40 protein-coding genes (1 of these 40 running past the window's edge) are annotated in these 47,451 nt (G+C 54.6%); 15 read left to right on the top strand and 25 right to left on the bottom strand.

Annotated features, from left to right (window positions below; translation table 11 throughout):
- From HMPREF2756_RS02960 to HMPREF2756_RS02930, 7 genes are all read right to left on the bottom strand, one after another.
- The coding region (locus HMPREF2756_RS02960) for a putative glycoside hydrolase (RefSeq protein ID WP_070618128.1) at positions 1-1,212 on the bottom strand (1,212 nt) is incomplete at its 3' end.
- Positions 1,209-2,897, bottom strand: a complete 1,689-nt coding sequence (gene pelF / locus HMPREF2756_RS02955; protein ID WP_048779562.1) for a GT4 family glycosyltransferase PelF — start codon at positions 2,895-2,897, stop codon at positions 1,209-1,211. The genes pelF and HMPREF2756_RS02960, both read right to left, overlap by 4 nt.
- Positions 2,898-2,929: 32 nt before the next feature.
- Positions 2,930-4,288, bottom strand: a complete 1,359-nt coding sequence (locus HMPREF2756_RS02950; RefSeq protein ID WP_246825814.1) for a hypothetical protein — start codon at positions 4,286-4,288, stop codon at positions 2,930-2,932.
- Between the two features lie 506 nt (positions 4,289-4,794).
- Positions 4,795-9,672 (bottom strand): NAD-glutamate dehydrogenase, encoded by a 4,878-nt coding sequence (locus HMPREF2756_RS02945; protein ID WP_246825813.1) that lies wholly within the window; start codon positions 9,670-9,672, stop codon positions 4,795-4,797.
- Between the two features lie 432 nt (positions 9,673-10,104).
- Complete coding sequence (locus HMPREF2756_RS02940) at positions 10,105-11,085, bottom strand: quinone oxidoreductase family protein (protein WP_070618119.1); 981 nt, start codon at positions 11,083-11,085, stop codon at positions 10,105-10,107.
- 243 nt (positions 11,086-11,328) lie between these two features.
- Complete coding sequence (locus HMPREF2756_RS02935) at positions 11,329-11,730, bottom strand: ImmA/IrrE family metallo-endopeptidase (RefSeq protein ID WP_048755387.1); 402 nt, start codon at positions 11,728-11,730, stop codon at positions 11,329-11,331.
- Positions 11,723-12,229 carry a helix-turn-helix domain-containing protein gene (locus HMPREF2756_RS02930; RefSeq protein WP_070618116.1) on the bottom strand — a complete coding sequence of 169 codons (507 nt, stop codon included), beginning with the start codon at positions 12,227-12,229 and terminating at the stop codon, positions 11,723-11,725. The genes HMPREF2756_RS02935 and HMPREF2756_RS02930 overlap by 8 nt, the downstream gene beginning before the upstream one ends.
- A 224-nt stretch (positions 12,230-12,453) precedes the next feature.
- Here HMPREF2756_RS02930 and HMPREF2756_RS02925 point away from each other — a divergent pair, with 224 nt between their 5' ends.
- From HMPREF2756_RS02925 to HMPREF2756_RS02905, 5 genes are all read left to right on the top strand, one after another.
- Positions 12,454-12,705, top strand: a complete 252-nt coding sequence (locus HMPREF2756_RS02925; protein ID WP_070618114.1) for a hypothetical protein — start codon at positions 12,454-12,456, stop codon at positions 12,703-12,705.
- A gap of 258 nt (positions 12,706-12,963) precedes the next feature.
- Positions 12,964-13,950, top strand: coding sequence for a glycosyltransferase family 2 protein (locus HMPREF2756_RS02920; protein ID WP_070618111.1), 987 nt, complete (start codon positions 12,964-12,966; stop codon positions 13,948-13,950).
- 26 nt (positions 13,951-13,976) lie between these two features.
- Complete coding sequence (locus tag HMPREF2756_RS02915; protein WP_070618108.1) at positions 13,977-14,960, top strand: glycosyltransferase family 2 protein; 984 nt, start codon at positions 13,977-13,979, stop codon at positions 14,958-14,960.
- A 68-nt stretch (positions 14,961-15,028) separates the two neighbouring features.
- Positions 15,029-16,123, top strand: coding sequence for an acyltransferase (locus HMPREF2756_RS02910; RefSeq protein WP_070534588.1), 1,095 nt, complete (start codon positions 15,029-15,031; stop codon positions 16,121-16,123).
- A gap of 238 nt (positions 16,124-16,361) precedes the next feature.
- Entirely contained in the window at positions 16,362-17,591 is a 1,230-nt protein-coding gene (locus HMPREF2756_RS02905) for an acyltransferase family protein (RefSeq protein WP_246825530.1), read from the top strand.
- A gap of 46 nt (positions 17,592-17,637) precedes the next feature.
- Here the strand turns inward: HMPREF2756_RS02905 and HMPREF2756_RS02900 are convergent, their stop codons facing one another.
- From HMPREF2756_RS02900 to HMPREF2756_RS02880, 5 genes are all read right to left on the bottom strand, one after another.
- On the bottom strand, positions 17,638-19,047 hold the full coding sequence (locus HMPREF2756_RS02900; protein ID WP_070534586.1) for a hypothetical protein: 1,410 nt from the start codon (positions 19,045-19,047) through the stop codon (positions 17,638-17,640).
- Between the two features lie 6 nt (positions 19,048-19,053).
- Positions 19,054-19,929, bottom strand: coding sequence for a glycosyltransferase family 2 protein (locus HMPREF2756_RS02895; RefSeq protein ID WP_048752599.1), 876 nt, complete (start codon positions 19,927-19,929; stop codon positions 19,054-19,056).
- Positions 19,919-20,338 carry a DUF2304 domain-containing protein gene (locus HMPREF2756_RS02890; RefSeq protein ID WP_004005880.1) on the bottom strand — a complete coding sequence of 140 codons (420 nt, stop codon included), beginning with the start codon at positions 20,336-20,338 and terminating at the stop codon, positions 19,919-19,921. Before HMPREF2756_RS02890 ends, HMPREF2756_RS02895 begins: the two co-directional genes overlap by 11 nt.
- Positions 20,328-21,074 (bottom strand): glycosyltransferase family 2 protein, encoded by a 747-nt coding sequence (locus tag HMPREF2756_RS02885; RefSeq protein ID WP_070618106.1) that lies wholly within the window; start codon positions 21,072-21,074, stop codon positions 20,328-20,330. Before HMPREF2756_RS02885 ends, HMPREF2756_RS02890 begins: the two co-directional genes overlap by 11 nt.
- Positions 21,075-21,219: 145 nt before the next feature.
- Positions 21,220-23,274, bottom strand: coding sequence for a DUF6541 family protein (locus HMPREF2756_RS02880; protein WP_070534582.1), 2,055 nt, complete (start codon positions 23,272-23,274; stop codon positions 21,220-21,222).
- A gap of 542 nt (positions 23,275-23,816) precedes the next feature.
- Here HMPREF2756_RS02880 and HMPREF2756_RS02875 point away from each other — a divergent pair.
- Both HMPREF2756_RS02875 and argE read left to right on the top strand, forming a co-directional pair.
- Positions 23,817-24,341, top strand: a complete 525-nt coding sequence (locus HMPREF2756_RS02875; protein ID WP_004005883.1) for a flavin reductase family protein — start codon at positions 23,817-23,819, stop codon at positions 24,339-24,341.
- 208 nt (positions 24,342-24,549) lie between these two features.
- Positions 24,550-25,824, top strand: a complete 1,275-nt coding sequence (argE, locus tag HMPREF2756_RS02870) for an acetylornithine deacetylase (RefSeq protein ID WP_083301654.1) — start codon at positions 24,550-24,552, stop codon at positions 25,822-25,824.
- 102 nt (positions 25,825-25,926) lie between these two features.
- Here argE and HMPREF2756_RS02865 read toward each other — a convergent pair whose 3' ends face one another.
- Positions 25,927-26,202 carry a hexameric tyrosine-coordinated heme protein gene (locus HMPREF2756_RS02865; protein ID WP_202983050.1) on the bottom strand — a complete coding sequence of 92 codons (276 nt, stop codon included), beginning with the start codon at positions 26,200-26,202 and terminating at the stop codon, positions 25,927-25,929.
- 329 nt (positions 26,203-26,531) lie between these two features.
- Here HMPREF2756_RS02865 and HMPREF2756_RS02860 point away from each other — a divergent pair, with 329 nt between their 5' ends.
- Positions 26,532-27,500: an MIP/aquaporin family protein gene (locus HMPREF2756_RS02860; RefSeq protein ID WP_070618103.1), complete on the top strand. Its 969-nt coding sequence runs from the start codon at positions 26,532-26,534 to the stop codon at positions 27,498-27,500.
- Positions 27,501-27,656: 156 nt separating this feature from the next.
- Here the strand turns inward: HMPREF2756_RS02860 and HMPREF2756_RS02855 are convergent, their stop codons facing one another.
- The 11 genes from HMPREF2756_RS02855 to HMPREF2756_RS02805 all read right to left on the bottom strand — a co-directional run bounded on the left by HMPREF2756_RS02855 (position 27,657) and on the right by HMPREF2756_RS02805 (position 40,889).
- Complete coding sequence (locus HMPREF2756_RS02855) at positions 27,657-28,280, bottom strand: VanZ family protein (RefSeq protein WP_246825812.1); 624 nt, start codon at positions 28,278-28,280, stop codon at positions 27,657-27,659.
- Positions 28,281-28,462: 182 nt separating this feature from the next.
- Positions 28,463-28,912, bottom strand: coding sequence for a fluoride efflux transporter FluC (locus tag HMPREF2756_RS02850; RefSeq protein ID WP_013398115.1), 450 nt, complete (start codon positions 28,910-28,912; stop codon positions 28,463-28,465).
- On the bottom strand, positions 28,900-29,358 hold the full coding sequence (locus tag HMPREF2756_RS02845) for a fluoride efflux transporter FluC (RefSeq protein WP_070618308.1): 459 nt from the start codon (positions 29,356-29,358) through the stop codon (positions 28,900-28,902). The genes HMPREF2756_RS02850 and HMPREF2756_RS02845 overlap by 13 nt, the downstream gene beginning before the upstream one ends.
- A gap of 234 nt (positions 29,359-29,592) precedes the next feature.
- The gene (locus HMPREF2756_RS02840) at positions 29,593-32,343 is read right to left on the bottom strand and encodes an MMPL family transporter (RefSeq protein WP_246825811.1); all 2,751 of its coding nucleotides are present in this window, start codon (positions 32,341-32,343) and stop codon (positions 29,593-29,595) included.
- 58 nt (positions 32,344-32,401) lie between these two features.
- Positions 32,402-33,055, bottom strand: a complete 654-nt coding sequence (locus tag HMPREF2756_RS02835; RefSeq protein WP_070618098.1) for a TetR/AcrR family transcriptional regulator — start codon at positions 33,053-33,055, stop codon at positions 32,402-32,404.
- Positions 33,056-33,183: 128 nt separating this feature from the next.
- Entirely contained in the window at positions 33,184-34,749 is a 1,566-nt protein-coding gene (locus HMPREF2756_RS02830) for a sensor histidine kinase (protein WP_070618096.1), read from the bottom strand.
- Between the two features lie 85 nt (positions 34,750-34,834).
- A complete protein-coding gene (locus HMPREF2756_RS02825) occupies positions 34,835-35,578 on the bottom strand; it encodes a response regulator transcription factor (RefSeq protein ID WP_070618092.1) in 744 nt (247 codons plus the stop codon).
- A 184-nt stretch (positions 35,579-35,762) separates the two neighbouring features.
- Positions 35,763-36,626: a hypothetical protein gene (locus HMPREF2756_RS02820; protein WP_070618089.1), complete on the bottom strand. Its 864-nt coding sequence runs from the start codon at positions 36,624-36,626 to the stop codon at positions 35,763-35,765.
- A gap of 350 nt (positions 36,627-36,976) precedes the next feature.
- The gene (locus HMPREF2756_RS02815; protein WP_070618086.1) at positions 36,977-38,449 is read right to left on the bottom strand and encodes a hypothetical protein; all 1,473 of its coding nucleotides are present in this window, start codon (positions 38,447-38,449) and stop codon (positions 36,977-36,979) included.
- Between the two features lie 11 nt (positions 38,450-38,460).
- Positions 38,461-39,852, bottom strand: coding sequence for a hypothetical protein (locus tag HMPREF2756_RS02810; RefSeq protein ID WP_070618083.1), 1,392 nt, complete (start codon positions 39,850-39,852; stop codon positions 38,461-38,463).
- A 263-nt stretch (positions 39,853-40,115) separates the two neighbouring features.
- A complete protein-coding gene (locus HMPREF2756_RS02805) occupies positions 40,116-40,889 on the bottom strand; it encodes a hypothetical protein (RefSeq protein WP_070618080.1) in 774 nt (257 codons plus the stop codon).
- Positions 40,890-41,139: 250 nt separating this feature from the next.
- Here HMPREF2756_RS02805 and HMPREF2756_RS02800 point away from each other — a divergent pair, with 250 nt between their 5' ends.
- The 7 genes from HMPREF2756_RS02800 to HMPREF2756_RS02770 all read left to right on the top strand — a co-directional run bounded on the left by HMPREF2756_RS02800 (position 41,140) and on the right by HMPREF2756_RS02770 (position 47,205).
- Entirely contained in the window at positions 41,140-41,994 is an 855-nt protein-coding gene (locus tag HMPREF2756_RS02800) for a PRD domain-containing protein (RefSeq protein WP_070618077.1), read from the top strand.
- A 442-nt stretch (positions 41,995-42,436) separates the two neighbouring features.
- The gene (locus tag HMPREF2756_RS02795; protein ID WP_070618074.1) at positions 42,437-43,426 is read left to right on the top strand and encodes a mannose/fructose/sorbose PTS transporter subunit IIA; all 990 of its coding nucleotides are present in this window, start codon (positions 42,437-42,439) and stop codon (positions 43,424-43,426) included.
- Positions 43,423-44,295, top strand: coding sequence for a PTS mannose/fructose/sorbose transporter subunit IIC (locus HMPREF2756_RS02790; RefSeq protein ID WP_070618071.1), 873 nt, complete (start codon positions 43,423-43,425; stop codon positions 44,293-44,295). Before HMPREF2756_RS02795 ends, HMPREF2756_RS02790 begins: the two co-directional genes overlap by 4 nt.
- A 9-nt stretch (positions 44,296-44,304) precedes the next feature.
- Positions 44,305-45,168: a PTS system mannose/fructose/sorbose family transporter subunit IID gene (locus HMPREF2756_RS02785; RefSeq protein ID WP_070618068.1), complete on the top strand. Its 864-nt coding sequence runs from the start codon at positions 44,305-44,307 to the stop codon at positions 45,166-45,168.
- A 104-nt stretch (positions 45,169-45,272) separates the two neighbouring features.
- Positions 45,273-46,040: an HAD family hydrolase gene (locus HMPREF2756_RS02780; protein ID WP_070618064.1), complete on the top strand. Its 768-nt coding sequence runs from the start codon at positions 45,273-45,275 to the stop codon at positions 46,038-46,040.
- Positions 46,041-46,110: 70 nt separating this feature from the next.
- The gene (locus HMPREF2756_RS02775) at positions 46,111-46,539 is read left to right on the top strand and encodes a hypothetical protein (protein ID WP_070618060.1); all 429 of its coding nucleotides are present in this window, start codon (positions 46,111-46,113) and stop codon (positions 46,537-46,539) included.
- 219 nt (positions 46,540-46,758) lie between these two features.
- On the top strand, positions 46,759-47,205 hold the full coding sequence (locus HMPREF2756_RS02770; RefSeq protein ID WP_210393508.1) for a type I restriction-modification system subunit M N-terminal domain-containing protein: 447 nt from the start codon (positions 46,759-46,761) through the stop codon (positions 47,203-47,205).
- Between the two features lie 55 nt (positions 47,206-47,260).
- Here the strand turns inward: HMPREF2756_RS02770 and HMPREF2756_RS02765 are convergent, their stop codons facing one another.
- On the bottom strand, positions 47,261-47,451 hold the end of the coding sequence (locus tag HMPREF2756_RS02765; RefSeq protein WP_070618056.1) for a nucleotidyl transferase AbiEii/AbiGii toxin family protein. Its footprint extends 712 nt past the window's final position; the window shows 191 of its 903 coding nt (coding positions 713-903); its start codon lies off the right edge, out of view — the gene reads right to left on this strand; the stop codon is at positions 47,261-47,263.

Here is a 47,451-nt window from a genome sequence, read left to right as displayed (position 1 = left end):
CTTACGGTAAATAACCCCGCGATGGCCTTCTAGGGTGAGGGTGGCCGGTGCCGCGTTGTTTTGCGCATCTACGAGCCCTTGATCCTGCGGAACCCGCACCATCGTGGTGCGGTCACTCGTATTCAGAGCCGCCCAGCCGTGCGTGAAAGCACGGGTCTGCACACTGTCCTGAGCCTCAATCTCACCGGATGCAGCCCCCAAGTCAAAGGACAGCTCGGGCGCGTTCGGAGTACCGTCATAGGCATCGTGCTGAGTTGCATTGATACCGGTAAAGCGACCGCCTCCAAAAACCCAGAACCCAGCCAGACCATACAGCAGATTCTCATCCGTGCCGCTAATCGGCGACGTCGAGTACCCGTGCGGGGTGCGCAAAATCGTAACCTTAGGAAGGGACTGCTGGGTATTCACAGCGCCGTAGGCATCGCCCGAGCGGTCCTGCACCGCATTCAGCGTTACCAGGCCTTCGGCGCCGCGCCCAATATGGTTTCCCTGCATGGTGGCGTAGGCGCCGCTGAGGAATTCTTGTGCGCCCCAGCCGAGCCACACTTCCTCGAACCCGCCGCCGTAGGCACTGTGGCTTTCCCATTTGCCCCAGCGCAGGCGCGATTCGGCAATATTAGGCACCAGGATTTTGCCGATCTTATTCAGCTCAATACCGGCGAAGGAGATCAAGAAATCGAGATGCTGCCGAATCGTGGTGATGCTTTCAACGCCCTGAATCGGCAGGTTTAGTCCGTAATAATCATTCTCTACGTCGTTATCAGCCATCACCCCGTCAAAGGGCGAGTTACGAAGTTCTTCCACCACGGAGTGCACCCACTGCCAGCGGTAGTCTGCGCTCCACACCGCCATCTGGTAGTGCTGCCAATAGCCCGACCACTCGATCAAAGAGCCGTCTAGGCGGCGGGCGAACAAATCCTTACCGGTTGTGTTCAGAAGATCTTGCGCATATTTATAAGAGACGCCCGAAGAGTAGATGGGGCCGGGTTCATAGGCACGACTGGAAGAAAGGCACTTATAGGCGAGCACCACCATATTAGGTGACTGCTCTTTGAGGTAGCGTGCCGCATCCAGCTCCCAGGGCTGCAGAATAGCTACCGCGTAGTTCTGCGCCGCAAAGGCCAGCTGCTCTTCCGATATAGGGTCGCCGCCGTACCGAATCCAGGCACCAAATTTTCCGGGAGTGCCGGCTCGTAGAGAATTATCGCTCATTCTTCAATCTGCTCCGTAACTCGCTGAGGTATTTTACCTAGCTTACGGTATATCTGGTCATAACGGTCCATAACCAGGCGAAGTTGGAAGAACTTTACAACTCGGTTGTAAGCGTTAACGCAGTAACGCTCGTAGATGCTGGGCTCCTCCATCATGGTGCGAAGCGCCTGCGTGAAGCCTTCGATATCGCCCGGAATGGTTAGAATACCGCAGTTACCTATTTCACTGCCATCCGAGGTGACCAGCACATCATCGATCAGCTGCGACATACCGCCCACGTCGGTACTCACCAGCGGAATGGATGCTGCCATCGCTTCCAGCGCCACAATGGGCTGACCTTCGTTGTAGCTGGGCATGAGCAGAACATCGAAGCGGTCCAGCATTTCGCGCACCTTCACGGTGCCGTGGAAGGTAATGAAGTCGCCCATATTGAGCTCTTCGATCGTGCGCACGCACAACTCATAGTATTCCGGCATGTGGTTCTTCGGCCCGAGCACATCCAGGTGGAAGTTGTCGAGCCCGGCATCACGCAGCAGCGCAAGCGACTTCACGAGGTCTGTGAGCCCCTTAATGGGCACCACACGCGCAATAAACACAAAACGCCACATATGCCCGCGCCCCTCCGCTAGGATGCGCGCCCGGGCAGTCTGACGCCCCACATACGCCGGATACACGCTCTCGATAAGCATACCGTTCGGCAGCACGACCGCGCGGTCTTCTTCACCCTCGTTGTACTGGTCGATGGGCGCACCGATACCGCGCGCCTCCTCAATCGCCTTGGGGTACAGATAGGTCACCATATCGGCGCTGGGATAGCAGAAACGTCCCATTTCCAGGAACCAGACGCACCACGCGGTCTCTTCGAGCGTGACGGGACCCAGCTCGGGTTTATCGCGCGGCTCCTTCAGGAAGGCGTAATCCGTGGTGACGGGCTTGGCCATATTGCGTTCCAGCTTGGTGTTGATAGTATCGCGCACATACAGGTTGTGTTCGGTCAGCAGGAAGCTGGTGCCGTAATCGCGCGCACCCGCAGCGCCCAAAAGTGAGGCGTAGCCGGTGGTGTGGGCATGGTACACGCGGGCATAGGGCAGGCGCTCATGCAGCAGGGCGTACACGATAGAGACGAAGTTACGGATCTCCCAGAAGAGTTCGCCGAACGGAACCTGTGCGAGGAAGCCCCAGTTACCGACTGCCTCCATAAACTCGCGGGTGCCGGTGAGGGCGAAGAGTGAGTAGGTGCGGGTGCGGGGGTTAATTCCTTCATCGTAGAACGACCAGAGCGGGTTTACATCGCCGTGTATAAGAGCATCGAAAGCGCTCATAAGTCTCGCCACCAGTTTCTTGCGTTGGCGACGATTCATCTTGAGGTTTTTCGGGTTACATTCTTGGGCGAATTCTTCCTTATGCTCCTCCAGGCTCAGGTAGATCACCTTCACCCATTTGACGTTTTCGGGCATACCATACAGGTCTTTAAGTTCCTGTTTACTATCCCAAGAAATATGAATAATTCCGAAGCTGATGCTCGGGTTTTCCACGATAATATCGTGAACCACTGCGGAAACCCCGCCCTTAAGGTAGGGGTAGGTCGATTCCATCACCAGCGCAACATCGACCTCAGGATAATCAGGGTCGGGTGTTCGGGGTCCCGGCGCGGGCAATTGCAGCGGGGCATAGTGGTTACGCATTGCGGTGTTTATCAATGTATATGACCTCTCATCTACCAGGCTAGGGCACGACGCCAGAAGAGTGAGTATTCGGGATTAGCCCAGGCACGACGGTAGAGTATCCATGTGACGAGGGCGAGAATTGCTTCGCCGATAATGATAGGCAGATAACCGCCATCGTTCGGGATGATTGAAAAGGCGACAGTGACGATCAGCAGGTGTACCGCACCGATAATGTGCACAGTCTTAAACATGGTCATGTATTCCAGCTGATAGATGAAGAGCGCCATCGCCAGGAACAACCATGCCACCGTCAGCCCCGCATAGGCGAACGGGAAGGTGTTCGGTACGAAGATATACATCAGAATGCCCGTAATGACCGAGCAGATAACTGAGACAATCAACGTGTTGCGCACGGAGGCGTGAGAAATACGCACTACAGCGTGCGCCTCCGGCTCAATTTCATTGAAGGGAAGTTTATTGAAGAGGGTCCACAGACGCTGAATAGAGCCGTTCACGCGGTTAGATTCAACCACGAAGAAGTAGTTGTAGGCGATCACGCAGGGAACCAGGCTCATGTAGATGGCGATAACGTCGATCTTGCCGTTCGTCACCAAGAAGAGCACGTATTTATCAGCCCAGAGGATAGAACCGGTCAGCAGGCCGCGAATAACGTCGCGGTAGGCGGCACCTAGCGGAAGGCGGCTGAAGTGGAACAGCTGCTTAATTTCACGCCCAATACCGCTGAACAGAATGGCCGACCCTACCAGCGGAGGCAGGAACCACAAGGTCGGCAACGTCAGCAGAACAATCGTGTAGCCCAACCATGCGAAGAACCACAGCGGAAGGTTTTTCGCCACGTTCGGCACAATAAGCAGCTGCGCATAGGCAACGTTCAGCATACTCAAAAAGAGGAAGGATACCAGCGCCACCATATCCCAGTGCAGTACGAGCACCACGGGAATGGCGAAAAGGAACGCGATGGGCAGGCCCACCAGATAGAGGTAGCCCCAATGGCGGCTAAATGCCCTCAGCTCGCTAATATGCTGATATTTCGGGTCGGTATCGAGAGTAGCAAGAAGTTCTTGCGCCTCTTTGGATTTGTGATCCCGTTTGAGAATTGCCGCTTCTTCCTGAACTTCGCGGCGCGCATCCTCAACTTTCAGATGTTCGGATTCGAGGGCGCGGTAAATAGGCATGCATACCGCCTGGCTTAGCCAGGGAACCACGATGGATGCCGCCAGAATAATCTGGATGAGCGGCACCGACCCCACATAGTTCTTGCTGAGAATGGGGGTTACGAACGGGAATGCGACTGTTAGGAGTGCAACGGGAGATACATAGAGAAGAAAATTGTAGAGGAGTCTCCAACTCCAGCGGTTTTTCGGGATGTCTGCATGGTGGGAAGACAAGACGGGAACTTCTTTCAGCGCTATTCTCACCTAATGCCTATATGTATATTGCCCCTGTACCTGTGGTTTAAGGGCAGGGATGGGATACGCGCAGGGAAAACTGCGCTGAGTAACTAGGTGATCGGTTTTCTGGGATTTCAACCCCTTGTATTGTATACGTGTAAACTATTTTTGACACGCAGCCCGCAACTGGGATTTATGCCACATATTCCCCGCTTTTTTAAGGCAGGGGAAGCCGCATACGTGCATCACAAGGTTTCACTACTACTTGAGTATAGCGGTACCGAACCAAGTTTGCGGGGTTTACCGTCAGATGTGCACAAAAATATCTCACGCGCCATGCGCTGAAATACTTAAAAATCCCTGATAAATAGCGGAATATCGGCTAAAAAATATTCTTCATTTTAATCAGCGTCACACCGCGACACGACAACAAAAAGCTGTTCCCTGCCCCACCCACACGCGGGCAGAGAGGGAACAGCTTTTGTTATCTCTCAAGAAGAGATTTAGGACGCGCTCGACAGGGTTCGCAGCGCCACCGAGATCACGGCTAGGCGCGGGTGCGATGCGCTGTCGGGCTCGGCATTGCGAACCTCTTCAAAGATGCGGTCGATATTGCCCACACGAGTCGGGTGGTTCTTAATCCAGGAATCCAACGCCTGCAAAGCCCCCTCGGGGTTGCTTGGAGCGTGGCCTGCGTCTTCCTCAGCCACCGACGTTGCAAGCTCTGCGGCGGTCTCATAGAGGCTGCCGCGCAGGGCCTGGCGAGAGAGGGTCTCCCAACGGTCGTTACGGGGCAGCTCGCTGATGAGGCCGAGCAGCTCATCAACCTTGAAGCGGTCGTAGGTTGCGAAGTAAATCGGTGCCAGCTCAACCGCCTTGAAGTCGTTATCGCGTGCAGAGCGAATAACATCCAGGAGGGCGTAACCCTCGAAGCCGCGAATCCAGATGACGATGAGTTCTTCGGGAAGACCCCAAGCCTCGCCAGTATCGCGCTTGGAACGAACCCGTGCGCGGGAAACATCCGAGAGGTATGCGGGCAGGTTCTTGCGAAGCTCCACCACATCGCCAAAGCGTTCCAGCAGGGAGCTGAGCGGGTTGCCCGCAACCACGCCGCGCTCGGCGATAAACCAACGCACCACGCGGTCAAGAACACGCTGATCATCGTGCAGCACGGTGTTCCATGCATCCAGGGCGGTGTGTGCGGGCAATTCGCGGTGCAGCTTCGCGGCCTTACCCAGCTCGAAGAGCTCGCGGGCAACGATGAAGGCGCGGGCGACCGCATCCACCCCAACGCTGGTTTCTTCGACCGCGCGGTAAGCGAAGGTGATGCCGCCCAGGTTCACCATCTCGTTGGCAACGCGGGTGCAGATAATCTCCTTGCGCAGCGGGTGCGAATTCAGGTACTCACCAAAACGCTCCACCAGAGGTGCCGGGAAGTATTCGCGCAGCAGGCCCTCCAGGTAGGGATCGTCTGCGAAGTCAGTCTCTTCCAGAGCGTGTGTGAGGTAAATCTTCACGTAGGCGGCCAGCACGGAAAGCTCAGGGCGGGTCAGCATCTCGCCGGTGGTGTCAAACCGTGCCTGCAGTTCCTTATCCGTGGGCAGGAACTCGACGGTGCGGTTCAGACCGGCGTGCTTTTCGAGGTCACGCATCAGACGCTTGTAGACATCGATGCCCAACGTGCCGTAGTTGAATTCACCCTGTAGCAGAACATTCTGCTCAACGTTGGTTTCAAGCACCTTGGCGCCGACTTCGTCCCGCAGGGATTCGATGAACGATGCCCGCTCATCCGGCGAAAGCTCGCCGCGTGCCACTAGGCGGTCCACCAGAATCTTGATATTCACCTCGCGGTCACTGGTTTCCACACCTGCGGAGTTGTCAATGGCGTCGGTATTGATGATGACCCCGTTGCGTGCAGCCTCCACACGGCCCAGCTGGGTGAAGCCGAGGTTGCCGCCCTCGCCCACGATCTTGGCGCGCAGCTCGTTGCCGTTCACGCGCAGGGCGTCGTTTGCCTTATCGCCCACCTGCGCGTTCGTTTCGGTAGATGCCTTCACGTAAGTACCAATACCGCCGTTGTAGAGCAGATCAACCGGAGCCCTCAGAATCGCGGAAAGCAGCTCGGAGGGTGCCAGCTCGGTAACATCGTCCTCAAGACCCAGCACCTCGCGCACCTGCGGGGTGATCTTAATGGACTTCAACCCGCGCGAATACACGCCGCCGCCCTCAGAAATCAGCTCGCGGTTGTAGTCCTGCCACGAAGAACGCGGCAGCTTGTACAGGCGCACGCGCTCCTCGAAGGAGACGGCGGGATCCGGGTTTGGATCCAGGAAAATATCGCGGTGGTCGAAGGCGGCGACCAGGCGGGTTTTCTCGGAGCGCATCAGGCCGTTGCCGAAGACGTCGCCGGACATATCGCCAATACCCACGGCGGTGAATTCCTCGCTCTGGCAGTCGTGACCGAGTTCGGCAAAGTGACGTTTGACGGACTCCCACGCGCCGCGGGCGGTAATGCCCATCGCCTTGTGGTCGTAGCCAACCGAGCCGCCGGATGCGAACGCATCGCCCAGCCAGAATCCATACTCGGCGCTAATCGCGTTTGCAGTATCCGAGAATGCGGCAGTCCCCTTATCGGCGGCAACCACCAGGTAGTAGTCGTCACCGTCGCGGGCGATCACGCCCTCAGGGCGTACTACGGTTTCGGTGCCGTCGGTAGCAACGGAGAGGTTATCGGTCACATCCAGCAGGGAGCGGATAAAGACCTTGTAGGATTCGCGACCCTCGGTAATCCAGGCGTCGCGGTCCACGGCGGGATCGGGCAGCTGCTTGGGATAGAAACCACCCTTGGCACCGGTCGGAATAATAACGGCATTCTTGACCATCTGCGCCTTGACCAGGCCCAAAACCTCGGTGCGGAAGTCGTCGCGGCGGTCGGACCAGCGCAGACCGCCACGCGCCACATTGCCAAAGCGCAGGTGCACACCTTCCACACGCGGGGAGTATACGAAAATCTCGAACTTGGGGTGCGGAAGAGGCGCAAAATCGATCTGCTCGGGCGCAATCTTGAACGCAAGCGCTTCTCGACCCAAGTATGCGTTGGTGCGCAGAATAGCCTTGAGAATTTTCAGGAGCGAGCGCAGGTAGCGATCAGCGTCCAGGGTTGGAATCTTGTTGAGTTCTTCGCGAATCTGCTCCAGGATTTCTTCGCGTTGAGCTTCGCGCTGCTCATCGGTGAGCCCATTGTTCGGGTCGAAGCTAGTGTGGAAGAACTGGACGTAAAGCTTCGCGATCTGCGGGTACGCCATCAACGTATTTGACATGAACGAAGGCGTGTAGCCCAAGCCCAGCTGAATCAGGTAGTGGTTGAAGGCTCGGAATAAGCGGACTTCTTTCCAGGTGAGCCCATCGGCTAAGATAAGCCGGTCCAGGGTGTCGGAGTCGCGTTCTCCCAACAGGTAGGCGTTGAGCGCATCCTCGTAGAGCGTTGCGACAGCGTGCGGGTCTACACCTTCGGGGAACTGCACACCAAAGTCGTACAGGTATCCGTAGTCCTGCCCATCTTCGGGTGCGAACTCGTAGGGCCTTTGGTCAACGACGACCAGTCCCATATTCTGCATCACCGGGAGCAGCTCGGTGAGGGTATGCGGTGCTGACAGGTAGGTCTTCAGACGGGTGGTAGCTAAGTCGCCGGTCTCGACTTTGATAGCGGCGGGCCTTTGGGTATCGCCCGAGAGAGATTCAAAAATCACAATATCCTCGATCGCGTTTTCTACTTCATAGTCGGCGCGGTAGGTTGCTGGCGCGGCTTCCGCCCAAGCGGAGGCGAGCCGGCGTCCTTCTGCACCGGGTTTCCAGCCCTCAAGCGCGGCGGCGGTAGCCTCTCCCCAGGAGCGGGTAGCGGCTTGCAGGCGCTTCTCAAGGGCGCTTACATCAACATCCGGAACGACGTTCGGGTCGGCGAGCCGGATGCGGAAAAACACACGCGCCAACGACGATGCCGAGAGGTAAATCTGGTAGTCGATGGCGGTTAAATCAAATTCTTCGCGGAATACCTGCTGGATGCGGGTGCGCACAGAGGTGTTGTACCGATCGCGCGGCAGATACACCACCGCAGAGATAAACCGTGCGAACTGGTCGGGGCGCAGGAAGAGACGGGTCTTGCGCCGTTCCTCCAGACCCATAATGCCGCGGAAAGTTTCGGTGAGTGTATTCACCGTGGCGTGCATGAGTTCAAGGCGCGGGTAGTCTTCGATGAAGCCGATGAGCATCTTATCGGAGTAAGAGCCGGGGTGGAATCCCAGGCGACGGCGCACCATGGCGATGCGTTCGCGAATGAGCGGGGTTTCTATGGCTGGCAGAGAGTATGCCTGGCGGGTAAACAGCCCCAGAATCACGTATTCGCCGACCACGCGCCCGCTCGCGTTGAAGCGGCGCACCCCAATGTAGTCGAGGTAGTCGGTGCTCTGAATGGTGGAGCGGGTGTTCGCCTTCGTAATGTAGAGTGGGCGCGGCCTGAGCGCGCGGGCGAGGGTATCGTTTTCCAGCCGGATGCGGTTCTGCCCTTCGGTGGACCGCAGGATACCCAACGCCGAGTGAGGGCGGTCTGCCAGTTCGAGAACCCCTGAAGAGCCATCGAGCAGACGCTCTTTGATACCCATAAAGAGGAAGTTACCGCGGGCGAGCCAGCGCAAAAAGTCCTGTGCGATTTCAATACGTGAGGAAGGTTCGTTACCGCCGGGATGCGCGGTGAAAGATTCTTCGCCTTCGCCGAGGGTTATGCCGCGCAGCGCATCCAGGGATTCGGCGATAGTGTTCACGCGCTCGGCCATGGCTTCGGCATCGGTTTCGCAGGCTTTAATATCGTCGAGGATTTTCAGGGCGGTAACGCGCAGGCGGTCGCTGTCTTCGCCGTTGAGCTTGCGGGTGAGGCGAATCGCGATCCAAGACTCGATCATGGGATGCGCCGTGAGCTTGCCGTCCTTCGCTGAGAGCACAGGCAGCCCGTAGGTTGCGGTATCGCCGCTGGCGAGGTTACTGGCGCGACCAGCGCCGCGTGCCGAGAGAAGTTTTCCGTTGGGGTCGCGATCCACGATAAAGATGGGGTGGAAGAGCGAGTAGACGCCGCCGAAGTCTGAGGCGATTTCAGCGGTGAGGGAACTGACGAGGTACCCCATATCGTCGGTGACGACGAGCAGCGTGGTGGAGTATCCGTCGTTATGCACGGTGACCGCAGGGGTATTGGGTTCGCGCGTCTCAGCGAGCGCACGGTGCGCTCGCGCTAACTCTTCTAGTTCTTCCGTTGAGAAGACTTCTCGGTCTTCAACGGGGCTGTTCTGGTAATACTGTTCAATCCACGCATCATCGCCAGACCAGCGTTTCATAGCGTTGTCATTCACTGACAAGGTATGCCTCCGAAGTTTGTATCACTTCTCTGTGACGTTCTGTCTGTGTTTTATACGGCGTTGTGTGTAATCTCTTCCTAGCTTATACCCTGTACACCGGTGCAGGCTTCCATTTTAGGGAAATCCGGCAGGAAAATATTTTTATTGCGGAGATAAATCACATATGCTTCTGCTCTAAGCAATATTTGAGGCTTTTCGCGTTGTTTTTGAGGCATTAAACCCGTATTTATGGTGTTTGCATGTATTCCGGTGTCTGTCATGTTTTTAGCCGGAAAGCTGCATGCAATGAGGGCCTTTATTCCGAGCGCGTGTCATGAACACAGTTCCGGGAGCGATGGTTTGCCTTGGAAGTGCATTCTTCAAAGCCATAACCATCGCCCCCGGAATTTTTATCTATCCTCCCGTTTGGTCTTATTCCCCGTATGGTTCGTGCCTGAAGACGAACTTTCCGATAGTTTTACCGGCGCGAAGCCGCTCTAAAGCCTGGGCACCGTCGCGAATATCGACTTCTTCCTGAATAGGCACCGTCACCTCGCCGGATGCAACCAACGCCAAAGCGCGGCGCAGATAGGCAGTAGCGATATCGGGGTAGGCATTGGAGAGCAGCCCGATGTTGAAGCCCATCATGCTGATGCCGTCGAACCAGAAGGTATTGGTGCCCACCGTCTGATCACCGTCTTGAGCGGCGTTGCCCACCACGATCAGCCGCCCCTCAAAACGCAGAAGTTTAAGGAGTTCGGGGCGGTCGCGTCCAGAAACCGGGTCGATAATCACGTCGAATTGCCGCCCGCTCTTATCCGCAAGTTCATTGCGCAGCCACACCTCGTCGTAGCCGAGGTCGAGGGCGAGCTGGCGTTTTTCTTCGGTGCTGACAATGCCGACCACCTTTCCGGCACCCATGAGCTTGGCGACCTGCCCGAATTGAGTGCCCAGACCGCCCATAGCGGCCTGCACCAGCACGTGTTCGCCGGGCTGCAGACGCGCCGTGCGTTCGAGCGCTGCAAGGGCTGTAGGGGTATTAGCAGGAACGACCGCCGCCAACGCCGGGTTCATGCCCGCAGGCAGGGGTGCCACAAGGTTTGCCTGCGCCAGGCAGATTTGGCCGAAGCCGCCTCCTGAACCCAACAGAGTCAGCGGAGCAGCAACCTTGTCTCCCACTCGCAGGCCGGTTACTCCTTCACCGAGGGCATGGATGCGCCCCGCGGCTTCGATGCCCGGCGCCCAGGGAAGCGGAAGCTCCGCCATGCCTTCGGCGAGAAGCGCATCGACATACCCGACTCCCGCGTATTCTGCACGAATGGTAACCTGCCCGGGGCCTGGGGTGGGTTCGGGAACGTCCTGGTACTGCAACCCGTCGATGCCGGTGTACTGCGTGATATTGAGGGCTTTCATAGGATTATCCTTTCTGTAGCAGATAGCTTAATAGTAACAGCTATCTGCTATAGAAGATATAGACGTGCACCTTTCACACAAAGAATGGGCGCTGGCAGCAATATACTCGCCCGTAAAGCGGGAGCATTTTCTTCATGCGGGAGCGGCTTAAGTGCTCCCAGATGAAGAAAATGCTCCCGAAATTTCGCACACCCGAATACCCAAAATAACGCGGCTTCTGGCGACAACGAGCCCTCGTCCAAATTACGCCTGCGCCACGGTAAGCGGATGCGCATCCAAGTAAATCACTAAAAGCTCCTCGGTCACGTCAAGCTCATAGGCAAGCGCGGGCAGGTTATCCGGGTAGAAGGCGGCGGCGCGGCGCAGATCCTCCGGGTCGATCAGATTTTCTGCGGCCAGCAGGTCGCAGCTGCGTTCGCGGCGGGCGCTATAGGATGCATCCCAGGCGTCGTGCTCGTCTCCGCGCACGGCGTGCACGAGTTCATGGGCAAGTACGGAGCGTTCTTGCCGGGTGCGCATTCCTTCGCGCAGGGTAATGGTGCGGCTGGCATGGTCGTAGCGACCGAGCATCCCATGCCCGGGCGTTCCCCAGACGATATCGACCCCGAGCGTATGTGCATGAGTGTAGGGATCGTAGCTAGGCACCAAAGAATCCCTCCTCACTGTCGTAGATTTCGCCGCGCTTTGCAGCCAGGGCGTAGTCCTCTGCCGTGTATTTGCGCTCCCCTTCGCCGGATGCACCGCTCGCGGCACCCGCGACTGCTCGCCCAGCTTGAGCGGATGCGGCGGCAGGCACCTCCACGGGGGTGGCGGGGGGTACCGCGGCACGCACCGACTGTTCCCGAGTTTGCACCGCCGTCATGCGGCGCAGCACCTCGCCCATTAAGTCTTCGTTGGAAACATCGCGAATAGACCCGCCCACCCGCAGAGATTTAGCGCGTGCGGTGGTGATAAGCCCGCTTTCAACCATGAGGTCGAGCAGGTCAAGCCCGAAGCGGTCGGCTATTTTGACGAGGGTTTCTACATCCATCACTCCAGCACCCGAGAATCGCCGCTGAATAGCGTTGGGGTTCATACCGAGTTCGGCGGCGAGCGCCCGCTGGGAGAGTCCTGTCTTGTATTTGATGTAGTCACCGATAGCCATGCCACCAGTCTAGCAGACTGATTTATTTTTCGGGTCATAAATATTACAAAGTCATGCATTCTGCCCGAAATTCCAGGGTTTTCATCGTATTTTGCATTAATAATTCAATCAAAACGCATGACTTTCTCTTTCGTTTCGGGTATGCTGTCACAAGGTCCCACAGCATACCCCTCTAGATAGAACCTGCCGCCCGCAGCCGCATCTCAACCAGCAGAAAGGACGATATGACACGCACACAAAAACCGCGCCAGCAAAAACACCGAGCAGTTCAGCGGTTCAATTGGTTTAAGCATCTCAACGCGATCATTCTTGCGGTAGCCACTCTTCTGCAGGTGTACGGCCTGCTCAGCTATGAGCAGGCGAGCGCCTGGGCTGCGCTGGCGCTAACCATCATCAGGTTGTGGTTAAACTGGCGCATAGAACGAACCTCGCACGCAGCTGAGAGCACCTCACATTCCGCGTCACAACGCAGGTAATAGGTGCTCCCTCCAAAACCGGTAAAAAAACGCCCCGGCATTCTGCCGCTGCTAGAGAAGATTGCACACCAGGAAGGCATCTAAAATCTATCCGAGATTTTAGACCATGAGCTTTCTCAAGATATAAGTTCCCGCAGATTCCCCGCGCCTAAAGGGAGCCTGCGGGAGCTTTATCCGTCTTAAACATGCTTCCGATAGGTAAACTCTTATACTCGCGGTAGCATGAGTAGCAGACTACCCTACAAAGACGGAGATCCTATGCGTACCCCTCGTACCAGCATCATCATGCCGGTCTACAACACCGCCAACACCGTCATCAACGCCATACAATCCGTCCGAAACCAAACAGACCCCAACTTTGAACTGCTCATCATGATCGACGGATCCCCCGATGACTCCGTCGACATCATCACCGACTACCACAAGAAAAACCCCGACACCCGCATCCACATCTTCAACAACCCCGAAAACAAAGGCGTCTCCGCCGTACGCAACCAAGGTCTCAACGCCGCCCGCGGCGAATGGATCACCTTCATCGACTCAGACGACGAATACCACCCCGAATTCCTCGAAAAACTTCACGAGGCGGCGCGCACTCACGATGCCGACATCGCCGTATGCGGGCATACCATCAGACACAGCGACGGTACCGAAGTGCACCGGGCAAAAGTTACCCCCGGAGTGCACGAAGGCGAAGATATTGCCATTGAGTTTTTGGAAGACCGCTACACCGGGTTCATGTGCGATAAAATCTTCCGTGCCCAGCTATTTGACGGGGTGCGGTTCGCCGAAGACATTCATCGCGCCGAAGATGCCCTCGTCGTCTTCGCCTGCTGCATGAAGGCGAAGCGCCTGGTTGGCATCACCGATCACCTCTACACCTACAGGATGGAACAGGGCGGGCTGACCTGGGGGCGCATCACACCCGTTGAAGAGAGTATTCGCCACACTGACTATATGCGCCGCGTCGCCGGAGATTTACTGAAAACCCCGCGAGGCAAAAACGCTTTTGCCGCATCTACAAGCGTCACCTTCCTCAATAATGCGCAGCAGGCACTTCTTGCCGGCGGTTCGGATGCACCCGGCGTTATCGCCGCATGCCGGAAACAGCTTTCGTGGGGTCAGGTTTTTGCGACTCTGCGTTCACGCCCGCTCATGGGTGCTGCGGGTGCTCTTTTGAAGCTCTCGCCAAAGCTATACCGCGTGCTCTACGGTGCTTATGTCAAACGTAACTACGGCCTTTAACCCTATATCGATCCAGGAAAAATTTTATGCGTACCCCTCGTACCAGCATCATCATGCCGGTCTACAACACCGCCAACACCGTCATCAACGCCATACAATCCGTCCGAAACCAAACAGACCCCAACTTTGAACTGCTCATCATGATCGACGGATCCCCCGATGACTCCGTCGACATCATCACCGACTACCACAAGAAAAACCCCGACACCCGCATCCACATCTTCAACAACCCCGAAAACAAAGGCCTCTCTGCTATGCGTAATCAGGGGCTCGAACATGCACGGGGTGAATGGGTAGTTTTCCCCGATTCTGATGATGCCCTCGAACCTACCTTTTTGGAACGGTTACATCAGCAGGCTGAGCTTACCGGGGCAGACGTGGTGAATTGTGCTCATAACATGGTAGATACGCGGGGGCACAAGACTAAACGACTCAAGGGTGCACCGGGTATACGCACCGGTGAACAAGCAGCTTACGAGCTTCTGCAAGATGAACTTTCCCCCTACGCTTGGGATAAAATCATTCGCCGTTCTCTTTTCAACGATGTTCGTTACCCCGATATTGAGCGCGCCGAAGATGAATGTGCTCTCCTCAAGTGCTACTTGGCGGCACAGAGCGTATCAGTGATAGACGATCCTCTTTACAACTACTCCGTAACTCCAGACAGTCTGACGTGGAGTCGCATCACCCCGGTAGAAGAAACACACCGCCTTATCGCATATTTTGAGGAAGCTCTCGGAGAGCGCCGCAGCGAGCCCGATGCGCAAAAAGCCCTAACCGTCGCGCGAGTTCTTGCGTTTCTTAACAACGCCCAGCAAGCATTAGTGGTCGGCGGTGACGGTGCGCGAGAGATACTACGTGAATGCCGTAAAGGTTTCACCTATGCACAAGCGCTCACAGCGCTTCGCACCAATCGAGTCTTTGGAGCAGCGGGAGTACTTCTTAAAACTTCCCCAAAACTCTACCGTGTTCTATACGGAATATATATAAAACGTACTTATAAAATGTAGAATATGAATTTTGGTACTGTCACGTATCTATAAGCATAAACAACAGTCATAGAACACAAAGGGTTGGTATGGTAGGCTCCACACGCGATAATTCCCTTCACCTTAAGGGAACAAAATCGTCAAAGCAGCGCCGTGTGTACCTTGACCTCATCAATTCGGTGGCAATCATGTGGGTGGTGCTCCTGCATGTGCGTTTTATTACCCCGGATAATCCGTCATCTTCGGCATGGTGGGTTGAAAATATCCTATCTGGCTTCGGGGTTGCGGCAGTTCCTCTATTCTTTATGGCGACCGGCATTAACCTCTTGGATTTTACTCGCCGCGAGTCTATAGGAACGTTCTATCGCAAGCGTTTTACCAAAATTCTGATTCCTATGATCTTATGGGCGCAGGTCTATCTTTTCGTGCATATGTGGACGGGTTCTACTCCGTTTCCCGGAGTTCACGAAATTCTGCGAACATTAGTCGCTCCCAGCAGCGAGGCAGCCACCTTCTGGTACCTTGAGGCCTTAGTCGGCGTCTATCTAGTGCTTCCGATTTTCTCTTACGCCATACGTGGTGTCCAGACGGAACAAACTACCACGGCACGCACCGGATTCTTCTGGCTTATGGCGGCACTCGGACTTGTCCTACCGATTATCACCCAGGCAATCCACCTGATCTACCCTCACGTCCTACCCGAGTTTGTTGCACCCATCACCGGGTATCTTGGGTTCTGTCTTCTTGGATATGCGCTTGCCAATACCGAATTTTCTCGTGCGTGGCGCATCATTATTTACCTGTTGGGCATCGTGGGATTAGGAGGATTTATCTTCGGCAGTGCTTATTTAATTGAGCATCGCCCAACATTCGTGCCTCTGGTACACGGATACCTTGCAGTTCCAGCAATTTTATGGGCAAGCGCGGTTTTGGTGTTCTGCAAGTATTCACGCATTGGTCAAGCATCGCCCACGGTGCAGAATATTCTAAAACGCCTTGCGGCCCTCACGTTCGGGGTTTATCTGGTACATCTTCTTATCATCCAAATTCTAGAGGCGGTAAACTTCTCGCTGACTAAAGTGCAGTGGGAAGTTCCCTATGCACTCTTCGTGTGGGCTTTATCCGCCGCGATTGTGTGGATGCTGCGGCTCATTCCTCCGGTACGCCGCTGGATTCTGCCCTAATAAGTTTTACTCCGAGAAATCGTCTGAGGGGTTTACCCACAGTATATTGACGCAACGCTGCGAACTTTGTGGAAGCGGAAACTCGCTCTCAATATATAAATGAGCTCACCGAGAAAGAGGGTTAAATTTCTACCGTTAAATAAGATCATGTAAAGCACACTGTTCAGGTAGAATTTAGGTAGTTTGTGTCACTCACTGATGGTCACTGTAGATCATCTAATAACTCAGGAGCAACCGCGTGCTGCATAAAAACATACAGAGATACCCTACGCTTTATGAAGGGGTATTTGAGCGTGCCAATTCACTCAATTTTTTAAGACTTATTCTCGCTTCTTGCGTGATTTTCTCCCATACACCCTACCTTGTCATGGGCGCCAAAGTAGGTGAGCATCCTCTTGTGCATAACTTTTATGTATTTGGTGACTATGCGGTTAATGCATTTTTCTGTATTTCAGGTTTTCTAATTGCGCATAGCGCCTACCGCAGCGGGGCAGGTTCTTATCTTGTTAAACGTGTGCTCCGTATTTTTCCCGGTTATTGGGTTTCTATTCTTTTTGTGGTTGCTCTTGGCGGCCCGATCTCGGTCATAACGGGGCACGCCGCAACGGGGTGGGACTGGGCAGATGCTCTTCACTACATTCGCAGCAATTACGATCTGATGGCGCTTCAGTATCCGCTCTTTGGCGGGCCCATTGACGTTCCTCTGGAATTTCCTTCATGGAATGGGTCTGTCTGGAGCCTAGAATATGAATTCTTCTGCTACCTCCTATTACTTCCGCTCTTTTACCTGCCCTTTATTCGCAAGAATCTGAAAATCTTTATTCCGCTGGCATACCTCATAAGCCTGAGCTACTACCTGTGTAACCAATATCTGGGGTACGACTTTATGAGCCAAGCCTTCGGGCTTCATCCGCGCGACCTCAACGCTTCGGCGCGTATGTACCCGCTTTTCTTTGCGGGTTCCCTACTCTACCTGCTGAGCCGCAAAATCAGGGTTTACCCGGTGCTGTCGGTTCTGTGCGTTGCAGCCGGGGTGTATTTCACCTGGTTGGCGCCGTATGCGGATGTTTTGCAGTGGACCCAGCTTATTCTCGCTTACGGAATCATTGGTTTAGGATGCTCCATCAAGGTTTCGTGGGCGCGCACCAATGACATTTCCTACGGCGTATATGTGTATGCGTGGCCAGTACAGCAAATTCTGGTGATGCTCGGGTCGGTATCCCTGGGCTTAGCGGCCAATATTTTCTTGGATCTGATACTCACCTTCGGCGTTGCCTGGCTTTCCTGGATGTTTATCGAAAAACCCGCGATGAACCTGGCACGGCATCCCATTGTGACGGGCAGCAAACGCAGGGAATCATCCCCGCCACCCACGCACAGTACATCAGATACGCCCGCATCACAGGCGGATGAGCCCGCAGCGGCTCAGATACCGCATCCTCTGGGGCATCCCATACAGTTCTCATAAAAGCGTCAAGGGGCGGTTTATCTTAGCCGCCCCTTTTCTATACGTATTAGTGGGTTTCGCCTCGTGCGGTATTCTCAACCAGCATTTCTCGTAAAGCCTCGCCCTCACTGAGCGCCTGCGCGGAACGGGCGTGAATCCTCATCGCTGCCAGATGCACCACGAACCCGCAGATAGGGCCCGCATAGAGCGCAACTAGGGCTCGCCCCACCACCGGAAGAGGAACTAAAAACGCTACCGCGATAACTACCACGGCGGCGGTTGCCCACCCCGTTACATACGCACGATGGCGCCCAATCGCCAACACCATATTCCCCGACAGGGAAATTAACGCCAGCACGGCGGAGGCAAAAACCAATACCGCCATGACTGTACCGGTGATAACTTCGGTATAGGCATCATTCTGATTAGCTTCCGGCGGGTAAATCAGCCTGAAAAGCATAGGAGCTACCAGGTATGCGGCACCGGCGCCGAACGCCCCGAGCCCCAGCACCGCCACAGCAGGCTTTAGAAAAGCTGCCAACGGGCGATGCTGCTGCTTCAAGAACGCCGAAACAGCCACCCCCTGAAACGCCTGCAGGGGAATCATAATCGGCGAGCGCGTAATAGAAATCGCCAAAAAGAGCGCACCCATAACGAGTTTGGTGTGTTCACTCTGGTTCGGCTCGCTGCCGTCCAAAATATTGGGAAAACCCATCATAATCACAGCGGCGGATGCCGAGGACAGGAACGACCAGATCAGGTTCATGCTGAGCTGTTTGACCTCAATATCGGCGCGTGCCGCCCAGGCTTTACGCCCGCCGGGAAGAAAGAGGGCAAGAAGTATCCACAACGCCATAGGGGTTACGGTGGCGACTTCCAGCCCCGTGAGCGTGGGAACCGCGAATGCTGCGGCGATCATCAGCACGAGACGACCCGCCGATTCTAGGGCACCGATCCCGGCGAAGAGATACCAGCTGTCGCGCCCAGCACTGGCACCGCTCATGGTTGCCTGCAATGCGTAAAAGGCTACACCTGCGGCAATGGATCCTACCGCCCACGGGGTATTCGTAGGAATTTGATCGTGCGCCCACAGCGGGGAGGTGAGCACCACGAGAAGCCCCGCTAACAGACCGAAAGCACCGGCAACATATACCACGCGCACCCGGTACACGCCGTCACGCCGTGCTGCGCCAACCGCGCGGGTTACCTCCGGCTGAATGCCCGTAATAATACCGGTTACCGCGAAGAGCGCACCCCAGAACAGCAGAAACTCTTTCATCTGGATACCGCCGAGCGCATGATTGGCGATAACGGTAGTGCCTAAGGTCGCCAGCGCCGTCAGCACCGAAGACGCTAAAAGCGCCATCGATTGATACCGGCTGATAGTTCCGCCGGCTGTGCCCTGCTGATCCGTATTCTCGGGGGTTATGTTCTCTGGGGCGGGGTCATCCTGGGGTGTGTTCTTCGCGCCAGCCATTGGACCTTACTTCACCACATGAACGGCAAGGTTCTTCACACCCTGCCATTTCTTCGCCATGGCCGCCTTCGGAAGCAGCGTCAGCGCGTGAGCACGGGATGAGAAGCGGATGCGCGCCACCCGCGCCGCCTTCTTCCACCCGAGCTCGTCCATCTCGGCGGCCATCGTCTTGTAGTAGCCGCGTTCCTCTTCAAAGCGGGTGCCTTCCAGGGCGCGCCATGACGAGTCGGAACCTCCGTGACGCCGGTACATGAAGGCTACCTGCGGATCGTAGTAGAGGGCGCCGCCGCGCATCGTAATGTCGAGGATAAGCGCCATGTCTTGGATAACGTTAAGGCCTTCACGGAATCCGGTATCTACGATAGCCTCAGCACGCCAACCGAGCGAGGGGAAATAGAACCAGGCGCCGCGCAGCAGAGAAACTGCGAGCTCCTCACCCTGAAGAACGGCCTCTGCCGCAGGACGGTAGTGTTCTTTCGTGCGCTCCACAAGGGTATTAGACAGCGCATTATTCTCGTCAATAACCACCACACCGGGCTGGAAAATACTGGCTTCTGGGTGGGCGGCGGCGGAGTCTACCAACCACTGCACATAGTTGGGGAGCATCACATCATCCGCGCCCATAACGGTTACGAGGTCGTTCTCTACAAAGGTCAGACACTTACGATAGTTGGCGTTTGCGCCCAGGTTCGTTTCATTGCGCATATAGGTGATACGCTCATCGTTCAGCGAGGCAAACCAGCCGGGAATAGACTCGTCCGGGTAGCCGTCATCCACTACAATCAGGCGCCAGTCGGGGTTGGTCTGCCGCACGATAGAGAGCACAGCCTGTTTCATCATTGAAACATCGCCGTAGTAGGGGAAGAGGATATCAACGGTCATCGTGTTCAGCTCCAGAGGTTGAGTCTTGGGGGTCTTGATCGGGATCTTGCGGGGTGCGATGCGCTGGCGCACCACCGGGCTGCTCGTGAAGCGCCCGCAAGATAGCCACTTCTTCGGCAAGGATGCGCGTCTTCTCCGACAGCCTGGAGACCTCCAAGGTGAGGTGCAGGCATACGGACATCAACAGCACGATAGAGAGCAGGAAGAGCAGGTTAACCGGCAGCGTTAAACCCACAAATTCGGTAATACCGTCCAGCAGTCCGGGGAATATTCCCAGCACAATAATGGCGGCACCGACGCCCAGCCACAGGGCCGCATATTTTTCTTTCATCTTCAGGTTGCGCACCTGAATAATAACAAGCGTACAAATACACAGCGCAACGATAAGGAAGAATATACTAGCGCTCATGCTGATCCTTCCTATCAGTCTTTTTACGGTTCATCGAAATCCAGTAGGCAAAAAGTGAACGAACAAGATAAACCGCCGATTTCACCGGACCTGAGGAAGGTGTTCCGCCTTGACGCTCGCGCATTCTCACGGGGGTCTGCTTCACACGCAGACCCTGTCGAATAGCCATAGCGGTAACGTCGATGGTATCGCCTAAATACTCGGCGGGCAGGAATTTACAGTAAAACCTGATACCTCTGCGGTTGGCGATTTTGAAGCCGCTCGTCACATCGGTGAAAGGGGTTTTCGCGGCGCGGGTGAAAAGGTGTGAAAGCAGGCTCATCGCCCATTTTCGAGGGCCGGATACGTTGTATTCGCCCGAGCCCGCAAATCGGGAGCCAATAACAATATCGCAATCCTGCGCGTGCGCAATCAAATCTGGAATGCACATAGGATCATGCTGACCGTCGGAATCCACCTGCATCGCATAATCGTAGTCGGCTCGGCGAGCATATTTATACCCGGTGCGCATTGCCGCCCCTACCCCCATGTTGTAGGGCAGATCGATCACAAAAGCACCGGCTCTGCGCGCAATTTCTGAGGTATGATCCGTGGAACCGTCGTTCACCACAACCAGATCTACCTCGGGAACCCTCTGTAAGAGCTCAGTGATGGTGTTACCGATAACCTCTTCCTCATTCCACGCAGGCATAATGACGAGTGTGCGCGGCATCGGCTGCGAACTCTCTGAACTCATGCGTAGGGGATTCCTCTCGGTGATACTGGAATACACGTGTTATGACTGTACTCAGTCTATCAGTCAAAGGCAGAGAGCATTGAAACACCCGTGACAGCCGCCGCTGCCACCGTGTATGTATGTTCTCAACAAGGAATACCGCTCATTACTGAGGGGTGCCACAAGCCGTAATGCGGTAAAGAGTTGCCTCGCCCTTGGAGTACACAGGCTCCGCAACGCCTTTCTGCTGCAGATTTTCCAGACCGGGGTACTGGGAATGGTGGTCTCCACGAATCTCTTCGTTAATCTCCCGTCCCTTAAAGTCCAGGTAGTAGTATGCCTTTGAATTTTGCACCGCAGAGCATACGGCGGGATTATCGGCGGCCTCGTTGAGGTGCTGATAGATCTCGCGGGCATCGGGGGTAGCTGTGTACAGAGGATGCGCAGCCGTCACCTTATATCCGGTAAGCGCATACGTCACCGCGCTGCCGGTCCAGGGCTGCACAATTACGGTTTCTCCAGTTGGCACGTAATCATGCAGATGCTCAATCACGTCACGTTCATCGGCCGAGAGGAGTAAGGCGTCTGACTTGGGAAGATACCGTTCCTGGGTGCCCTTAATGTAACCCTGGATATTAGGATCTGTCTGCAGGTTGATACCCAGCGGAATCAAGAGAATAACTGCCAGCGCCAAGGATATAATTCCGCCGTGTTCTTTAAGCGGTGCGATGCGCTCGCCCAGGACCGCAATCGCCGCCTTAAGCCACTGATACGCGGCGTGCACACCAACAACGGCCATCGGCGCTGCCAGAATTGGCACATTCGCGGCCAGGCGGAACGGATCGTGGTACCACACGCCCAAAACCCAGTCGCGCCCGTCGTCCCAGACCATCCACCGGGCGGCGACATAGAAATACATCACATACACCCAGCTGAGCAGCAGCCAAACACCGATGCTTCGGGTACGCAGCAGATAGTACGCGCCCATGAAGGCAAGCACGGAAACGGTCCAGAGCAAACCATTGCTCATTTGACCGTTCAAAAGAGCTTCACCCACGGCCGTGCTGTCCCATTGTGTGGGTTCCCAGCCGCCCGCCTCGCGAGGCGGACGAATGATACCCCACAGGATATTTAGGGTAATCGGGTAGATCGCCAAGAGAACTAACTGTATAACGCAGACAAGCGGCTTGAGTTCGCCACGCCACGCCGCACGAATCTGAAGCGCCGCACGCACCAAAATAATAGGCAGAGCGAGCGCGAGCATGGTCATCAAGACGTTAGGATGCGCCAGCGCAAGCCCTAGCGCCATGAAAAAGCCCATGTACAGCGCCGGAACTGTCTCGATGCGGCGCGCCTGTACCGTGCGCAGAAGCTGGGCGAATAGGCCCAGCACGGTGGGAAGAAGCGCAAGACCCAGGCTATTGGGGTAAAGCACACCGAAGTTGATGAGCAGCATGGGGAACGCCGTAAACGATGCCGAAACAACGCCCACGCTGAGCAGAGCCGGAATGCTTGCGCGCATCGTGGAACGCACCAAATACATGACCGACAGCGGCCAAATTACCGCCCCCACCAACACGCTCATAAGGTTTGCGGTGGCGGGTACGCTTATGCCCGTTACCTGGTAGATAACCGTGGCAATACCATGCCAAACGGCGGGATAGAAGGTCGGTGCTTCTCCGCCCGAGGTCATATTTGCGATGGTCAGCGAGGAAGCATCGCCCGTATCTGCCATATAGCGAATGGCGTTGAGGTGAAAGTTTACGTCATAGGTCTGCGAAATATACTCGGGGCGTCCGATAGCGCGGGCAATGCTGATGTACAGCAAGATAAAGCCGACGAGAACGCTAAGCCCCGCCGCAAGAGTCTGCGGGGTAAACCAGCCAGAACGCACAATTGCGGTGTTTTCCTGTTGATCGCGCCGTTCCTGCGGGGCGGGAAAATCTAGCCAGCCTCGACTGCCAAGCAGACGACAAATCAAATACCCCAGACCGGCGAGAATAACCGCGAAAGCGAGCGGAATCAGGAATGAAAAACGCACTCCCACTTTGGAGGCAAAAATCGCGCTCACCCCAAAAATACCCACGGAAATAGGGGCGGCAAGACCTAACGCCTCCACACCGCGCTGCCGCATAGCCAAAGCAACGATAAGACCCGGAATAAGGATTATCAGAGCACCCACTATCAACGGGATAGTGAGCGAAGCCCAGGTCGTTTCCATGCGGTTATCTCCTTGTGACTATGTTTTGCCGTGGCGGGCTCAAGTGTGCCGTATGCTGATTGTGCTTGTATACGTTTTATATGTGTTGCGATGTAAACCTTTAGTTTCCATAGTAGTGGCAATACGTCTGAGTACAATTTTTCACGCCTTTTTATGCATGTCTGTGTGGCGATTCATAGGTTTCCGCGAGGTATCAGCGGTATACGATTCGCTGAGAGAGCCTTTCCGAATGTTTTGCGCGGGTTATCCCCGGAAATCGATAGTCTTTGTGCGTGTCAAATACCGGAACCTGGTGCATCACAAATTCCGGGGCAGGTTTGCTTTCGGTCATGGAGCCTTCCACCTGTTGTACTGTGGACGCATTCGACACAGGAACCTGCCAAAATCCCAGGTTTTATTACGTAATGTTGCTTGGTGCCCGTCATAAAAGCCCTGTCAGAGAAATATTGAGCAATAAACGTGTGCTGGGGGCGGCGGCGTTTTACTCTAAAGATAGTTTGCCCCACGTTCACTGGCGATGCAGTATGAGAAAGGTCTTAACTATGGCTGAGCCTCTAGAATCAGAAACATCAGAGCTTTTCAAGCAAGCATTCGGGCATCATCCTGCCGGAGTTGCCGTTATTACCGCCACCGATGATGCTGGCGAGCCCGCGGGTTTTACCGCATCCTCACTCACCTCGGTCGCCGCCGAGCCCGCGATTGTAGCGTTCTCCCTCAAGGCAGACAGTGGATCTGCCGGTAAGATCGCGGCCGCTCCCTCATTCCTCATCCACATGCTTGATGCCGAGAATGTGCAGCTCGCCAAGAATTTTGCCACCCACGGCTACCCCCGTTTTGCGGATAAGTCTTCATGGGAGTTCCTCTCCAGCGGCGAGCCTCTCGTGCATGGGGTGCGGCGCGTGCTGCGTGCCACCCCGCTCAGCCGTGTGGAGGCTGGCCCTGCTCTCGTGTTCACGGCTAGAGTTGAGGAATTTATTCGTCACGATTTGGGCGGCACTCCCCTGGTTTATCATTCGCGTTCTTTCCATGCGCTCGGCAAGCATTCCAACGTAGACTACGCTATCTAGACCGCTGCCGACCGCATCATATGACTGCATCAAGGCTTTTGGGAGTGAATTAAAGCGGGTTTTCTAGCGCTTTAATTCACTCCCAAGAGCCTTTTTACTATGCATGAAAGCCAATTCACAGGTCCATAGAGGCGGCAGACGCGCTAAGGTATTAAAAGAACGTAAGCCACATAACCCCACACAGAGCCACAGCATCGAAGGAGAATCCGTGAGCACCGAGGACCCCGCCCAGAGCGCAGCGCACGCCGGCGGTACAACATCCGACATCCCCGTAGAGCCTCAGTCCTTGGAGTGGATGCGCCGCCTAGTTGCCATTCCCAGCATCTCGGGCACCTCAAATCTGGGCGTTATCGAGCTTATCGAGGCGGAATTCGCGCGCTACGGGTACGCCGGGCAGCGCACCTATAACGCAGATCAGACCCGCGCGAACCTGTGGGTTACCGTGCCCGCCGCCGATGGTTCAACTGAGGGCGGCATCGTGATTTCCGGTCACACCGATGTGGTCCCGGTCGAAGGGCAAACCTGGGATTCCGATCCGTTCACGCTGCGGGTTGAAGGTTCGCGCGCCTACGGGCGTGGCGTATGCGATATGAAAGGCTTCCTGGGCGTGGCACTGTGGCTTTTGCCGCAGGTCGCACGGGCGCAGCTGAGGGTTCCGCTGCATTTCGCGTTCTCCTACGACGAGGAAATCGGGTGCGTAGGCGCCCCCACCATGCTTGAAGATGTTGTGAACCGCAATATCAGACCTCAGTTCGCGATCGTGGGTGAGCCGTCGAGTATGCGCGTAATTTCTGCGCACAAGGGGGCACATCGTGGGCGCGTGGAGATCACCGGCACGGCGAAGCATGCATCGTTGGCGCCGCACGGCGTGAGTGCGGTCAATGCCGCTGGCGAGTTCATTACTTTCTTCTCTCGCCTTGCCGACACGTGGCAGTCTGAGGGACCTTTTGACGATGCATTCATGGTTCCCTATGCGACCGGCGGCGTGAATTTTGTGCGCGGCGGGCTGCAATACAATATTGTGGCCGAATACGCCGAGCTTGAATACGATCTGCGTACGCTCCCCTCAATGACCACCGAGTCTGTGGTGGAGTTGATTGAGGACGAGCTTTTCGACAAGATCCTGCCGAATCTGAAGGCGCGCGCCCGGAAGGCAGAAGAGCTTTCCGGCGCGCATTCGGGGGTTTTGCAGGAGCGTGTTCAGATCAAACATGAGCTTCTTGCCGCCGTGCCCGGCCTGGGAACGGCAGACGACGCCCCCATCATAACCCTCATGAACGAGCTTTTGGGCACGAGCGAGGCCCCCGAAAAGGTCACCTACGGTACGGAGGCGGGGCAATTCCAGCGCGCGGGTATTGAGAGCGTGGTATGCGGTCCCGGCGATATCGCCCAAGCGCACTCCGCCAATGAATGGATTGAGCTGGAACAGCTTCGCGAATGCGAGCGCTTCTTTGAGGCAATCCTGAGGTGGGCCTCGCAGTAGACTTTGCCCTTGCTTTTCTATCCCGCGATTTATTATGCATGCGGCGACTTCATAACCTGCGAAATGCACAATAACTCGCCGAATAGTTTTAAAGCCTCAGGGTTACCGCCAGTAGTTGTTGGCTGCCGCGATGGTCTGGAACTCGATGGCTACCACCTGCGCCGCAGCTGTCAGCGAGTCCGGGTCTACCGCGTATTCCGGGCGCCCCGCTTTGAGAGCATCCGGGTTAGGTTGAATCTGGTGGATGGTGTGCCGCGCGATGAGCATCGCCAACTGCCGCCCTTCTTCGGGGGTTTCGGTGATGAGAGTACCGCCGGGAATACCCTGTAGTTCTTCTGCCGGAAGTCGCTGACTCATGGTAAATACTCCAATCTGCATATACTCCTTCAACGCCACCATAATGAACTGCCCCGGGCACCCTCAAGCAAGTTTCCCCTGATGCTCGGGTTAAGCCACCCCTTATAGCCAGCACCGCATCGGCAAGCATATCCGCATCAACATCCGTGCCGCTTAAACACGCGCAATGAGCCTCCAAACCCTGAACTGTCACACGTGATGTACGCCCCACTTTTCCACACAAACCCACGAATACCGCTTATGTCTTTGGGTTACTTTATCCCAAAGTATTGCTATTTCAAGCTTCATCACGTCTTATAGAAACACATATAAAACCAAATATTCCAACATAAACACAAGCGGAGGGTTCCGTGCACACCATCAGCCCCTACCTCGCCGAATTCTTAGGTACACTCATCATGTGCGCTATCGGATGCGGCGCCATCGCCACCGTCGAGCTGCGACGCTCCAAAGGGCACGGCGATAACTTCTTCACTATCGCCTTCGGCTGGGGTTTTGCCGTAGCCTTCGGTGTCTACGCCTCACACCCGTATTCCGGCGGGCATCTGAACCCCGCGGTCTCGGTAGGGTTGGCGGCTTTTGGCGAATTTGATTGGGCTAAGGTTCCCGGGTATGTGATCGCCCAGCTTCTTGGAGCCATGGCAGGCGCGGGGCTGGTGTACCTGAACTACCTGCCGCATTGGAAGGCCACCGCCGATCAGAAAATTAAGCTCGGCGTGTTCTCCACAGTTCCCGCCATTCACAACTATTTCACGAACGCGCTCTCTGAAATTATTGGCACGTTCATGCTCGTCTTCTCGGCGCTGTACACCGGCGTGAACTTCAAGCCCACGATTACCACCGGCGGCGTGGAACTCTCCCTGAACCTCAACGATGTGCTCAAGCCCCTCGCCTTCGGCTTCATGGTGGCTGTGCTCGTGGTCGGGCTAGGCGGGCAGACCGGGTACGCCCTGAACCCGGCGCGCGATCTGGGGCCGCGCATTATGCACGCTCTGCTGCCCATTCACAATAAAGGAACCTCACGCTGGTTCTATTCGTGGGTTCCCGTCTTTGCCCCGCTTGTGGGCGGATTTATGGGAGGAGCGTTCTTCAAACTCTATTACGAGAGTGAGTTCACTCTCTGGGTTGTCATCTCGTCGGCATGCGCCATCGCGCTTTTAGGGTTCGCGTATTGGGCAAATAGCCACCTGTACCGCGCACCCAGCGCCGAGGTTATTCCGCAGGGCGAAGACACCCAGGCAACGGCGGCGAGGGCTGCGGCGACCTACACCGCTACCGGATCCATCCCGATTATCGAGAAGCGAACCTATCAGCAGTAGGCTCAGGTTAAGTTCGGGAGCGAAAAGTTGCAGCGGGAACGTGTCCTTCTGACTCGTTACCTCGTCAGCTTCGGAACGTTATTAGGTGCCTCGCACGCTCGGAATAACGTCCCTCAGCGACTGCAACTTTTCGCTCCCAGATTCTTCGATGTACCCTTACCCGATATGATCTGGCAGGTGGCGGTAGCGCATCCGACGGCGGATCCGACGCCACACAAGCACAATGAGCGCACCGATCAGAGCGCCGACGGTGTTGTTGATAATATCGTCCACGTCAAAGGTGCGGTATGCGCAGGGCACCAGGCCCCAGTTGCCGCTCAGCTGGCTCAATTCGATGAAGAGAGACAGCCCGAAACCCGCCAGGGCTGAGGCGCGCAGACCCCAGCGCAGGCATCCGGCGGTAAAAAGCCCTATAGGAATAAACAGGCCGATGTTAAAGAAGAGTTGAGCGAATGCCCGCGAGGTTGCGCCGCCGGTTCCCGGGGTTTGCAGCATCTGGAATGCTTGAATCCAGCTCCAGCCAGCATAGAGGCGTGGATAGTATAGCTCTGAGTGGCATTTTCCATCGTCCACGCCGATGGGGGTGAGGGTCAGCACCAAAACCACCGCTAAAAACAGCGAAAATATGCCGGTGATGATATAGTGCCGGGCTGTCAGCGACGATCCCGCGCGGCGAGCGCGCGTTCTCATCAGAAGAAAACCAAGGGCAAAAAGAGCGAGGGTAGCGCAGATGATTTCAAGACTAACCGTCCCCATCTGCTCCGATAGTAGTTTCCTCATCCACATTCCTCGTCAATAATGTACAGCGTCATAGGCAAGCCGTGAGTGGTAAAACTCGCCTACCACCAGTGTAAAGCTATTGGGGCAACATCAAAGAACCGGAGCTTCACACGCCGCCGAATGCGCCCCTCACCTGTGCTGCACCCCACACGGATGCACCCTGTAGACCCTACCTATCCGGGTTAGAAGAAAATATCAATGGGGATGATGGGGGCTACGTCGTCCCCCAGCAGCAGGACGAAGCAGAGCGTACCCGCGAGCGCCGCGAGAACCGCCCCGATAACCTGCACGAGCCAGAGCATCAGGAACTTGGCCCGTTTGCCTTCGCGGCGTGCCGTCAGCGCTTCGACCATTGCGGTGGAGAAGGTGGTGAACCCGCCGAGCAGACCGGTGGTGACGGCGGTGCACCAGAAGATAACGGATCCGGAAGCGCCGTAGTGAATATCGAGCGCGTTCGGGTTGGCAACCGGCATAATCAGCAGTCCGTAGAGGAATGACCCCACCAGGTTAATCACGAATACGGGGCTGATGATGGAGCGCTCGGTGCGCAGACGAGGCGACATTTTTACGTCGAGAAAATACCTGGTCATTGCCCCTAAACCGCCGAGCAGAAAGACCGTTAGTGAGAACACGATGAGTCCTCCTGCGCGCCGACATGGCGTGCCTCCCAGCGGGCGGCGATTTTTCCGCCCATGAAAAGGCCCGATGCTGCGGCCGCTAAACCGCCGATAAAGAGTACGGCAAGGCTGAGCAGAACGTACCACCCGTGCACCGTGTAATGAATGAATACCGCCTGCGAGGTAACCGCCGCGATGGACGAGTAGGTGGTATACCCACCCATCATGCCGGCACCGAATAAAAAGCGGAACGGGCGCACCGTATCCTCGCCGTGTATGCGGGCGTGCGATGCCCACAGGGCAGTCAGAAGCCCCAGGGTGAAGGATCCGATCAGGTTCGCAGCAAGCACGCCACCGGGTGTGTGGATACGACAGAAGGCGCCTATGCCTCCTCCTAAGAAAACCAGCAGCGGCGCGGGTATGCGGTTCAAGTATGCGGCGAGCGTTCGTCTTTCTGCCATCGTGCGGTGCGCCCCTTCGATGCGCTCGGGGTGAGAACTCGTGTTCTCGCTGCGATCCCCTACTTTCACCTTAGACCACGAAGGTACCAAGACGTTAATAAGCGTGTTTTGTATAGCCTACCGCTCATCACCTAAAAAGCACGAGCAGGTCTTTTTTGCTCCGACAAGGTAGGATTTTCCTACCTGCTCGGCACAATACGACCTGCTCGCGCGGTATGCGTTATCAGCTAGCGGTTATTCAGTTTTCTTCTTTGCCCAGGGAATCTCGACCTCGGCCACCTTTTTCGCCGCAGGTTCCTGTGCTGCTTCAGGTTCCTGTGCTTCGGTTTCTTTCTTCTCGGAATCATCGGATGCCTCAGATTCGCAAGGCGCTTCATCACCGCCGTCGGATTTATCCGAGTCTTTGTGTTCCAGCTCTTCCAGAAGGGTTGCGCCTTCCACGTCCATATTCGGAACGAGCTTATCGAGCCACTTCGGCATCCACCACGCTTTATCGCCCAGCAGGGTCAAAACTGCGGGAGTGATAGTCATGCGAACCACGAAGGCATCAACCAACACGCCGAACGCCAATCCGAAGCCGATGGGGCGAATCATTGCGGATTCAGCGAAGATGAACCCGCCGAACACCGAGATCATGATGATCATCGCGGCAACCACCACACGCACCGCATGGTTGTACCCGGCGACGACGGCGGTTTTCGCATCCTTACCGTGCACATATGCTTCGCGCATGCCGGAGACCAGGAACACCTGATAGTCCATCGCCAGACCGAAGAGAATGCCAATCATAAGGGTGGGCAGGAACGCCAGAATCGGACCGGGATCGTGCACCCCGAAGAGGGATCCCAAGAAACCCATCTGGTAGACCGCAACCACGGCACCAAAGCTGGCCAAAATCGAGAAAAGGAACCCGACCGAAGCAACCAGCGGCACCAGAATCGAGCGGAACACCAGAATCAGCACAATAAACGACAGACCCATGACGACCGCCAAATACAGCGGCAGTTTCTGCGCCAGCGTATTGGAGACGTCGATATTGCCACCGGTCAGACCGGTCACGCCCAGGCGCACATCGGTACCCTGCACGTTAACATCAACCTGCCGCAGCTGCTCAACTAGGTTCACGGTTTCAACCGAGCTCGGCCCGTGTTTGGGGATCACCTGGAAAATCTGCAGGGTGTGATCATCAGTTTGTCCGATGGGAACTATGGTTTTTACGTTGTCGGGGTCTTTCGCCTCAACCGCATGGGCGATATCGAGCTGTGCCTGCTCGGCCTGCGCATCGCTCATGCCTGCAGGGGTGTGTGCCACTGCAACCACAGGACCGCTCATGCCTTCACCAAACTTGTCTTTAACAATCTGGTAGGCCTGGTACTCGGTGCTTTCCACCTGCGAGCTTTCTGCCGAGGGAAGACCCATGCGCATCTGACCCATGGGAATAGCGATAGCACCCAGTGCCGCCACACAGAGCAGAATGGTCACCACAGGTTTAGCGAGCACGATGCGCAGCCAACCGTGCGGGGTAGCCTCACGTTTTTCCTGCTCGGCGTGATGCGCGGCGATCTTCTCGGGAGTATCGATAGATGCCCACGTTTTCTTCGACATGACCCTGCGGCCGATCAGCGAGAGCATAGCGGGGGTCAGGGTTACCGAAATCAACACGGCCACGAAGACGCACAGTGCCGCCGCATCGCCCATGTATCCCAGGAAGGGAATACCTGTCACGTTCAGGGCAAGCAGGGCGATAATCACGGTTGTTCCGGCGAAGAGAACCGCGTTCCCACTGGTGCCGTTAGCGACCGCGATAGATTTCCGCAGCGGCATGCCGTCCATCAGGTTAGACCGGTGCCTGTTGAGAATGAACAGTGAATAGTCGATGCCCACCGCAAGACCAAGCATCATGCCCAGCATATAGGTGGTTGAGCTCATATCGACGAGGGATGAGAACGACAGGGTTCCCAGAATACCTATCGCCACGCCCACAAGCGCCATGATGATGGGCAGCCCGGCGGCAATAAGAGTGCCGAGCATAACGATAAGCGTAATGAGTGCCACCACAATACCGATAACCTCACCAATACCCATACCCACATTGGGAGATTCGGCGATATTCTGGTCAAAATAGACCTTCAAACCCTTCAGATCAGCACTCTTGAAGTGTTCCATGAGCTTCTCTTTATCAGCCTGAGGGGTTTCTGCACTCTTTGTCTTGAAGAAAACCCCGGCGATTGCGGTCGAATTATCTTCAGAAACCGTTCGGTAGTCGCTTGTCAGCCCCAAAAGCGCAGATTTGCGGGCGTATTCCGACTGCTGTTCGGGGAGTTTCTTCTCAGCATCGGCAAGTTCAGCAGACTTAGCGTCATATTCTTTCTGAGACTCTTCCAACTTGGCGCGTTGCCCATCCAACTGTCCCTGTTGGGAGCCGAGCTGTTCGCGCATAGACTCTAAAGCGCCAGCCGCTTTGGCTTGTTCGCGGGCTTCGTCGAGTTGTTTTTGTGCAGCATCCAGCTGCTCTTTACCGTCTTTAAGCTGTTTACCGGCTTCTTCAAGCTGTTTCTTACCGTCCTCGATGCGCTGCGGTGCGGCGTCGAGCTGAGGTTTGCTTTCTTCGAGCTGTTTTTTACCGTCGGCTATCTGCTGTTCGGTAGCAAAAGGATCGCTGACGGCATCAACGGCTGAATTCTCATCCTTGAGGCTGTTCAGCGTGGTTATGAAGGCCTGTTTCTGTTCCTCGGTGATTGCGGATCCGTTATCTGTCTTTACAACGATCTGCCCGTTACCGCGGTTAGCATCGGGGTACCGAGTGGAGAGTTCGTCGGTAAGACGCTGGGTTTCAGTTCCGGGCATCGTGAAGGTGGTCTTCAGCTGCCCGTGGAATGCGCTATAGCTACCGGCGACACCGGCAATAACAAGCACCCAGATAGCAATAACCGCCCACGCCCTGCGTGCGGCAAAGCTACCTATGGAATATAGCCACTTAGCCACTATGGTTCTCCTCAAATGTCTCTGTATCGGTTGAGTATGGTGTGCGTATTTACCGCGCCTATGCGTATTTGCCGTCGATTAGCTCTTCGACGTAGTCGAGGCAGTGTTCTATGTTTTCCCGCATTTTTTCGGCATTTTCGGGCGGCTGTGGGTTACCTTCGGCGTCGTAGAAGGAGGCCGCGATTCCCTCGCAGATGGCGGAAGCAATGAGATTCCCGAAGATTGCGATGCGCATCCGCGGTATGTCCTGCCGCTCCTGCCACAGCTTGTCAATGACCATCTCAATGGAGTTCAAATAGGAGGTTGAGCTGTACTCATTGAACTTATTATCGAGAGAGTAGTCGTGAAGGGCGAACAGCAGCCGAGCGTGGGGTTCTACGTGCTCGGCAAGGCGTTCGGTGGTGAATGCTGCACGCACGCCGTTGAGCATATCCCGCTCGGGATGCGCTCCTCTGGGGGTGCAAAAGTCGGGGATGATCTCAAAAATACGGCGTAGGTAATCGTTCAGGCGTTCAACGACGGCGGCTTCAACCGAAGAAAAATGGTTGAAGATGGTGCGCCTGGATACACCGGATTCTTTGGCAAGCGCATCCGCCGTGAGCGCTTTAAGACCGCCTGCGAGCACAAGTTTTTCTGCCGCATCCATAATGGCGATGCGGTTCTCGGCTTTACGCGCGGAGCGTTTATCTACAATCTTTTGGGCAATACACACAGTTATTACACTAAGTGCAATATTGCACCAAGTGCAACTATTTTTTGTGTGAGCTCAGACATATTTCTGCACTCAGTGCATATTGTTTGAAAAGTCTCTGCTCGCCAGAAAGCCCCGAGCCAAGCGGTCTATGAGACCGAAACCCCCTGCCGCATAAGCGGAAGACGTACCGAAAATTCGGTTCGTCCGGGGCGGCTTCGCACAGAAATCAGCCCGCCGTGTGCCTGCACGATCGCCTGCACGATTGCCAACCCGAGGCCGGTCGTCCCGTCAGAGCCCGAACGCGCCTTGTCTGCCCGCGCGAATCGGTCAAAAATCTTGGGCGCAAACTCTGGGTCAATTCCGGGACCGTTATCCACAATGGTCATAAGCGCTTCACGCCGATCCGCAGATACCCGCAGCCCGGCAATAACGGTCGTACCCTCGTCCGTATGTTTGCGCGCATTAGAGAGCAGATTCAAAATAACCTGCTGAATCTGCGAGCGGTCCGCGATCATCTCAACCGGTTCATCCGGCACATCCATGCGCCAGATATGGTCGCGCGCCGCCGCCTGCATATCCGAAACACTCTCGACAAGCAGCTCGGTTAAGTCGATGTTCTCAAACTTCGGTTCACGCCCTTCGTCCAAGCGCGCCAGCAACAGCAGATCTTCCACGAGACGCGACATTCGTTCGGTCTGCGAATCGATGCGTGCAAGCGAGGACTGCCCGCCATCTGCGAGAGGTTCCGTCCACCGCAGCATATCGGAGTAGCCCTTAATGGCGGCCAGCGGGGTGCGCAACTCGTGGGATGCATCCGCAATGAAGGCACGTATCTGCTTTTCGGTACGTTCACGCACATCAAGAGCCGAACTCACGTTATCAAGAAGTTGATTGAGCGCATACCCCACAGACCCCACTTCGGTGCGGGGATTCGCATCCTTGGGGGTCACACGCACTTCGGGGGCAATAGTGTCAGATTCCAGATTGAGGCGCGCCACCTCAGTCGCCACACCGGAGACACGCTCTAGGGGCTTCATCGTTCTGCGAATTACGAACGAACCCAAAAACCCGGTACCGATCATCACAGCAACCGACCCAATACCCATTGTGATAGAGAGCATGGTAAGGGTCTGATACATTGCCCCTAGCGGCACACCGGTGATAAGCGCGTCCGAAGAAGGCCCCGGTGAAGAAACCTTCACCATGTATTTACCAACGTCAAGGTCCACTTCGGTAAGCTGACTATCTTGATTTGCAGTGCCTCGAAGAGCATTCAGAGTCGCGCGGTCTTTGTCACTGAGCTCCTTGATGCTGCCGTCGGCACTCAAATACCCCGAGAATTTATATTCACCCTGTCGATCGACGCAAAGATTAATGGTTCCGGCACCCTGACCCGGCGTATACAGAGGGTTTTTCGGATTAGATTTATCGAGGCATTCAAAACCGTGACCGCTGGGAGAATTATTGGGATTGGCAGCGCGATTCGCAGTTTCTTTGAGGGTACTGCCAATTTGCGCCCGCAGAGAGTTCTGCAGTGTGGCATAGGTTGAGACACTGGTAATAAAACAGGCAATTCCTAGAGCCGAAACGAGAATAAGAATAAGCCGCCTGCGCAGATGCGGCATTGGGCGTATAGCGGTTTTATCCCGTTTTTTTCGACTACCCTGTGGGGGCTGTGTCTCGGGAACACTGGGAGCTTCCACAATGGTCACAGACTTCACCCCTTCCAGGATATATTACTAAATCGGAATATAAGAATATATACACCTTGACTAGGCGCTTTACATAATTAGGGGCTTAAACTGCCGGTCGAATTACATAGCCAGCACCGCGTACCGTATGGATCATAGGTTCACGACCCACATCAATTTTCTTCCGCAGATATGAAATATAAAGCTCCACAATATTCGCCTGACCGCCAAAATCGTAATTCCAGACATTATCCAAAATCTGGCTTTTAGAGACCACGCGCTTCGCATTTTCCATCAGATAACGCAGCAGGTCGAATTGGGTTGCCGTGAGAGCGATAGGTTCACCGCCACGGGTAACTTCACGGGTATCTTGGTTGAGCACCAGATCCCCCACAACGAGTTCGGCGTCGTCAATAGCGGCAACACCCGAGCGCTGCACCAGCCTGTGCAGGCGAATCATAACCTCTTCCATCGAAAACGGCTTGGTCACATAGTCGTCGGCACCGGCGGCAAGCCCTTCGATGCGGTTATCCACCGAATCTTTCGCGGTCAAGAAAAGGCAAGGCACTTCGGGGTAAAATTTCCGGATGCGGTCCAACAGTTCCAGACCGTCGAAACCGGGCATCATAATATCAAGCACCAGCACATCGGGGCGCCAGTCGCGGGCAATAGCTAAGGCTGCGGGTCCGTCACCAGCCGACTGCACCTCCCACCCGATCATCTTCAGGCCCATACTGACGAGTTCTTTGAGCATCTCCTCATCATCGACCACTAGGGCACGAATGGGGCTGCCGTCCGGATGTTCAAGGGTCGGCAGGTTTTTAGCGATTTCGGTTGCTTTGATGCTCATAGTGTTAAGGGTAGCGGTATTTAAACGCCTGTGTAGGTTTAGTGGCTACTTTTCGAGCAGAACATAAAATATACATGCCCCGTACACAGCCTGCACACAGTATTCCTAACCCGCCAGTACAAGGATGTTCACAAAAAGTGGGTGACGCGCATTAATCCACGTCACCCACATTATGAGGAATTATTTAGAGGCGAATACCGCTTGGGACTACTGTACGAGGCTGAAGCGGCACAACACCGCCGCCGCCGGGAGAGCCATATCCGTTAACGCGGGATGGCGTGGCTGTTTGGGCATCCGAGAAGTCTTCATCCCGAATCTCTCCTCGATCAGTGATCTCGGTGAGTATTTCTTTATCCCGGTCTCCCACCCGTATCTCTTGGGGAAATATTTCAATCCATGAGCCATTAGAGCAGGTCATAACTTTTACTTCCCGGTCTTTAATATACCGATAGGTGCCGTCCGCATTAACGTATGTTTCTTGTCGGGTTCCATACCCATAATTAGCTTCGGTGATTTCCTGCCAGGAACCGTCAGCATGCAGTTCTGCGCTGTGGCTCTTTGTTTTCATGGTCCAGGTTCCATCAGCTTTGACTTCCCCATGTTCATCGCCGCGCTTATCGTAGATCCATGACCCATCGGATTCGTTGATAGTGGTCCATTTCTTATCTTTGCTGTCCACAGATTCGGTGGATCTGGGGCGGGGCTTACCTGCTTTGTTATCGTCAGTCAGCGCTATCTCTTTTTCGCTGATACCCTTTTTCTTGAGTTCTTCAAGATCCGGGTTTTTGCCGGATTCGTGGCTCGGGCAGGTGATTGGAAACTTAACGTCCCGCATAAAATCAAGGCCCCGCGCCTTTTCTGGGTGCTCCAAGAGTTCAGATACTTCAATCTGCTGCCCAGCAGACGATGCGTTCGAGCCGGAGGATGATGCCGCAGCATGCGAGCTTTGAGGCGAGGAATTATTGGATGAAGATGCGGTTCCTGATGAACACGCACCCAGGGCAAAAACCAGAGCAGTGCCTAAAGAAAATACAGAAAGTCTACGCATTAAAAGTCCTTATCGGTGACTATGAGGGAAGTTGCAGAATCAAATATACCCTGTCTCAAATCTTCGCCACCGAAGACACGCTTCTGCCGGTCATAGGAACCAGACGCAGGTACCCTTCTACGAACACCTTCTAGCACTCATTATTTAACAGAACGCAAACCATTATTTAACTCAATACCCGCTTTTACCCTTATATTCCGGGGATTTTTTGGAAGGGCACAGAATCATTATTTAACCTTCAAGCAAATATTATTTAACTCCGAGTCCTTGATGATGTGTGCAAAAGGGTGGCGCATCCAGCCATAAAATCTGGATGCGCCACCCTCTACCTTCTTCACAAACAATTTCCGTTAAGACACAGCCTGCTGACCGGGCTGCAGAGGCTGACGCGGGGTCAGCGGAATGACCCCTCTCCCACCGGGACCATCACCTCCACCAATCAGTAAATCTGGTTGAGGAGGAACGTAAATATACCGTTCTTTATCTACCGAAGATACCTCGCTCTTACGTGATGACGATTCCCGATATACTTTGCCGTCCGGGGTGCTATATACAGTTTCATAGATGCTCTGAGTGCGCCACGTGCCATCAGATTTTACTTCTTCTGTTCGGTCCCGGTCTTTTCTCTGCCAACTTCCGTCAGGGTTTACGTGAATAATATCTTCCCCGTCGCTGCGTGTATTATTTTTGATTTCCCATGAGCCGTCAGCATACAACACAGTAGTTTTATCATAATTACCGGAGTTATCAGAATCTTTCTGTGTCCACGTGCCGTCTGCTGCAACATGTATTGTCGTGTCTCCATCGCGCGATTCCCAGCTCCACGAACCATCCGGATTGACCTTAGCCATACCGAAGAAGGGGTCTTTTTCTGAACGTGGTCGGGGCTTGCCCGCTTTATTCTCATCCGTCAGGAGTATGCCCTCAAGTTCGGCGGTAGCATGCTTATACTCATCGGTTCCAGGAACAGCCTCTTTAACAGGCATTCCCAAAGGCAGAGCCGTACGCGGTTTCAGGGGAATAACACCATTTTGAGGAATATATAACCCCATATCGTACATACTATTCATGTATTCCCTAGGAGTTGTAACCCCACTCTGCGCCCCACGTGTGATAGATTTTTCCTCCCCGGTTTCTGTATTCTTTTCCACGGCTGTACCGTCAGGGTTTCCCGTGATGACCTTATTATTCGAGTATCCGCTAGACTTCCACGTACCATCGGCATGTGCCTCGACATTTTCTGGGGAAGATGAATCGCTCTTACGCTCGACACTCCACGTACCGTCAGCATTAACGCGAGTTTTTGTCTGTGAAGAAGAAACTTTTTCAATCCTCTCCCAAGATCCATCTGCGTTAATCGTCATTTCGTGATATATGTCAGACCCCGTTCCACGCTTCACATGGAATGTACCATCGACATTAACTACAACTGATAATTTATCCTGACCGCTGCCTTCTTCAACAGTCCACGAACCGTCGTCCTTGAGTTTTACATTCTTTCCTAACGAGCTCTGAGACTTCTGTTCAGCGCGCGGGCGGGGTTTACCAGCCTTATTATCGTCAGTAAGCCCCACAATCTGTTTCTCATGACTCTGTTCTTCATTTTTCTGTTTCTCCTCTGTTGGGTTCGTCGTGGGGGAAGCGGAAGAAGACTCGGGTGAGGCAGAAGATGATGCAGAGGAAGCTATAGAGGAGACAGGGGAAGATCCCTCAGATTTACCCGGGTTGGCTCGTTCCACAGTCATACAGGCGCTGAGCGCGAGCATGAGGGCGCATCCGGTGGAAAGAGGAACGACGATGCGGGTGAACTTAGTGATTTTCATCGGAAGTTTCCTTAAGACACAGCTTGCTGACCGGGTTGAAGAGGCTTACGCGGGGTCAGCGGAATGACCCCTCCCCCGCCGGGGCCGTCCTCTAAATAGGAGAGGCGCGGTTCATGGGGAACTTGAATATGGCTTACTTCATGTTCTCCCGAAGGGAGCTCGGTCTTCCGACCCGAACTCTCCCGAAAGACTTTACCGTCTGAGGTGCTGTACTTGGTGTCGTATTCAGTTTGGGTGCGCCACGTCCCGTCCGCTTTTACCTCTACCGTTCGGAAGGAATCCTTTGAAGTCCAACTGCCATCGGGGTTCACGTGAACAAAGTTTTCTCCATCGCCCATTTTCATTTTAGATTCCCAAGAACCATCCGCGAACAACTGCGAACTTCCTTCACGGCCAGTTTCTGCGGAGTCCTTCTGATCCCACGTACCGTCTTCAGAAACACGTATGGCTGAACCTTTACTCTGCCAAGTCCATGCCCCATTCGGGCTGACGATAGCATCATCATCGATTTTCCTCTCTGAACGTGGACGGGGCTTGCCCGCTTTATTCTCATCCATCAGGAGTATGCCCTCAAGTTCGGCGGTAGCATGCTTATATTCATCGGTTCCTGGCACTGCCTCTTTAACAGGCATTCCCAAAGGCAGAGACTTACGAGGCTTGAGCGGAATAACACCGTTTTCAGGGACGATCTCATCAAGTTTATAGGTATCGGCGATCGAGCCTTCATCATGATCTTTCGGGGTTGTAACCATCTTCCACTCTAGCGGGGTAAGAGGTTTTTCCTCCCCCAACTTCGTGTTCTTTTTGATTGCCGTACCGTCGGGTTTTCCCGTTATAACCGCGTTCGTCCTTTCGGTAGATTCCCAGCTGCCGTCGGAACGCATCTCAACTTTTTCTGGGGAACCCTCAGTCCCATATTTTTTCTCAATGGTCCACGTGCCGTCAGCATTAACGTGAGTTTTTTGTTCGCTGGAAGAACCTTTTTCGATTTTCTCCCAGGACCCATCGGCGTTGAGGGTAAATTCTTCCGTAGAATCTTCCGAATTTTTATTCTTCACCTGGAATGTGCCATCGGCGTTAACCGAAACCGATTCCGTGCGTCCATTATTGTCTTCTTCGACAGTCCATGAACCATCGTCCTTGAGCTTTACATTCTTCGTTGAATCCAAAGGCTTCTGATCAGAGCGCGGGCGCGATGTACCGGCCTTATTATCGTCAGTAAGCCCCACGATCTGTTTCTCATGCGACGTTGCAGAAGCTGAAGAGGATGAGCCGGAACCGCCATGAGTAGAATCTTCCGAACCGATTCCTTGTACAGAGGTCGAGCAAGCACTGAGTGCCAGCATGAGAATACATCCGGCAGATAGGGGACCAAATACGCGAGTGTGATTATCATTCTTCATCGGAAGTTTCCTTACGGCTATGTAGTCTATGCGGTGCTTTGATGCGGTGTTTAAAAATACCTTTAGTTTCAGTCTACGGTTCTTGGACAGACCCGATGCCGCTAACACCCCACGTTTTCTTCCAACACTCAGCGAATATAGAGTACGTTCCCATATTTCTTCCAGCAAATCTCCAGGTAGAAGGGCGTTTTAGACACAAAAAGGGTGACGCATCCAACCGTAAAATCTGGATGCGCCACCGTACTACCGAGAGAGGTTCGAGGTTACTGAGCCTTCTCCCCTGGTTTAAGCGGGGTACGCGGTTTGAGAGGAACAACGCTGTTGCCGCCTACGCCGCCTTCAGCATAAGCAATCGGGTTTACAGGAACCGTCGTAGGGGTAAGCTCTTTCCCAACTTCGCGTTTCTCTTGGCCTGGTTTCTCTTGGTAGACCTTGCCGTCGGCAGTTCCGTAGAGGGTGGAATACGAATCTACGCTGCGCCACGTTCCATCGGCCTTAACCTCCATGCCCTTAGCACCTTTAGTCAGATCCGTATCGCCGCTCTCGCGTACTCGAATCCAGCTGCCATCGGGGTTTACATGAACCCGCTCGTTCCGTTGTGCGTCAAAACTTTCCCAGGTGCCGTCGGCATTCAGATTAGCTTTATCGCCTTTACTATTAGTCCACTCCCAGGTGCCGTCGGCTTTGGTGGTCATGGTATGGCTCTCGCTCTTATACTCCCATGAACCATCCTCATGCACTGTCGCTCCAGGGTAGGGGTCTCCGTATGTCGAGGTTGGCCGCGGCTTACCGGCCTTATTATCATCGGTCAGGGCTTTTGAGGTAGCGCTCGAACTTGCCGAAGCCGAGGCGCTGGTGCTGCTGGAAGCTGAGGCGCTGGGCGATGCAGTTTCCGAGGCAGAAGCGCTCGCGCTCGACAAGCTGGCGGCGGAAGACGAAGGTGCCACACTGTTCACCGAGGAGGAGCAGGCGCTCAGGGCGAGCACCGCAACAAGAGCGGCGGAAAGCGGCATCGCTAGACGACGAGGGTTATACATAGAAGTCTCTTTCAACAGTGATTATTGCACGGTGTTTATAGCACCGACTTATTTATTCTATCGGCATCTCTCCATAAAATGCAGAATATATCCTTCATATTTTAGAAGGACTGCATCGTATTTTATGTTTATCGAGGTAAAAGGCGGCAAGCCTAGAGCGCATAGATTCGCTTTCTCACGGTAGATAGCACGAGGGGGCTGTAAAATCTTGAGAAAGCATTCGATACCGCCCACACGGAAGGAGGGATGCATGCGCATCAGCCGCATCTATAACAATAATGTCGCCCTCACCCGTGATTCCTACGGGCAAGAGGCGGTAGTTATCGGGCGCGGACTTGCCTTTGGTAAACGCAAGGGCGATCTGGTCGATCCGAGTAAGGTCGAGCAGACGTTCATTCCCGAACACGATATTTCCGCCGAACGGCTCAGCTGGTCACTCTCCGAGATTCCCCCGGAGATTCTTGCTATTGCCTCCGAACTTGAAACGAAGGTTCGCAATACCCCCGATATTAAAATCGCGAACTCCTTCATCATTCCTTTCGCGGACCACCTGCACTATGCTGTTGCGCGCGCTCGCGAAGGACTGCAGGTTGATTATCCTCTCGCACCAGAGGTAACGCTGTTGTATCCGCGTGAAGTTGAGTTCGGGCGCCGGGCACTTGATTTGGTACATGAGCGTTTGCATCTCACCCTAGATCCGCAGGAAGCGATTCCTTTGGCGTTACATCTCGTCAATGCCCAGTTTGCGACGGCCGATATGTCACGGGCTTTCCGCATGACTGAGGTTTTTGCGCAGGTTTTTGATGTTATCGGAGCAACGTATGGTAAGCCGATAGACACAAATTCCATGTCGGCGGCGCGGTTTATCACCCATCTGCGCTATCTCTTCGTACGTGCCGATCGAGAGAACAATAAACAACGACGGCATATTACTCAGCCCGGTGTTTTGGCGGCACTTCGGGCGGATGCGCCCCAAGCCTTCGCATGCGCACAAAAGGTTCTTCTCCTATTAGAGATGCAGCTCAATCAGCCGTTACGCCAGGATGAGCTCACATATTTGACGATTCATATTGACCGCCTCGCCCAAGAGATGTGGGGTTCTTAGAATTTAAAATCATCACCTCCGTGCAATAAAAATTCTCTTGATCTTAAATAACGCAGAATTTTTGATGTTTTATTCACAATCAAAAGAATTTTTAGTCAGAATGCACTTTACCCCCTGACAAGCTCTCCCAAAACTCAATATATTCCTATATTGGAATATAAGAATATACGCTATTAATGCATTAAAATACAGCAAATGACAGCTTTTTACCCCTGTTCAGCTGATAACCTTTCACGTTCTCCGCCCTCTAGAGCATGCCCTTAAGAACGACATAGTTTAGGTCACATATACTATATTTATGTGCCGAGCGGTTCTCATGTAGAAGTATTTTTTCCTATATTTTTCTCCATATTTAAAACCGTTATTGACCGTGATATTCTCAAAGGGTTTAGACCCTTAAATACGGAAACAACACACATTCTGTAGTAACGAGAGGACCATCATGGTCACTATCATCGTGGCGGCACACGGGGAGTCAGCACCCGCGCTCTTAAAGACCGCCAGCATGATCCTCGGAAACCTCGATAACGTGTATCCGGTGACATTTCTTCCCGGGCAGGGTCCGGAAGATTTGATCGAAGAGTACACGCGCATCGTTGCGGAAACAGGATCCGAAGAAACCCTTATTCTCGTCGACCTCTTCGGCGGCAGCCCTTACAATGCGGGCGCTCGATTCGCGGCAGAAAACGAAAATATTGATGTTGTCGCAGGCGTCAACGTGCCGATGCTCATAGAAGTGATCAGCGGCGCTGGTCGCAAAAATGCAACCCTCAAGGGCCTGGTCGCCAAAGCCCATAAGGCGGGCGTGAAGGGTATTCGCTCCTTCCAAGAAGCCAACCAACCGGTACAGGAAGAAAAGCCTTCTCAAGAGGCAAAACCCGCCGAAACACCGGCGGCACCAGAAATACCAGCAGAACAGCAGGTTGAAGGCGGGCATATGGATGCTATTTTTACGCGCATCGACTCCCGCCTTATTCACGGGCAGGTCGCGGGCACCTGGGTTCCTTATGTGGCACCGCAAACCTTTATTGCCGCATCAGATGCAGCCGCCCACGACAACCTCCGCAAAACCCTGCTTCTGCAGGTGGCGCCCGCCGGAGTCAAAACCAATGTGCTCGATATTGCTAAAGCAGGGCGCGTATACAACAATCCCAAGTACACCGGCATGAAAACCATGTTTGTACTCGAATCCCCGGTCGATGTGGTGCGTCTAATAGACGAAGGCGTCGAAATTCCAGAGGTCAATGTTGGCGGTGTAACCTACAAAACCGGTATGACGCAGCTTTCTGAGGCAGTTTACGCATCCGAGGAAGACCTCGACGCATACCGTGAACTTCTCAAACGCGGCGTCAAGCTGTACGTACAGCAGCTTCCCAACCACAACCCCGTCGATCTGGCAAAAATTTTGAAAGAGAAAGGTCTCGCCTCATGAGTCCCCTCGCATTTATTCTCGTCATTGTGGTGGCGTTCATTGCGGGTGTCGCATCCGTGGTAGACGAACGCCAGTTCCACCGTCCCCTAGTAGCATGTACCCTCATGGGTTTCGCCCTCGGCGACCCTACCACTGGCATTATTTTGGGCGGTATGCTCGAACTCATTGCCCTTGGGTGGATGAACGTCGGCGCGGCGATGGCACCCGATGCGGCACTCGCATCATGTATCGCAACGGTCGTTGTCATTCACGGTCACCTTGATAAAGCGCAGGGCATCGCCGTTGCTATTCCGATTGCAGCAGCCGGGCAGGTACTCACCATTTTCGTGCGAACTATTACCGTCTTCTTCCAACATCAAGCCGACCGGTTCGCCCAAACGGCGAATTTCCGGGGTATTGAGCTCATGCATATCAGCGGCATGATTTTGCAAGGTTTGCGCGTAGCTGTCCCAACCGCCGTGGTTGCCCTTATTAACTCTGCAACCCTGCAGAACTGGCTGCAGTCTATTCCTGCTGAGGTGACGAACGGCCTGCGTATCGCTGGCGGCATGATTACTGTGGTCGGTTTCGCCATGGTCATTAACATGATGAAGTCCCGCGCCCTCATGCCGTTCTTCTTCCTCGGATTCATCGCGGCAGCCGCTATTCCGGCGTCCCAGGAAATCACGCTCAGCGGCGGCAACAAGGATGCTATCGGCAACCTTGCCGTAACGCTGGCAGATCCCGCGCAGCTGAACCTAGTCGCGATCGGTATTGTCGGGGCGTGCCTGGGACTGCTGTATACCCAGCTGAATCCAATCTTCCATAAGAGTGAGGCGGCACCGGCAGCCGCACGCCCAGCCGACGACCTCGACAACGAGCTTGAGTAGGAGCGAATCATGACTGAGAACACTCAAGAAAAAGTAACCGCCGAGGTTCCCAACCTCACCAGGCGCGACAAAATTGATACCTACATCCGCTCCACCTTCCTGCTCGGCTCCTTCAACTTCGAGCGTATGCAAGCCATTGGTTTTGCGGTGTCGATGATCCCCGCGATTAAACGTTTCTACACCAAGAAGGAAGACCAGGCGGAAGCACTCACCCGTCACCTGGAGTTCTTCAACACCCAACCCTGGGTCGCATCCTCCATTATGGGTGTGACTGCCGCTATGGAGCGCGAAAAGGCAGCCGGTAAAGAAGGCATTGATGATGCCGCCATTACCAACGTGAAGGTTGGTCTGATGGGACCGCTCGCAGGCGTGGGCGACCCGATTTACTGGGGTACCGCGCGTATCGTGCTGGCGGCGGTGGGCGCATCCTTCGCTATTGCGGGCAATATTCTAGGACCGCTGATTTTCTTCTTCGGAATGACCGCGATTCGGTGGGCCACCCGCTGGTACGGCTTCAAGTATGGGTACGAAAAAGGTACCCAAATCGTGGGCGAAGCGGGCGGTAACACCCTGCAGAAGATTACGCAGGGCGCCTCGGTGATGGGTCTGTTCGTGATGGGATCGCTCGTATACCGGTGGACGACCATCAACATTCCGCTCAAGCTCACGGAATACGAACAAAACGGTAAGAACGTTGAGGTCACCGTGCAGTCGATGATGGATCAGCTGCTGCCCGGGCTTGCCGCACTGGCCCTGTGCTTCCTGTGCATGTGGCTTCTGCGCAAGAGGGTTAACGCTATCTGGATTATTTTCGGTCTCTTTGCCGTGGGTATTGCAGGTTCCTACCTCGGGTTCCTGTCACTTCCCTCTTAGGTCTGGGTGACCGTTTGATAATCTCGCGGGATGCGCGCTCCGGTAGACTGGTACCGGGTGCGCATCCCGTGATTTTTAGCCACCGCACAGACCTGAGGAATCCCATGAAAAAACTGATGGCATTCGATTTGGATGGAACTCTGCTTTTTGACCGGACCATCGATCCCGCGAATGTACAGGCTATTCACCGCTGGCAGCAGGCCGGGAATCTTGCGGTGTGTGCGACGGGGAAAAGTATTTTCGCCACGAAACTTGCCCTCGATAAAACCGGCGTAACCTTCGATTACAACGTGCTATACACCGGTGCGGTTGTGACCGATGCCGAGTACAACATCCTGCACGCGCAAACTCTTTCGCTTGCGGTGGTGCGCGCCTGCTATGAACGGTTCAAAGAAGAGCCGGGGGTCGCTCTTTTTGCCACGACTTTAACCCATGACTATCGTCTGGCGGATAATGTGGGGTCTTCGACTAATATTCTGCCCGAGTTCCTGCCGCTGGCAGAGTCCGAGATTGATACCCAAGATTATGTGGGTGTGCCCTTATGGATTCCTGAAGATGATGCTCGCGAGCGCACCTACCGCTGGATTCTTAAGGAGTTCGGTGATTCAGTGGATTGTCACAAGAATCAGGATTTTCTGGATATTGTGCCCCCGCGGTGCACGAAGGCGACCGGGCTGGCGTGGCTTGTGGAGTATCTGAAACCGGTCGAGTATGAAACCTACACGATTGGGGATTCCTGGAACGATGTGCCCATGCATGAGTGGGCGGATCATGCGGCGTCGTTCAACTATTCCCCGGATGATGTGAAGGCGCGCACCGAGGTTTCGGTGGATCATGCGTGGGAGTTTATCGACGCTTCGTTGGGTGCGTAGATTCTACGTTTCACGTGAAACTTTTTGCAAAAACAACGTCTATAGATTGTTAAAACGGGGTAGATGGCGAATGTCTTCAACGAATAAAGGGCGCAATCCCGAGAGCTTTGGCGATGCTTTTCGGCAGGCCGCCCGTGAGTCTTTGGTGAAGAATCAGCGCGAACGTAGAAGCGATATTGTTTCTATTGCCCCAATTCAACTGGCGCTCGCCGCGTTGGCTATAGGTATTTACGCTCTGTGGAATAGTTGGTTGTGCCTGATCCCGCTGGGAGTGGTGCTGGTGCTCATGTGGGTGCGTTACACCATGCAGCGGCAGATCTCCCGCGATTTCAACGATCTGGATGCGGCGTGCACGGCCTGGCGCAAAACCCGCGATAGGCAGTATTTAGAGTTTATGGCGGAGAATGCCGGGCGCATCCTGAGGGAGAATAAGGCGCTGACCAAGGATGCGCGCAAACGCATGCAGGAGTACGCCGACTATGCCGCCGCTAGGCTTTGAGCTATTGCCTCCTGTGAAGGGCAGATCAAGATGATCTATATTGATAAACTCCTTGGTGCGATGCATCTGCCAAGCTCGGTAGAGGTGAGAACGTAACTACGGCAACGCTCATGCTCATCTGCAACGCTTTGACCTGTAAACTGGGCTACATGGTCGAAGTAAAATAACAACTCAATCCTTATAACATAACGCCAACAAACTAGGACTGTATGACTGATTATGGCAAGAAGCAAAAGTACTGAACTGACGCTCGAACAGACACTGTGGGAAACAGCGGAGTCGATGCGCGCCAAGGGTAACCAAGAGGCATCCGAGTACAAACATGTGGTGCTCGGTCTGGTCTTCCTCAAGTACGTTTCTGACAAGTTCTCCGAACGACGTGATGCACTTCGACAAGAGCTCGTTGAAGACGGTATTGATGGGACACAAGTGGAGGTCTTCCTCGAAGACCGCGACGAATATGCTGGTCACAACGTCTTCTGGATTCCCGATGGTGTGCGTTGGGAACAGCTTCAGGCAGAGGCAAAACTCCCGGGCATCGGCCAACGGATTGACGAGGCCATGCGGCTGATCGAACGGGAAAATCCGTCACTCACGGGTGTGCTGCCACGTAACTACGGGCGTGAGGACCTTAAGTCCCCAGAGCAAGGGCTTGAGCACTGGTAAAAAGTCCGTTCTGCTCTCCGGTCAGTTTCAGCACATCACCCCAAGTCATGGGATACTAAACCCAGTCCTCCCCGTTCCAGGTTTTCCCTTGTGCATCACGTAAAATCACCGGATTCAAGAATCTTTGAGCCTCACGTACTGCATCCTCAAGACTCCGAGGAATTCCCTCAACTTTTTTACTTTCTTTTTGATACATATTCTCTGTCCAATTCTCAGGGATTAAAAATCCATCATCATATCGACTTA

This window comes from Rothia sp. HMSC067H10, assembly GCF_001810635.1.
Classification (GTDB): domain Bacteria; phylum Actinomycetota; class Actinomycetes; order Actinomycetales; family Micrococcaceae; genus Rothia; species Rothia dentocariosa.
This window is presented reverse-complemented; position numbering and strand designations above follow the sequence as displayed.

Coding starts and splice junctions, on each gene's coding strand:
- pelF (WP_048779562.1), bottom strand. CDS start 2,897: ATGCGTAACCACTATGCCCCGCTGCAATTGCCCGCGCCGGGACCCCGA.
- HMPREF2756_RS02945 (WP_246825813.1), bottom strand. CDS start 9,672: ATGAAACGCTGGTCTGGCGATGATGCGTGGATTGAACAGTATTACCAG.
- HMPREF2756_RS02940 (WP_070618119.1), bottom strand. CDS start 11,085: ATGAAAGCCCTCAATATCACGCAGTACACCGGCATCGACGGGTTGCAG.
- HMPREF2756_RS02930 (WP_070618116.1), bottom strand. CDS start 12,229: ATGGCTATCGGTGACTACATCAAATACAAGACAGGACTCTCCCAGCGG.
- HMPREF2756_RS02925 (WP_070618114.1), top strand. CDS start 12,454: ATGACACGCACACAAAAACCGCGCCAGCAAAAACACCGAGCAGTTCAG.
- HMPREF2756_RS02920 (WP_070618111.1), top strand. CDS start 12,964: ATGCGTACCCCTCGTACCAGCATCATCATGCCGGTCTACAACACCGCC.
- HMPREF2756_RS02915 (WP_070618108.1), top strand. CDS start 13,977: ATGCGTACCCCTCGTACCAGCATCATCATGCCGGTCTACAACACCGCC.
- HMPREF2756_RS02910 (WP_070534588.1), top strand. CDS start 15,029: ATGGTAGGCTCCACACGCGATAATTCCCTTCACCTTAAGGGAACAAAA.
- HMPREF2756_RS02900 (WP_070534586.1), bottom strand. CDS start 19,047: ATGGCTGGCGCGAAGAACACACCCCAGGATGACCCCGCCCCAGAGAAC.
- HMPREF2756_RS02895 (WP_048752599.1), bottom strand. CDS start 19,929: ATGACCGTTGATATCCTCTTCCCCTACTACGGCGATGTTTCAATGATG.
- HMPREF2756_RS02890 (WP_004005880.1), bottom strand. CDS start 20,338: ATGAGCGCTAGTATATTCTTCCTTATCGTTGCGCTGTGTATTTGTACG.
- HMPREF2756_RS02885 (WP_070618106.1), bottom strand. CDS start 21,074: ATGAGTTCAGAGAGTTCGCAGCCGATGCCGCGCACACTCGTCATTATG.
- HMPREF2756_RS02880 (WP_070534582.1), bottom strand. CDS start 23,274: ATGGAAACGACCTGGGCTTCGCTCACTATCCCGTTGATAGTGGGTGCT.
- HMPREF2756_RS02875 (WP_004005883.1), top strand. CDS start 23,817: ATGGCTGAGCCTCTAGAATCAGAAACATCAGAGCTTTTCAAGCAAGCA.
- HMPREF2756_RS02865 (WP_202983050.1), bottom strand. CDS start 26,202: ATGCAGATTGGAGTATTTACCATGAGTCAGCGACTTCCGGCAGAAGAA.
- HMPREF2756_RS02855 (WP_246825812.1), bottom strand. CDS start 28,280: ATGAGGAAACTACTATCGGAGCAGATGGGGACGGTTAGTCTTGAAATC.
- HMPREF2756_RS02845 (WP_070618308.1), bottom strand. CDS start 29,358: ATGGCAGAAAGACGAACGCTCGCCGCATACTTGAACCGCATACCCGCG.
- HMPREF2756_RS02825 (WP_070618092.1), bottom strand. CDS start 35,578: ATGAGCATCAAAGCAACCGAAATCGCTAAAAACCTGCCGACCCTTGAA.
- HMPREF2756_RS02820 (WP_070618089.1), bottom strand. CDS start 36,626: ATGCGTAGACTTTCTGTATTTTCTTTAGGCACTGCTCTGGTTTTTGCC.
- HMPREF2756_RS02815 (WP_070618086.1), bottom strand. CDS start 38,449: ATGAAAATCACTAAGTTCACCCGCATCGTCGTTCCTCTTTCCACCGGA.
- HMPREF2756_RS02810 (WP_070618083.1), bottom strand. CDS start 39,852: ATGAAGAATGATAATCACACTCGCGTATTTGGTCCCCTATCTGCCGGA.
- HMPREF2756_RS02805 (WP_070618080.1), bottom strand. CDS start 40,889: ATGTATAACCCTCGTCGTCTAGCGATGCCGCTTTCCGCCGCTCTTGTT.
- HMPREF2756_RS02800 (WP_070618077.1), top strand. CDS start 41,140: ATGCGCATCAGCCGCATCTATAACAATAATGTCGCCCTCACCCGTGAT.
- HMPREF2756_RS02795 (WP_070618074.1), top strand. CDS start 42,437: ATGGTCACTATCATCGTGGCGGCACACGGGGAGTCAGCACCCGCGCTC.
- HMPREF2756_RS02790 (WP_070618071.1), top strand. CDS start 43,423: ATGAGTCCCCTCGCATTTATTCTCGTCATTGTGGTGGCGTTCATTGCG.
- HMPREF2756_RS02785 (WP_070618068.1), top strand. CDS start 44,305: ATGACTGAGAACACTCAAGAAAAAGTAACCGCCGAGGTTCCCAACCTC.
- HMPREF2756_RS02780 (WP_070618064.1), top strand. CDS start 45,273: ATGAAAAAACTGATGGCATTCGATTTGGATGGAACTCTGCTTTTTGAC.
- HMPREF2756_RS02775 (WP_070618060.1), top strand. CDS start 46,111: ATGTCTTCAACGAATAAAGGGCGCAATCCCGAGAGCTTTGGCGATGCT.
- HMPREF2756_RS02770 (WP_210393508.1), top strand. CDS start 46,759: ATGGCAAGAAGCAAAAGTACTGAACTGACGCTCGAACAGACACTGTGG.